The following is a 56230-nucleotide window of genomic DNA, read 5'->3' as shown; positions in this document are numbered from 1 at the left end:
CGGCGACCTCGGTGGCGGTCAGCGGGCCGTGCAGGGCGACCGCGTCGAGGACGCGCAGCCGCAGCGGGTGCGCGAGGGCGCGCAACGTGTCGACGTCGGTGATCTTCCGGGATCGCGGTTCGGCCACGGTCGAAGCGTACCTTTCGAAAGCTCCCTTTCGAAAGCCCCCTTTCCAAGAGTCCGGCATGTGGTCCGGGTCCGGACCCGGCGCGTACCGCGACCGGCCGGGGCTGGAAGAATCGCCTCCCGTGAAGACGTTCGAGGAGTTGTTCGCCGAGCTGCAGGCCAAGGCCGCCGCCGGCACCCCGGGCTCGGGCACGGTCGACGCGCTCGCCAAGGGGGTGCACTTCATCGGCAAGAAGGTCGTCGAGGAGGCGGCCGAGTCGTGGATGGCCGCCGAGCACGAGGGCCCGGAGCGCGCCGCGGAGGAGATCTCCCAGCTGCTCTACCAGGCCCAGGTGCTGATGCTCGCCACCGGTCTCGAGCTGAAGGACGTCTACCGACATCTCTGAGTGCCCCCGCCCGCTGATCATCCGATCATTCGAAGGAGCACTCTCCCCATGCTGCGTGTCGCCGTACCCAACAAGGGCGCCCTGGCCGAATCGGCCGCCGGAATGCTGCGCGAGGCGGGCTACCGCCAGCGCACCGACCCCAAGGACCTCGTCTGCCGGGACGAGGCCAACGACATCGAGTTCTTCTACCTGCGCCCCAAGGACATCGCCACCTACGTCGGCTCCGGCGACCTGGACGTCGGCATCACCGGCCGCGACCTGCTGGTCGACTCCGGCGCGCCGGCCGAGGAGATCGTCGACCTGAACTTCGGCCGGGCCACCTTCCGCTTTGCCGCCCGCCCCGACGACGTGGACTCGGTCCAGCAGCTCGGCGGGCACCGGATCGCCACCGCGTACCCGGGGCTGGTCGAGCGGCGCCTGGCCGAGCTGGGCGTCAAGGCCGAGGTGATCCGCCTGGACGGCGCGGTGGAGAACGCCATCCGGCTGGGCGTGGCCGACGTGGTCGCCGACGTGGTGGAGACCGGGGCCACCCTGCGTCAGGCCGGTCTGGTGGTCTTCGGCGAGCCGCTGCTGCGCTCCTCGGCGGTGCTGGTCCGGCGGGCCGGCGCCCCCGGCTGCGCCCAGCAGGAGCAGCTGCTGCGCCGCCTGCACGGCGTGCTGGTCGCCCGCCGGTACGTGATGCTCGCCTACGACGTGCCGGCCGGCCTGCTCGACCGGGCCAGCTCGCTGACCCCCGGCATCGAGTCGCCGACGGTCTCCCCGCTGCACCGGGAGGGGTGGGTCGCGGTGCAGGCGATGGTCCTGCGCGACGACGTGCACCGGATCATGGACGAGCTGTACGAGCTGGGCGCCCGGGCCATCCTCGTCACCAACATCCACGCCTGCCGGCTGTGAGGCCGCTGCCGGTCCCGGCCGCCCTGGCCGTGGTGGTGCTGGGCGGGGTGGGCTCGGCCGCGCAGGGCGTGGTCAACGCCGAGCTGGGGGAGCGGACCGGCGACCCGCTCCTCGGCGCGGTGGTCAACAACCTCGGCGGCAGCCTGCTGGTGCTGCTCGGGCTGGTCGCGGTCCCGTCGATGCGGGCCGGCCTGGCCGCGCTGCGCCGCGCCCGCCTGCCCTGGTGGGCCTACCTGGGCGGGCTGGGCGGCGCGGCGATCGTGGTGATCGGCCCGTTCGTCGTACCGGCGCTCGGGGTGGCGGTCTTCACCATCGCCCAGGTGGCCGGGGGCAGCCTCGGCGGGCTGGGCGTCGACCGGGCCGGGCTGGCCGCCACCGGCCGCCTGCCGCTCACCGCGCCCCGGGTCGCCGGCGCGCTGGTGGGAATCGCCGCGGTGGCCCTCGCCCAGCTCGGCCAGCCGGTCGGCGACCTGGCGATCGGGCTGGTGCTGCTCTCGGTCGGCGGTGGCCTGGCGGTGGCGTTCCAGTCCGCCCTCAACGGGCGGCTCGCCGCCCAGGTCGGCCCGGCCGCCGGGCTGGCGGTGAACTTCGCGGTGAGCACCGCGGCGATCGCGGCGGTGGCCGCGCTGGCCGGCGCGCTCGCCGACCACCCCGCCTGGCCGGCCCAGTGGTGGCTGTACGTGGGCGGCCTGTTCGGGGTGGGCATCGTCCTCGCCCTGCTGGTCGGCGTCCGGGCCGCCGGCGTGCTGCGCACCGGCCTGGCCCTGGTGGCCGGCCAGCTCGGCGGCGCCCTGCTGCTGGACGTGGCGCTGCCGGGCGGTGCCGGGGTGCGGCTGCCGGTGCTCGCCGGCGCGGCGCTCACCGGGGTGGCGGTGCTGGTGGCCGGAGGGCGGCGGGGCACGCCGGTCCGAGTGGCGGCCGAACCGGACCCCGCACCGGATGGCAGACTGGTCGGGTGAGCGATGCAGTGGTGACCGTGCGGCCGCGCCGGCTGCGGATGGTCTGCTGGGTGTCGGCCGGCGCCCTGGTGGTGGTGTTCGCCGGGCTGGCCACCTCGCTGACCGGGACCACCGGCGACGGCTACGGCACGTTCCAGCGTGGCGACCAGCTCGCCATGGTCGGGCTGGGCGTCTTCGCCGCCCTCGGTGTGCTGCTCTTCACCCGCCCCCGGGTGGTCGCCGACGCGAAGGGCGTCCGGGTGCGCAACGTCCTCGGCTCGTACGACCTGCCGTGGGAGGTTGTCCGCGGGGTCCGGTTCGACCGGGGCGCCCCCTGGGCCAGCCTCGAGCTGCACGACGACGACCTGCTGCCGATGGTCGCCCTCCAGGCCGCCGACAAGGAGCACGCGGTGGAGGCGGTGCGCGCCCTGCGCCGCCTGCACGGGGCGCACCCGGCGGTCCGGGCCGACGATCCCGCGCCGCGCTGAGCCCCGGGCCCGGTTTGGGGGCCGCTGCGGCGAGGGTGTAGTGTTGCGGAGTCGACCAGACTGCCTCCGTCCCTGACGTGCGGGCAGTCGTTGAAGCGGAGCGCCTGCTCCCACCCGAGTCGCCCCCGTAGGCGGCCGGGTCCGGTCACCGGTTCCGGGCACGTCCCGGTCCCGGATGCGCGATCATTGTGATCGTGCCGACCGGTCGAGTGGGCCCTGGCATGCGCCGGGGCCTTCTGCTTTCCGGGCCGGCTCCCGCCCGGGAGCCCACGGAGTCGGCACCGTAGGACACTCGACTCGAGGAGGCCCCATCAGCGTCGAACCACGCGTGAACGAACAGATCCGGGCACGTGAGGTCCGACTGGTCGGCCCTGAGGGTGAGCAGGTGGGCATCGTCCCGCTGGAGCGCGCCCTGCAGCTGGCCGCGGACGTCGACCTGGACCTGGTCGAGGTTGCGCCGATGGCGCGCCCGCCGGTGTGCAAGCTCATGGACTTCGGCAAGTTCAAGTACGAGAGCGCACTCAAGGCGCGCGAAGCGCGGCGTAACCAGCAACAGACCGTCATCAAGGAGATGAAGCTCCGGCCGAAGATCGACCCGCACGACTACGAGACCAAAAAGGGTCACGTGGTGCGGTTCCTCAAGGCGGGCGACAAGGTCAAGGTGACGATCATGTTCCGCGGTCGCGAGCAGAGCCGCCCGGAGCTGGGTTACCGGCTCCTGCGTCGGCTCGAGTCCGAGATCACGGACCTGGGATACGTCGAGGCCGCTCCCAAGCAGGACGGCCGAAACATGATCATGGTTCTCGCTCCGCACCGGGCCGTCAAGGCCTCCGCGGTCGCCGCCACGGCGTCCCGCGGTGGACCGCGCGACCGGGCGGCGGAGGAGTCGACCGCCCCGGCAGACGGCGAGACCCCGGCGGCCGGCGAGACCGCAGCAGCCGGCGAGACCGGCCCGACCGCTGACACCAGCGGCCAGTAACAGGGGAGAGACGTTCCACATGCCGAAGATGAAGAGCCACACGGGTATGGGCAAGCGGGTCAAGGTCACCGGCAAGGGCAAGATCGTTGCCCAGCAGGCCGGCCTTCGCCACCACATGGAGCTGAAGCCCTCCAGCCGGACCCGGCGGTTGACCGGCACCGTCGAGCTGGCCAAGGCCGACGTCAAGCGCATCAAGAAGCTGCTCGGCCGCTGACGCGCGCCACCTGAACCGAAGAAGGAGTTGAGATGGCACGCGTCAAGCGGGCTGTGAACGCCCAGAAGAAGCGTCGTACCCTGCTGGAGACCGCGAGCGGTTACCGCGGTCAGCGCTCCCGGCTCTACCGCAAGGCCAAGGAGCAGGTGCTGCACTCGATGCAGTACGCCTACCGGGACCGTCGCGACCGCAAGGGCGACTTCCGGCAGCTCTGGATCCAGCGGATCAACGCCGGCGCCCGGGCCAACGGCATGACCTACAACCGGCTGATCCAGGGCCTGCGCCTGGCCGGCATCGAGGTCGACCGCAAGATCCTGGCCGACCTGGCCGTCAACGACGCCGCGGCGTTCGCCGCGATCGTCGAGCTGGCCCGCGCCGCCGTGGCGGCCGAGGGCACCGGTGGCGCCGCGGCCCAGGCCGCCTGATCCACCTCTAGCGGCAGACCGCGGACCCACCCGGACCAGCAGATCGAGGCGTCTCCCATGCCGTCAGCACCGCACGGGAGGCGCCTCGACGCTGTTCCCGGCCCGTTCACCCCGCGTACCCCGCGGGTGGTCGCCGCCCGCCGGCTCCAGCGCCGCCGGGACCGCGAGGCCACCGGCCGGTTCCTGGCCGAGGGGCCGCAGGCGGTCCGGGAGGCGCTGGCCCGCGCCGGCACCGTGGTCGAGCTCTTCGGCACCCCGGCCGCGCTCGACCGGTACGCCGAGCTGGCCGCCGCGGCCGCCCGCGCCGACGTGCCGGTCTCCGAGGTCACCGACGAGGCCCTCGCCGCGCTCGCCGAGACCGTCGCCCCGCAGGGCCTGGTCGCCGTCTGCCGGCACCTTGACGTACCGCTGGACGACGCCCTGGCGCGGGGGCCGCGCCTGGTCGCGGTCCTCGCCGAGATCCGCGACCCGGGCAACGCCGGCACCGTGCTGCGCACCGCCGACGCGGCCGGCGCGGGCGCGGTGATCTTCGCGGGCGACGCGGTCGACCCCTACAACGGCAAGTGCGTGCGGGCCTCCGCCGGCAGCCTCTTCCACGTCGACGTGGTCCGGGCCACCGACCCGGTCGCCGTGGTCGCGGCGCTGCGCTCCGCCGGGCTCACCGTCCTGGCCACCACCGGGTACGGCGACAGCGACCTCGACGACCTCACCGACGCCGGCCGGCTGGCCGCCCCGACCGCCTGGCTCTTCGGGTCGGAGGCGCACGGGCTGCCCGCGGAGCTGACCGCCGCCGCCGACGCCCGGGTCCGGGTGCCGCTGCACGGGCGCGCCGAGAGCCTGAACCTGGCTGCGGCCGCGGCCGTCTGCCTGTACGCTTCAGCGAGAGCACTGCGCTGACGCGATCGCGTCGCGCGGCACACAGCAGGGGAGTCGTCCACGTGATGAACGCGCCACGGCGTTCGTTTAGCCAGCCCGCCGGTGTCGGCGGGCGGCGGGCCTGACCCTTCCCCTGCGCGACCTCCCACCGGCGGGCTGCGGCGAAGCCGCGCGTCCGTAGACTCGCCTAGCCGCCCCGAAAGGGCCGGCGCCGCCGTGAGGGAGTGCCCGTACGCCATGAGCTACCGCAACGATCCGTACGACCCGAAGCAGGTCGCCCTGCTCGACCCGGACGCCCTGGCCGGGGCCGTGGCCGACGCCGAGAAGGCGTTCGCCGCCGCCACCGACCCGGACGCGCTGACCGCGCTGCGCCCCGCGCACCTCGGGGACCGCGCCCCGGTCTCCCTCGCCCGCCGGGAGATCGGCGCGCTGCCACCGGCCGCGAAGGCCGACGCCGGCAAGCGGGTCAACGAGGCCCGCCGGGCCATCGAGTCCGCGTACGCCGCCCGGCAGGAGATCCTGGAGCGCGAGCAGGCCGAGCGGGTGCTGGTCGAGGAGCGGGTCGACGTCACCCTGCCCTACGACCGCCGGCCGCGCGGCGCCCGGCACCCGCTGAGCACCCTGATGGAGCAGATCAGCGACCTGTTCATCGGGATGGGCTACGAGGTGGCCGAGGGCCCCGAGGTCGAGCTGGAGTGGACCAACTTCGACGCGCTGAACATCCCCGCCGACCACCCGGCGCGCGGCCTGATGGACACCTTCCACATCGCACCCCCGGCCGGTGCGGAGAGTTCCGGCCTCGTTCTGCGGACCCACACCTCGCCGGTGCAGGCGCGCACCATGCTCACCCGCCAGCCGCCGATCTACGTGGTGGTGCCCGGCCGGGTCTACCGCACCGACGAGCTGGACGCCACCCACGCGCCGGTCTTCCACCAGGTCGAGGGCCTGGTGGTGGACAAGGGCATCACCATGGCGCACCTGCGCGGCACGCTGGACCACTTCGCCCGGGCCATGTTCGGTGAGGGCGCGAAGACCCGGTTCCGGCCGCACTACTTCCCGTTCACCGAGCCGTCCGCCGAGTTCGACGTCTGGTTCCCGGAGCACCGGGACGGTCCGCAGTGGGTCGAGTGGGGCGGCTGCGGCATGGTCAACCCGCGGGTGCTGCGCGCCTGCGGCATCGATCCGGAGGTCTACTCCGGATTCGCGTTCGGCATGGGCATCGACCGGACCGTGATGTTCCGGCACGGGGTCAGCGACATGCGGGACATGGCCGAGGGCGACGTGCGGTTCACCCGCGCGTTCGGGGTCTGACGGTACGGGCACGAGTTACGGAGACGGTGGTTTAACAATCATGCGAGTTTCTGTCAGTTGGCTGCGGGAGTACGTGGACCTCCCGGCCGACCTGCCCGCCGGCGACCTGGAGCGGGCGCTGGTCGACCTCGGCATCGAGGTCGAGTCCGTGGTGGACCTGCGGCAGTCCGTCACCGGCCCGCTGGTGGTCGGCGAGGTCCTGGAGATCGAGGAGCTGACCGGCTTCAAGAAGCCGATCCGGTTCTGCCGGGTGGACGTCGGGGCCGCCAACGGCACCGGCGAGCCGCAGGAGATCGTCTGCGGGGCGCGCAACTTCGCCCCGGGCGACCGGGTGGTGGTGATCCTTCCCGGCGGGGTGCTCCCCGGCGACTTCCACATCGGCGCGCGCAAGACCTACGGGCGCAACTCCAACGGCATGATCTGCTCGGCCAAGGAGCTGGGCCTGGGCGACGACCACTCGGGCATCCTGGTGCTGCCCGAGCACATCCCGGCCAAGCCGGGCGACGACGCGCGCCCGCTGGTCGGCCTCGACGACGTCGTGGTCGAGCTGGAGATCACCCCCGACCGGGGGTACGCCCTCAGCCTGCGCGGCCTGGCCCGGGAGCTGGCGCATGCGCTCGACGTCGGCTTCCAGGACCCCGGCCTGCGGTCCGCCCCGGGCGCGACCGCCGAGCCGGCGTACCCGGTCGAGGTGCGGGACACGGTCGGCTGCGACCGGTACGCGGCCCGGATGGTGCGCGGCGTCGACCCGGCCGCGGCCACGCCGGACTGGATGGCGCGGCGGCTCGCCGTCGCGGGCGTGCGCAGCATCTCCCTGCCGGTCGACATCACCAACTACGTGATGCTCTGCCTCGGCCAGCCGATGCACGCCTTCGACGCCGACCGGATCAGCGGCCCGCTGGTGGTGCGCCGCGCCGAGCCGGGGGAGAAGCTGACCACCCTGGACGGGGTGAACCGCACCCTGACCGCCGAGGACATGGTGATCTGCGACGACACCGGGCCGATCTCGCTGGCCGCGGTGATGGGCGGCGAGACCAGCGAGGTCGTGCCCACCACCACGAACGTGCTCTTCGAGGCGGCGCACTGGGACCCGGCGATGGTCGGCCGCACCGCCCGGCGGCACAAGCTGTTCAGCGAGGCCGCGAAGCGCTGGGAGCGGGGTGTCGACCCGGCGCTGCCGCTGGTCGCCCTCGAGTTCGCCGTGCAGCTGCTCACCACCCACGGCGGCGGGACGGCCGGTGCCGAGATCCTCGACATCGACCACGTCCGGCCGCGTACCCCGGTGATCCTGCCGGTGGACCTGCCGTCGCGCCGGGTCGGCGTGGCGTACCGGCCGGAGCGGGTGGTCGAGCTGCTGGAGCACGTCGGCTGCACCGTCACCCGGGGCAGCGACCGGCTCGGCGAGGACCCCGGCGAGGCCGGGGTCACGGCCGGCGGTGCCGAGGTGCTCAGCGTGACGCCGCCGACCTGGCGGCCCGACCTGACCGACCCGGCCGACCTGGTCGAGGAGGTGGTCCGCCTCGACGGGTACGACCGGGTGCCGTCGGTGCTGCCCACCGCGCCACCCGGCCGGGGCCTGACCTGGCAGCAGCAGCGCCGCCGGTCGGTGGCCCGGTCGCTGGCCGAGCGCGGGTACGTCGAGGTGCTGGCGCACCCGTTCGTCGCCACCGAGCTGGCCGACCAGCTCGGCCTGCCCGCCGACGACCCGCGTCGCCCGGCGGTGCGGGTGGCCAACCCGCTGTCCGAGGAGGAGCCGCTGCTGCGCACCACGCTGCTCGGCCCGCTGCTCGGCATCCTCAAGCGCAACGTCGGCCGGGGCCAGCGGGACGTGGCGATCTACGAGATCGGCGTGGTCTTCCACCCGCGTCCGGGCGCCGGCGCCCCGCCGACGATGGGCGTCGACCGGCGCCCCACGGACGAGGAGTTCGCCCGCGCCGACGCGGTGGTGCCCGACCAGCCGCGGCACGTCGCCGTGGCGCTGACCGGGGAGCTGGACCCGGCCGGCTGGTGGGGCGCGGGCCGCCCGGCCGGCTGGGCGGACGCCGTCGAGGCCGGCCGGGCGGTGCTGGCCGCCGCCGGCATCCCTGCCGGGCGGGTCACCGTCCGGGCCGCCGAGCGGGCCCCCTGGCACCCGGGCCGCTGCGCCGAGCTGCTGGTGGACGGCAGTACCGTCGGGTACGCCGGTGAGCTGCACCCGAACGTCCTGGCCACGCTGGAGCTGCCCCGGCGGACCAGCGCCATGGAGCTGAACCTGGACGCGCTGCCGGCCGCGCCGATGGTGACCGGACCGGGCATCTCCACGTTCCCGCCCGCCCTCATCGACGTGGCCCTGGTGGTGGACGAGTCGGTCCCGGCGGCCGAGGTGGAGCGGGCCCTCGTCGAGGGGGCCGGCGCGCTGCTGGAGGACGTCCGGCTCTTCGACGTGTACGCCTCCGCGCAGCTCGGCGCGGGCCGCCGGTCGCTGGCGTACAAGCTGACCTTCCGGGCCCCGGACCGCACGCTCACCGTCGAGGAGGCGGTGGCGGCCCGGGACGCGGCGGTGGCCCGGGCGGCGGAGCGGTTCGGCGCCACCCTGCGCGGCGCCTGACGGTCGTTCCTCGCTCCGGTGCCGGGCCGTCGCGCTCGCGGCGGCCCGGCACCGGCCGGCGAGGCGGCGGCCCGGCACCGGCCGCAGCGCGGTGCGGCGGCCTCTGCGGCGGCCTCGGCGGTGGTGCGGCGACCTGGGCGGGCAGCCGCTGCCGGGTCAGCGGTCCGGGTGCCGGCGGCGGAAGTCCTGGTAGGTCTCGTTGGCCAGTTCGATCTCGCGGACCTGGGCGGCCAGCTCGGCCCGTCGGATCTCGGTGGCCGCCCGCTCCCGGGCCAGTCGCAGCTCGTGCCGCCGGTCGCGGGCCCGCGCCCAGCCCCGCACGGCGGCCCAGGCGATCCAGCCGCCCGACGCGGCGAGCCCGGTCACCACGAAGGCGAGCAGGAAGTCCATCTCGACGCCTCCTTCCGCCCCTGTCAGCCGACGTCCCGGCGGGCGGCCAGCCAGCTACCCGCGCCGAACATGACCAGAACGTAGCCCAGCAGCACCACCACCGGCAGCACGGCGCTGGCTGACTCCAGCACCCCGGGGGTGCCGCCGTCGAACTGGGAGCGGGCCCCCAACGCGCCGGCGAGGGCGCCGGAACTCGGGGCCAGCAGCACCTTCTGCAGCACGGTCAATGGGCTCAGCGCGAGGGCGAGCGCGCTGACCGCGTTCTCCAGCACCAGCGTCCAGACCAGACCGACGGCGATCGCCGTGGTGGCGCCGCGGAACGCGATGGCGAGGAACCAGCCCACCGCGGCGTGCGCGGTGCAGATCAACCAGGCCGCCGCGACCGCCGCCAGGAGCCGGCCGACCGACGGCCAGTCGGCGGCACGCCCCTCGGCCGCGGCCAGCGAGCCGGTGGTGACCGCCAGCGCCGCGAAGGTGAGCACGGCGACCAGCAGGGTCAGCCCGCAGAGCACGACCGCCTGCCCGAGCATCACCTGCGCCCGCCGGGGGCGCTGGGTGAAGACCAGGTTCCAGGTCCCCCAGCGGTACTCGTTGCCCACCACCAGCGCGCCGAGGATCACCAGGATGGCGCCCCCGAAGAGCGGGAACAGCCCGATCCCGGTCGGCACCAGCTGCCCCGGGAGGACGGCGGCGAGCAGGGACTCGGCGGACTCCGCCTCCTTCGGGTCCCCGGCCAGCGCCAGATGCACCAGGTAGGGCACCCCGACGCCGAAGGCGAGGGCGAGCAGGAGCCAGGTCGTGGTGACCGTCCACACGGCCGGGCGTTTGCGGTCGGCGAACCAGGCCGCGCGGACGGCTGCGATCATCGGGTGCCTCCCGTGGTGGTGGCCGGCTCCGGTGGCTGCGGCCGGCTGGGCGCGGTCAGTTCCAGGAACGCCTCCTCCAGGGAGTGCCGCAGTGGGCGCAGCTCCCGGACGTCGATCCCGGCCTGGACCAGCCGCCGGTTGAGTTCGGCGGCCAGCGCCGGGTCGGTGACCACCCGCAGCCGTCCGTTCACCGGCTCCACGGCCCGTACGCCCGGGTGCCCGCGCAGGCACGTCGCGGCCTCGTCGAGCGGGTCGGCGTCGAACAGCAGCACCGCCTGCCCCAGCGTGCCACGCAGGTCGTCGGGGGTGCCGTCGGCGATCAGCCGGCCCTCGTCGATGACCACGATCCGGTCGCAGATCTGCTCCACCTCGCCCAGCACGTGGCTGGAGAGCAGCACGGTGCGGCCGGCGCGGCCCAGCGCGCGCAGCAGCTCGCGGATGTCGCTGACCCCGGCCGGGTCGAGTCCGTTGGTCGGCTCGTCCAGGATCAGCAGGCTGGGCTCCTTGAGTAGCGCGGCGGCCACGCCGAGGCGCTGTTTCATGCCCAGCGAGTAGGTACGGAACGGCGAGGAGGCCCGCTCGGTCAGGCCCACCTCGGCGAGCACCCGGTCGGCGGCGGTGTCCGGCACGGCCGCGTACCGGGCGGCCAGCCGCAGGTTGTCCCGGCCGGACAGGTGCGGGTAGAACGCCGGCGACTCGATCAGGGCGCCCACCCGGGCGAGCGCCCGCGGCGTGCCGGGCGGGTGGCCGAGCACCCGGATCCGGCCGCTCGTCGGCCGGACCAGCCCGACCAGCATCCGCATCGTGGTGGTCTTGCCGGCTCCGTTGGGACCGAGGAAGCCGAGCACCTCACCCTCGCTCACGCGCAGGTCAAGGCCGTCCACCGCGGTGACGCCGCCGGGATAGCGTTTGGTCACCTCATGAACTTCAATGGCAAATCGGTCATTCCTCAACGTGCCACCGCAATCGTCCGATGCCACGCCGAGAGCCCACCGATCGGATTTTCCTTCGCGTTCATCTCGGCGCCCTTCGCATTCCCGACCACATCACAGGGTTATTTTTCCTTGGCCCGCATTTAGCTCCGCTTTAGGACACGTTAAGTGGTGGCCCCGGCCCCGGCCCGGTGGTCGCGCCGGCATCGCCAGCCCTCGGCGACCTGCCACCGCCGAGCCGGGCACAGCCCCGCTGACCTGCGGTGGTGTGGTCGACGCCCACAGGGTATCGGAGGTCGATCGACTGCGGAAGATCCGAAGTCCGGGCTTCACCACGTTTTCTGTCTTAACCGCAGCTCAATGCACGTCAATTTGCATACGCGGCCGATCGACTCGAAACAATCTGTTGACGAATGACATGACCTTGGGCAGCATGAAGACGCTTTCGAGACGGTCGAAGTCGTTGTCATGGGGGGTCGGATGAGCCAGCCGCCGGACGGTGCGACAAACCTGGAAATGCGCCCCAAGCTGCGCCACGACGTGGTCTTTCTGGACGCGCCGGCCGGGGCGTACCTGCGCGGGCCGGACAACGCGTTCCTGATCAAGGGAAGATCCGCGTTCCGCTGGTTGACGTCGCTGAGTCCCTACCTGACCGGGGAGCACACCCTCGCGCAGCTCACCGCCGCCCTCGACCCCGGTCAGCGGCAGACCGTGCTCACCCTGGTCCAGGCCCTGCTGGCCCGCGGCTTCGCCAAGGACGCCGGCGAGCGCAGCCCGCTGCCCGAGCCGCTGGCCCGCCGCTTCGCCGCCCAGATCGAGTTCATCGACCACGTCGCGGACGACCCCACCGGGCGGTTCGCCCGCTTCCACGCCGCCCGGGTGGCGCTCTGCGGCGGGGGAGCGGCGCTGCTCGCCGCCGCGAGCGGGCTGCTGCGCAACGGCTGTGTCCGCCTCGACCTGTACCCCGACGACGACCCGGCCGGCTACGCCGAGGCCCTGCGCCCCGAGCTGGCGGAACTGGACGCCGACGGGCTGCCCGCGCAGGTCCGCTTCCCCGGCGGCACGCCGGAACTGTCCACCGTGGACGCGGTGCTCTGCTGCGCCGGCCCGGACGGCCTGGCCCGGCTGGCCGAGCTGGCCCGCGCCGCCCACCGGGACGGGCCGCTGCTCGTGCCGGTGACCTGGGACGGTGACCGGGCGGTGGTCGGGCCGACCGTCGCGGCCGGGCGTACCCCCTGCTGGCACTGCGCGCAGCTGCGGCTGGCGGCCGCCGCGGACCCGGCCGTGGCCGCGGAGTTCTGGCGCCACCTCGCCCTCGGCGGACCGCCGGCGGCGCTGCCCGAGGTGACTGCCCGGATGCTCGGCAACGCCGCCGCCTTCGAGCTGTTCCGGGCGCTCACCGGCGCCGTCGCGCCGGACACCGCCGGCGGGGTGCTGCTGCTGGACCCGGCCACCCTGGAGTCCACCCGGGAGCGGGTGCTGCCGCACCCGGCGTGCCCGGTCTGCCGGGAGGTGGCGGTGACCGAGCCGGCGCCGCCACCGGGCTCGGACGACGAGACCTACCAGCGGGCCGAGGCCCTGGTGACCCCGACCGCCGGGGTGTTCACCCGGTTCGTCGACGACCCGCTGGAGCAGGCGCCGCTGAAGACCGCCCGGCTCCGGCTGCCCGGCCGGCGCGGCCCCCGCGAGGTGACCGCCTTCGACGTGCACACCGTGATGGGTGCCCGGCTCGCCGCCTACCGCGCGGCGGTCCGCGACCACGCCGCCCGCCACGCCGACCCGGCGGCGGCGGTGACCGCCTCGGCGGCCGAGCTGCGCGAGCGGGGTGAGCACCCGGTGCCCTGGCGGGACCTGGTGCCGACCGCCGCCCCGCCCGACGCCGACACCCGGCGCGTCCGCTGGCTGCCGGCGACCGTGCTGGGCGAGGCGGATCGGGTCCTGGTGCCGGCGGCCGTGGCCCTGCCGACCTCCGCGTACAACGCCGACGGGTGGGCCGAGCCGACCGTGGCGGGCGCCGCCGCCGCGGGCTCCGCGGACGAGATGATCGACCGGGCACTGGCCGACGCGCTGGCCTACCACGCGCTGCTCGCCGCCCTGCGCGGCCGGGCCGAGGCGCGGCCGGTCGGCGAGGAGGACCTGGTCACCGACGAGGACACCGCCTTCGTGGTCAAGGCCGCCCACCGGTTCGGCCGCCGGCTGTCGGTGTACGCCCTGACCGGCGCCGAGCCCGCCCACGCGGTGCTCGCGGTGGCCGCCTCGCCCGGTGGCGACGACCCGGACTGGGCGCTGGCCGGCGGGTACGACCCGGTCGCCACCCGGCTCGCGGCGGTCCGCGACGTGGTCGGCCGGGCCCAGGTGCGGCACTTCGAGGGCACCGTCGCCGACCTCGGCGACCCGGTGCTGCGCGACCTCGACCCGGTGGCGCTCGCCGCGAGCGCCGGCCCCGCCGTCCCGGCCGGCGCGGCCACCGACCGTGCGGCCGTGCTGGCCGCGCTGGCGCGGCGGGGGATGAGCGCGCTGCTGGTCGAGACGACCACCCGGGACGTCCGGGCCACCGGGGCCTTCCGCAGCGGGGTCGTCCTGCTGCGCCGGCCCGCCCCGGCGGCCGACTGAGCCACCACGTCAGTGGTTTCGGCGAGGCACGCACCACGAGAGGAGGTGGAAACATGCCGATCACCCTGAACGACGAGCTCCGCGAGCTGGAGACCGAGACTTTCGAAATCGAGGAGGTCGAGGACGGCGGCGAGGCGCTCGCCGCCACCAGCTCCAGCTGCTCCTGCTCCAGCTGCTGCAGCTGCAGCACCTCGAGCTGCTGCAGCACCAGCACCAGCACCTCCAGCTGCGGCTGACCGGGTGGACGGGGTTGCCCCCGACGCTGACGATTTCCGGTCCCCGGTGGGACGCGCACGAACACCGCACCATCCGCCGCCGGCCGACACCGGCGAGTAGCCCCTGCGTGCCTCCGCAACCACCGTGGTGGTGCGCGCGGACCACCGACGACCGGCTCGAAACGCGGCTCAAGGAGAGGCCTGTGCCCACACAACCCCCGACATCCGGCGTGCTGTCCGACTCGGTCCGCAGCGAGCTGCGCGACCTGCAGACCGAGACGTTCGAGGTCGAGGACATCGCTGATCTGTCCGCCGACCTCATGGACATCTGCAGCAGCAGCACGAGCACCTCGAGCTGTTCCAGCTGCAGCACGTCCAGTTGTTGCAGCTGCACCTCGTCGAGTTGCAGCAGCACCAGCTGAGCCCGGCGCCGTCGGTCGCTCCGGACGGCCGGCCGGCGCCGCGGCCCCTGACCGACCAGAGGGGAGGTGGAAGGAAATGCCGGAACTGACTGAGGAACTGCGCGCGCTGGAGACGGAGACGTTCGAGATCGAGGACGTCGACGCGATCGACGCGATGGTCATGGACTGGTCCAGCTCCAGCTGCTCCTGCTCCAGCTGCTGCAGCTGCAGCACTTCGAGCTGCTGCAGCAGCAGCACCAGCACCGGATGCGGCGGCGGGTGAGCCAACCCACCGCCTTACCGTCCCCGCCGGCGAGCCACGCCGGCGGGGCACCGGTAGCCCAGCAATCCGCCCAGTCCGCGAGCGCAGACAGGTGAACCGCATGATCGTCGATGTCCGGACCACCTCCACGGGGTGGGACAGCAGCCTCAAACAGCTCGGCGAGGCGTTCCACGAGCGATTCCAGGACCGGACCCGGCAGCCGGCCGACCCGGACGGGCCGCTGCACGGGATCACGGTCCGGATCGCCGCCCTCGGCCTCACCGACGCGTACGCCGACGGCGGGGAGGGCCTGACCGGCACCGTGGTGCCGATCTGGTTGCACGGTGCGACCGCGCTGGTCGGGCCGCGGTGGACGGACACCGCCACCAGCTCCGAGGCCGCCAACGGCTCCGATGCCGACACCGCCGGCGCGCGGCCCGGGCCGTGCCCGCTCTGCACCCAGCGCCGCTGGCAGGCCATCCGGGTCCGCGAGGAGCGGCACGCCCTGGAACACCAGGCCCGGGTCGGCACGGTGGCCGCCCTGCCCCACCTGACGCCGTTCGCGATCGACGCGCTGTGGCAGCTCCTGCTGGACGCCAGCCGGCCCCAGCCGGCCCGGCCCGGCGTCGGCCGGCTACGGCAGCTGCGCATGGACACCCTGGAGACCATCGTCGTCGAGGTGCTGGCCGACTCCGAGTGCCCGGCCTGCGCGCGTCCCCGCCCGGACAGTGCGGCGGCGGCCGTCATCCCGCTCACCAGCCGGCCCAAGCCCGACCCCGACGCGTACCGGCTGCGCTCGGCCGGGGAACTGGACCTGCCGGTCGCCGCGCTGGCCAACCCGGTCGCCGGGGCGCTGGGCGGCGGCGCGCTGCGCGCCTACAACGCCACGGCGACCGCGCCGGTGACCGGCTACTTCCGCATCCGCAGCCGCTACGACCTGCACGAGATGTGGTGGAGCGGGCACGCCAACAGCTACGGCGGCAGCGAGACGTACGCGCTGCTGGAGGGGTTGGAGCGGTATGCCGGGCAGTTCCCCCGGGCGCGCCGGACCACCGTCTTCGACAGCTACGCCAACCTCGCCCCGGACGCGCTGGACCCGGCCGGCCTCGGCTACCACCCGGCCTTCTACCAGGGCCACGGGCTCTACTACCAGCCGTACGCGCCGGACGCGCCGATGCCCTGGGTCTGGGGCTGGTCGCTGCGCGACCGGGCTCCCCGGCTGGTGCCCGAGCAGCTCGTCTACTACCTGGACCGGCGCACCGACCACCGCAAGTTCGTCCAGGAGTGCTCCAACGGCTGCGCCAGCGGCAGCTGCCCGGAGGAGGCGTTGCTGCACGGCATGCTCGAACTGGTCGAGCGGGACGCCTTCCTGCTCGCCTGGTACGGCTCGGCCCGGCTCGCCGAGATCGACCCGGCCACCTGCCGCGACGAGCGGGTGCACTTCATGCTCGACCGGGTCGACCTGCTCGGGTACGACATCCGGCTCTTCGACACCCGGGCCGACCTGCCGGTGCCGGTGGTCACCGCGGTGGCGGTCAAGCGCGGCGACGGCCTCGGCCAGCTCTGTTTCGCCGCCGGCGCCAGCCTCGACCCCGACGACGCGGTCCGCGCGGCGGTCTGCGAGACCGCGTCCTACGTGCCCGGCTTCGACGAGCGGGTCGCCGCCAGCGAGCCGGAGCTGCGCGAGATGATCCGGGACTACACCAAGGTCACCGAGCTGAGCCACCACGCCCTGCTCTACGGCCTGCCGGAGATGACCCGCCACGCCGCGTTCCTCTTCGACGACCCGCCGCTGCGGTCGATGACCGACCTGTACGGCGACTGGCTGGCGAGCCGGCCGACCCACCACGACCTGCGCGCCGACATGGAATACCTGTGCGGGCTGATCGCCGGCCTGGGCGGGGACGTGGTCGCGGTCGACCAGACCTGCCCGGAGCAGGAGGTGGCCGGCGTGCACACCATGGCCGTGGTGGCGCCCGCCCTGGTCCCCATCGACTTCGGCTGGCAGCGCCAGCGGGTGCTGTGGAGCGACCGGCTGGCGCGGCACCTGGCCCGGGGCGCCCGTGGCCCCGACCGGCTCGGGGCCACCGGCCGCAACTCCCACCCGCACCCCTTCCCGTAGGAGCGACGCATGCAGCAGGAGGCCCGTACGGTCGTCCGGGAGTACGCGGAGGCGGTGTTCCGCCGGGCGCGGACCCCGATGGAACCGCTCAACTACGAGGTCGACTGGGCCGACCAGCCCTCCCGGCACCTCAGCTACCCGGACGCCCCGCGGCTGCCGTTGCCGGCGGACGGGCCGACGCTGCCCACGCTGCGCGACCTGTTCACCGGCGCGGACCGGCCGCCGGCCGGCGGCTGGACGCTGCCCGCCCTGGCGACGCTGCTGCGGCTCTCCTACGGGGTGCTCGACCGGCGGCTGATCGTGAACTGGAACCAGGACCTGGCGAAACGGACCCACTTCGAGCACGCCGTCTGGGGTCGCGGCACCGCCTCCGGCGGCGGCATGTACCCGGTCGAGATCTTCCTGGTCGCCGGCGCCTCCGCGCCGCTGCTGCCCGGCGTGTACCACTACCACACCGGCCAGCACGTGCTGGAGCGCCTGCTGCTGGGCGACGTCGCCGGGACCGTCCGGGCCGCGGTCGGCGACGCGGCGGGCGCGGCGGACAGCTTCCTGGTGGCGAGCATCCGGTTCTGGAAGAACTCGTTCAAGTACAACAGCTTCTGCTACCACGTGGTCACCCAGGACCTGGGCGCCCTGCTCGGCTCCTGGGACCTGCTCGCCCAGGGCCTCGGCGTGCCGCTGCCCCGGCTGCTCGGCTTCGACCCGGCGCCGGTGGACCGGCTGCTCGGTTTCGACGGCGAGCGGGAGAGCGCCTTTGCCGTCGTGCCGCTGAGCTGGGCCGGCGCCGAGCCGGCCGGGGCGACCGCGCCGGTGGGGGTGACCGCGCCGGTGGGGGCGACCGCGCCGGCCGGGGCGACCGCGCCGCCGGAGACCCGGGTCCGCTACCGGGCCTTCGAACGGTCCCGCCGGCTGCGCGAGTTCCCCGCGGTGGCCGCGGTGCACCGGGCGGCGGCGGCCCCCGCCGTGCCCGACCCGGACGCGCTGGCCGCCGCCGCGCCCGGCGACCTGCCCGGCGAGCCGGTGGCGCTGCCCGCGCCGCTGCTGGACCGGCTGGCGCGCCCCCTGTCGATGGTGCTGGCCACCCGGTCCAGCAGCTTCGGCCGGTTCCGCCGGCCACCCGAGCTGACCGCCGCCGAACTGGGCACCACGCTGGCCTTCGCCACCGCCGGCCGGCACCACCCGGCCGACGCCGGGCTGCCCGCCGACGCGCCGTCGCTGACCCGGCTCTGGGTCTTCGCCAACCACGTCGACGGCCTGGCCACCGGCACGTACGCCTACTGCCCGCGCCGGCACGCGCTGCTGCCCGCCGCCGGCGAGCCGGCTGGCGGCATGTCCGCCTTCCTGCAACAGCAGTACTTCCTCACCAACTACACGATGGGCCAGGTCGGCGCCGTGCTGGCCATCTCCGGCCGGCTGGACGCGGTGCTCGACGCGGTCGGCCCGCGCGGCTACCGCCTGCTCAACGCCGAGATCGGCGCCGTCGCCCAGCGGACGTACTGCGCGGCCACCGCCCAGCGGATCGGTTGCGGCGCGGTGCTCGGCTTCGACAACGTCGCCATGGACGACGCCCTCGGCCTGACCGGCGGGGACGAGCGGACCGTGCTGTTCCTCCTGCTCGGCCACCACCCCGAGGACGTCGCCGACGTCGTCTACCGGCTGTGACCCCCGGCAGGCATCGACGATCCCCCGGCACGCATCGACGACCCCCCTGCACGCATCGACGAAGGAGCAACCCGTGACGGTGTCCCTGCCCGCGCCAGCGGTCACCGAGGTGTCCTGGCGGATGCCGGAGGTGTTCATGCTGCGTACCGCCGGCCTGCCGCTGGAGGTCGCCGACCGGCTCGCCTTCGACCGCAGCGCCGGGTGGGCGCGCCGGACCCTCGACCTGGAGGACCGGCTGCGGGCGGCCGGGCCGCCGCTGGCCGACGCGTTGCAGGAGGCGGTGGCCCGCAACCTCGACGACGACCGGCTGCGGCGGCGGCTGATCCGGCTGCGCCGGGACGTGTGGAACCTGCGCCGGCCCGACCCCGCCGACCCGGCGGCCTGGCCCGCTGGACCGCTCGGCGCGGACACCCACCGGCTGCTGGTGGACTGGCTGGACACCTTCGCGGCGTACCGCCGGGAGCTGGCCGGCGGGGCGCCGGTGCTGGCCGCGGAGCTGGCCGAGCGCCGCGAGGTGCTGCGCGAGCTGGCCGACGACCCGGACCTGCGCGGCGGCATCCTGCTCGCCTCGCCGTCGCTGGACCAGTACCTGCCCACCTACCTGGCCACGCCCGGCCGGCTCGGCAAGCGGGCCCGGCGGGTGGAGCGGTCGCTGCTGGAGTACGCGCTGCGCACCGCCTGCAAGACCAGCCCGTTCAGCCGGCTCACCACGGTCAACGTGGGCACCTTCGCCCCGCACGCCGGCCCGCTGCTGCACGTGGAGCCGGCCACCGGTCGCACCGGCGACGCGAAGCGTGGGGCGGCCCGGCTCAACCTGGCCGCGCTGGGCCGGCTGTCGGCGGTGGTGCTCGCCGACGAGACGCTCCGCGCGGACCTGCCGGTCACCGTCACCACCGGCTGGCGGATCGAGCGCGGCCGGCTGCGCTACCTGCGCCGGCGCCGGACCAGCTCGGAGGACGGCGAGGCCGCGATCACCATGGAGTCGATCCACGAGTCGCTGTTCGTGCTGCCCACCGGCCGGGTCCTGCACGACATCCTGGCCGCGCTCGCCGGCGGCCGGGTGCGCCGGATGGCGGACCTGGTCGCCGAGCTGGCCACCGACGGCCGGCCGGCCGCCGAGATCGAGCAGTACCTGCACCACCTGCTGCGGGTGGGCCTGCTCGTGGTGCCCAACCTGCACCTGGACATCCACGCCGACGACCCGGTCGACGGTTACCGGCGGGCGCTGCGGGAGATCGGCCGCGACTGGGCCGACCGGCTCGCCGAGCGGGTGGACACCGCCAACCGGCTCGCCACCGGCTACCCGGAGCGCGACCTGCCCGGGCGGCGCGGTGCGCTCGCCGACATCCGCCGGGAACTGGTCGCGGCCCACACCGAGCTGGGCCGCCCCGACGTGCCGGCGCCGCGCACCCTGCTCTACGAGGACGCCACCCTGGTGACCCGCGCGCCGGTCACCGCCGACCGGGACCGCTGGGAGCGGGAGGTGCTGCCCGGCCTGCGGGCGCTGGCCCGGATCATGCCGGTGTTCGACATCAACCTGCCGCGCCGGCTGGCCACCAAGGGCTTCTTCGTGGCCCGCCACGGCGCCGGTGGCCGCTGCGACGACCTGCTCACCTTCGCCCACGAGTTCCAGCAGGACTTCTTCGAGCACTACAGCGGGCGGATGATGCGCCGCCGGGCGTTCGACGCCGACAACCGCTACGTGCGGCAGGAGAACTGGTTCCGGCAGGCGGAGATCACCGCGCTGGACGACGCCCGGATCGAGGTCGCCCGGCGGATGAACGAGGCGTACGACCGGCTGCCGGCCGGCGCCGAGGAGCTGCGCCTGGACGGCGACTTCATGACCGCGGTGGCCGCCATGGTGCCGGACACCCTGGGCACCCTCGACCCGCGGTCGTTCTTCCTCCAGATCGCCGACCAGGGCGACCGGCACCGGGTGGTGGTCAACCGGATCTACTCCGGGATGACCCTGCTCTTCTCCCGGTTCGCGCACCTCTTCGCCGATCAGGACCTGGCCGGGGCGCTCCGCGCCGAGCTGGCCCGGCTCGCGCCGCCGGGCGCGGTGCTCGCCGAGCTGAAGGGCGGGTACGACGCCACCAACCTGAACCTGCACCCGGCGGTCACCCCGTACGAGCTGGTCTGCCCGGGCGAGATCAGTTTCCGGCCGGCGGCCGAGCAGATCCACATGGACGACCTCAGCGTCGAGCACGACCCGGTGGCCGACCGGCTGCTGCTGCGCTCGCGCCGGCTCGACGCCGAGGTGATCCCGGTCTACCTGGGTTTCCTGCTGCCGATGGCGCTGCCCGAGGTGCAGCAGGTGCTGCTCACCTTCGCCTACCTCGGCATGGCGCAGCCGGACCTGTGGGCGGGGACCACGGTGCCGCTGCCCGGGCACGGGATCGCCGGCTATCCGCGCATCGTGCACGGCGACCTGGTGCTGCAGCGGCGGATGTGGAAGCTGCACCCGGACCACCTGCCGCCGCCGCGTACCCCGGACTGCGGTGACGCCGAGTGGTTTCTGGGCTGGCAGCGGTGGCGCCGCGACAACGGCCTGCCCCGGCGGGTCTTCGCCACCCCGGAGGGGAGCCGGCTCACCCCGGCGGCCGACGACGGCGCCGCGCAGCCGGCCGGCCGGCCGGAGCACAAGCCGCTCTACGTCGACTTCGACAGCCACTTCTGCCTGCAACTGCTGGAGGCCACCGGGCGCGGCGCGGGCAGCCGCCTGGTGCTCACCGAGATGCTGCCGGACCGCGACGAGCAGGTGCTGCGCGGGCCGGGCGGCACCCACGTCACCGAACTGACCGTCGAGCTCAACGGCGTGCGCGCCGGAAAGGTGGTCCGATGACCGACTTCCCCTCCCCGGTCGCGCACGACTGGCTCAGCGTCCACGTCTTCTACGCCAGCAACGCCAACCCGATGCTCGTCGAGGGGGTCCGGCCGCTGGTGGACGAGCTGCGGGCCGAGGGACTGATCAGCCGTTACTTCTTCATCAAGTACTGGATGGAGGGGCCGCACGTGCGGTTGCGGGTGCTGCCCGCGCCCGGGGTGGACCCGGCCGTGGTGCGGGTCCGGGTGGACGCGGCGATCGAGGCGTTCCTGCGCCGCCGTCCCGCGCTCTACGAGGTGGACAGCGACGGACTGGGCGAGCTGTACAAGCAGATGTTCCTCGCCGAGTACGGCCAGCAGCGGTGGGACGAGGAGTACGGCGCCGACGGGGTGATGCCGATGCGGGCCAACAACAGCTACCACCACATCCCGTACGAGCGGGAGTACGGCCGCTACGGCGGTCCGGCCGGGATCGAGCTGGCGGAGTGGCACTTCGAGCACTCCAGCGACGTGGTGCTGGACCTGCTGGCCACCACCAACGTGCACGTCCGGCCGGTGCTGCTCGGCCTCTCCGCGCAGCTGACCATGATGATGTGCGCGGTCTTCCTGACCGACGACGGGCGGATCGCCGATTTCCTCGACGAGTACCGCCGGTTCTGGGAGGTCTCCTACGCCGAGCCGAGCGACGACTACCACGCCAGCTTCGACGGCAGCTACCGGCGGATGGACGCGGCGCTGCGCGACCGGCTGGCGCAGATCCGGGGGACCGCCCGGGGCGCCGCGGCGGTGCGACCCACGGGCGTGGAGGGGCGCTGGGCGGCGCACTGCCGCGAACTGCGGGACCGGGTGGTCGCCTCGGTCGAGCGGGGTGAGCTGGTGTTCCAGCGCGGCGGGGCCGAACCCACCCCGGTCCGGGATCTGGACGCCGCGCTGCCCATCCTGCTCAGCTCGTACGTGCACATGACCAACAACCGGCTCGGGGTGAGCATCCTCGACGAGATCTACCTGTCGTACGTGATGCGGACCGCGCTGCGCGACGACCTGGCCCCGGCGGGCCCGCGATGACGACGGTGGACGCCACCTGGACCCGGCCGCGGCTGCGGGCCGGGATCGTGCTCGGCCCCGGCCAGTGGCGCGGCGAGAAGCTGGTGCACCACGTGAAGGACCCGGAGACCGGCTGGTTCTACCGGATCGGCCCGCGGGAGCACTTCCTGCTGTCCCGGATGGACGGCAGCCGGACCCTGGACGACCTGGCCGCCGAGTACGCCGCGGCGTTCCGCCGCCGGCTCGGCCCGGAGAACTGGCAGCAGCTGTTCGGGATGCTGCACCAGCGGCAACTGCTCGACGGCGCGACCGACCCGGCGGCCCTGGCCCGGCTCACCTCGGCCGCCGCCGAGGGGGCGGCGCGCAGCCGGCGCGGCCCGCTGTCGGCCCGGCTGCCGCTGGCCGACCCGGACCGGCTCTTCGACCGGTTGCTGCCCCGGCTGGCGCCGCTGTTCAGCTGGTGGTTCGTCGTGCCGGCGCTGCTGGCCGTGCTGGCCGTCGCCGGGTACGTGGCGACCCACCTGCCGGAGCTGGCCGGCGTGGTCGGCCGGGGTGACCGGCCGCTGGCCGCGATCCTCGCCTCGGTGGTGATCACCTGGCTGATCGTCCTGCTGCACGAGTGCGCGCATGGCCTGACCTGCCGGCACTTCGGGGGGCGCGGCACCGAGATCGGGGTGATGTGGCGCTTCCCGCTGCTCGCCCCGTACTGCAAGGTCGACGACATCGTGCTGTTCACCCCGCGCCGGCGCGTCGCCACCGCGTTCGCCGGGGTGTTCGTGAGCATGCTGGCGCTGGTGCCGTTCGCCGCCGTCCGGATCTGGGGTACGCCGGGCGGCGCCCTGTACGACCTGGCCGGCACGATGCTGCTCTTCGGCACCGCGACCGCCGCGTTGAACCTGGTGCCCTTCCTCCGGCTCGACGGCTACTACATGCTCAGCCACGCGTTGAACCTGGCCGACCTGCGGGCCGACACCTACCGGTTCTACGGCCGGCTGCTGCGCCGCGGCCCGGGCGCGGTGCGCGCTTACCGGCCCCGGGACCGGGTCGTGTACGCCCTCTACGGCCTGACCTCGCTGGTCTTCGCGGTCACCGTGCTGACCCTGCTGGTGCGCTACTGGTACGGCACGCTGGCCGACTGGCTCGGCCCCGGCTGGGCGGTCGCCGTCCTGGTCGCGGAGGCGCTGGTGCTGGCGGCCCTGGCCGGTCACCTGGCGCGCCGGCGCGCCGGCGCTGTCCGCACCGACGCGGGCCGTGCCGGTGGTGCCGATGCCGGTGGTGACCGCGCCGACGGTGACCGCGCCGGTGGTGACCGCGCCGAACGGCAGCCCCGGGATCGGTGACCGCCGAACGGCCGTCCCGGGATCGGTGACCGCACCCGGCCGGATCGGTCGACCCGGCCTCCGGCGCACCGCCCCGTGCGATGATCGGCTAAACGGGGACAAGGGTCGACATACATGGTCATGCCGGGTCGGGCGGCTGAGCTGCCGGGGAGCCGTCAGCCCCCGCAGCGGGCGGGTTTCGTCGAACTGCTCTTCGACGTGGTGCTGGTCTTCGCCCTCACCCGGCTCTCCGACCGCCTCTACACGGAGCTGAACTGGCGCGGCTTCTACTCGGCGCTCGTGCTGACCCTGGCCGTCTGGTGGGTCTGGTACCGGATGGCCTGGACGGCCAACCGGTACGATCCGACCCGCCCGATGATCCAGGTCATGGTCCTGGTGACCATGTTCGCCGCCCTGCTGCTGGCCGCCGCGCTGCCGGGGGCTTTCCAGGACCGGGCCGCCGTCTTCGCCACGGTGTACGTCGCCGTCGAGGTGCTCCGACATCTCTGGCTGGTGCTCTTCGCCGGGGACGGCTACGCCCGCCTGGTCAGTGTCCGGATCCTCTTCTGGGCCTGCGTCTCGGCGGTGCCCTGGATCGTCGGCATCTTCACCGACCAGGACACCCGGGTGGTGCTGTGGAGCGTGGCGATCCTGATCGACTACGCCGGCGGACTGCTCGACTTCCCGACGCCGGGGCTCGGCCGCGCCGGCCTGCGGGGCCAGCCGATCGCCGAGGAGCACCTGACCGACCGGTACCGGCAGGTACTGATCATCGCCTTCGGTGAGACGATCCTGACCTCGGGCATCCAGTTCAGCCCGTACGGGTTCGAGCGGGAGCGGACGGCGGCGCTGCTGGTGGCGTTCGTGACCACCGTGCTTCTCTGGCAGATCTACTACTACCGGGCCGGCGAGATGCTCCCCGCCGCCATCGCCTCGTCCCGGTCCCCGGCGTACGTGGGTGACCTCGGCGCGTACGCGCACCTGGTCATGGTGATCGGCGTGGCGGTCACCGGGGTGGGGGACAAGCTGATCATCGCGCATCCCTTCGACGGGAACCGGGTGGCCTGGACGGTGACCATCCTGGGCGGGCCGGCGCTGTTCCTGGTCGGGCGGGCGACGCTCGACTACGCCGCGTTCAGCCGGGTCTCCTGGTCCCGGCCGATCGGGATCGCGGTGCTCGCGATCCTGGCCCCGGCGACGGTCGCCCTGCCGCCGCTGCTGGTGGCGGTGGCCGCCGCCCTGGTGGTGGCCGGCATCGCCGTCTCGAACGTGATCAGCTGGCGGCTGTTCCCAAGGCGGATGACCCCGCCACCCGGCCTGCCGCCGGCCGGGTGAGCGTGGCCCACGGGGTGAACGCCAAGTTCATGCAGTCGACTGCATGAACTTGCAGGGGCCGATCACCGCTGCTAACCTACTCTGCATAGTCATGCGGAGGTGAGTATGGGTATCCGGGTCGCGGTCGCCGGCGCCAGTGGGTACGCCGGCGGTGAGTTGCTCCGGCTGCTCGCCGGGCACCCCGAGTTCGACCTCGTGGCCGCCACCGCGCACTCCTCGGCCGGTCAGCCCGTCGCCGCCGTACACCCGCAGCTCACCGGGCTGGACCTGGTGTTCGGGGCGACCGACCCGGCCACCCTGGCCGACGCGGACCTGGTCTTCCTGGCCCTGCCGCACGGCCAGTCGGCGGCCCTCGCCGCGGCCCTGCCCGGCACCGTCAAGGTGGTCGACCTCGGCGCCGACCACCGGCTCGCCGACGCCGCCGCCTGGGCCCGCTACTACGGCGGCGACCACGCCGGCACGTGGACCTACGGGCTGCCCGAGCTGCCGGGCCAGCGGGCCGCGGTCGCCGCCGCCACCCGGGTGGCCAACACCGGGTGCTACGCGGTCGCCACCACGCTGGCCCTCGCCCCGCTGATCGCCGCCGGCGCGGTCCACCCCGCCGACGTGGTGGTGGTCGCCGCCTCCGGCACCTCCGGCGCCGGCCGGGCCGCCAAGCCGCACCTGCTCGGCAGCGAGGTGATGGGCGACCTGTCCCCCTACAAGGTCGGCGCGCACCAGCACGTGCCGGAGATCAAGCAGGCCACCGGGGCGACCGGCCTCTCCTTCACCCCGGTCCTCGCGCCCATGCCGCGCGGCATCCTGGCCACCGTCACCGCCCGGCCCACCGGCGACGCCGACCCGCGCGCGGTGCTCGCGAACGCATACGCCGACGAGCCCTTCGTGCACGTGCTGCCCGTCGGCGTCTGGCCGCACACGGCCGCCACCGCCGGCGCCAACTCCTGCCACCTCCAGGCCACCGTGGACGCCGACTCCGGCCGGGTGATCGTGGTCAGCGCCATCGACAACCTGGGCAAGGGCGCGGCCGGCCAGGCCGTACAGAACGCCAACCTGATGTCCGGCCTGCCCGAGACCACCGGCCTCTCCGGCTGGGGGACCGCACCGTGACCGCGCGGCGTGGCCCCGCCGACGCGACCGAAAGGACCGCACCGTGACCGTCACCACCCCCCGCGGCTTCCGGGCCGCCGGCGTAGCCGCCGGGCTCAAGACCGGCGGCGCCGGCGACGTGGCCCTGGTCGTCAACGACGGCCCCGACGCCGGGGTAGCCGGCGTCTTCACCGCCAACCGGGTCAAGGCCGCGCCGGTGCTCTGGACCCAGCAGGTGGTCCGCGGCGGCGTGGTCCGCGCCGTGGTGCTCAACTCCGGCGGCGCCAACGCCTGCACCGGGCCGGCCGGCTTCCAGGACACCCACGCCACCGCCGAGCACACCGCCGCCGTGCTCACCGCCAGCAGCCCCCGGCTCATGGTCGGCGCGGGCGAGGTGGCGGTCTGCTCCACCGGCCTGATCGGCGAGCGCCTCCCGATGGACAAACTCCTGCCGGGCGTACGCGGCGCGGTGCGCGGCCTGTCCCGCGACGGCGGCCACCCGGCGGCCGAGGCGATCATGACCACCGACACCCGGCCGAAGACCACCGTGGCCCAGGGCAGCGGGTGGACCGTCGGCGGCATGGCCAAGGGCGCCGGCATGCTGGCCCCGGCCCTGGCCACCATGCTCTGCGTGCTCACCACCGACGCGGTGGCCGGGCCGGATCTCCTCGACGCCGCGCTGCGGGCCGCCACCCGGGTCACCTTCGACCGGATCGACTCCGACGGCTGCATGTCCACCAACGACACCGTGCTGCTGCTGGCCAGCGGGGCGTCCGGCATCGAGCCGACCGCGGCGGAGCTGACCGCCCTGGTCACCGCCGCCTGCCACGACCTGGCCCAGCAGCTGATCGCCGACGCCGAGGGCGCCACCAAGCAGATCGCCATCGACGTGGTCGGCGCGGCCGACGAGGACGACGCCGTCGAGGTGGGCCGCTCGGTGGCCCGCAACAACCTGGTCAAGACCGCGCTGTTCGGCAACGACCCGAACTGGGGGCGGATCCTCGCCGCGGTCGGCACCACCGCCGCCGCCTTCGAACCGGACGGCGTGGACGTCGCGGTCAACGGGATCTGGGTCTGCCGGGGCGGCGCCGCCGCCGAGGACCGCGCCAAGGTCGACCTCGCCGGCCGGGACGTGACCATCCGGATCGACCTGCACGCCGGCACCGCGGCGGCGACCGTCTGGACCAACGACCTGTCGCACGCGTACGTGCACGAGAACTCGGCGTACTCAACATGAGCGCGAGGAACGCAGCGCAGCGGAGTCCCGCAGTCGCGAACGAAAGGTCGGCCCGGTGAGCGCGAGGAACGCAGCGCAGCGGAGTCCCGCAGTCGCGAACGAAAGGCCAGCCCGGTGAGCGCGAGCCTGAGCGCCGACCTCAGCCGGGCCCAGGTCAAGGCCGAGACGCTGATCGAGGCGCTGCCCTGGCTGGCCCGCTTCTCCGGGGCCACCGTCGTGGTCAAGTACGGCGGCAACGCCATGGTCGACCCGGCGTTGCAGCGGGCCTTCGCCGCCGACATGGTCTTCCTCCGGTACGCCGGCCTCAAGCCGGTCGTCGTGCACGGCGGCGGACCGCAGATCTCCGCGATGCTCGGCCGGCTCGGCATCGCCAGCGAGTTCAAGGGCGGCCTGCGGGTCACCACTCCCGAGGCGATGGACGTGGTCCGGATGGTCCTGGTCGGCCAGGTCGGCCGGGAACTGGTCGGGCTGATCAACGCGTACGGACCGTTCGCGGTCGGCCTCTCCGGCGAGGACGCCGGCCTGTTCACCGCCGTGCGCCGCCCGGCGTACGTGGACGGGGAGCCGGTGGACGTCGGGCAGGTCGGCGACGTGGAGTCGGTGGACGTCTCGGCGGTGACCGACCTGATCGCGGCCGGCCGGATCCCGGTGATCTCCACCGTGGCGCCGGACGCGGACGGGGTACTGCACAACCTCAACGCGGACACCGCCGCCGCCGCGCTCGCCGTCGCCCTCGACGCCCGCAAGCTGGTGGTGCTCACCGACGTGGCCGGCCTCTACGCCGACTGGCCCGACACGGCCAGCCTGGTCAGCGAGATCACCACCGACGACCTGGCGAAGCTGCTGCCGTCCCTGGAAGCCGGGATGGTCCCCAAGATGGAGGCCTGCCTGCGGGCCGTGTGCGGGGGAGTGCCCGCCGCGCACGTCGTCGACGGCCGGGTCGCCCACTCCACACTGCTCGAGGTCTTCACCTCGGAAGGGTTCGGCACGATGGTCGTGAGCGGCGAGCCCGCGCGCGACCCGGCCGAGACGACGGAAGGCACGGTCGGGTCATGAGCACACTGGTCGAGCGCTGGGGCGCGGCCATGATGGACAACTACGGCACCCCGCCGCTGGCGCTGGTCGCCGGCTCCGGCGCCGTCGTGGTCGACGAGGCCGGCCGGGAGTACGTCGACCTGCTCGGCGGCATCGCGGTCAACGCCCTGGGCCACGCCCACCCGGCCGTGGTGGCCGCCGTCTCCCGGCAGGTGGCCACCCTCGGCCACGTGTCCAACCTGTTCGTCGCCGAGCCGCCGGTCGCCCTGGCCGAGCTGCTGCTGGCCCTCGCCGGCCGCCCCGGCCGGGTGTTCTTCGCCAACTCCGGCGCCGAGGCGAACGAGGCCGCCTTCAAGCTCTCCCGGCTGACCGGGCGCCGCCACGTGGTGGCCACCCAGGGCGGCTTCCACGGCCGCACCATGGGCGCGCTGGCGCTGACCGGCCAGCCCGCCAAGGCCGACCCGTTCCGCCCGCTGCCCGGCGACGTCAGCCACGTGCCGTACGGCGACGCGGCCGCCCTCGCCGAGGCGGTCACCGACGCCACCGCCATGGTGATCCTGGAGCCGGTCCAGGGGGAGAACGGCGTGGTCGTCCCGCCGCCCGGCTACCTCGCCGAGGCCCGGCGGATCACCGCCGCGCACGGCGCGCTGCTGGTGCTCGACGAGGTGCAGACCGGCGTCGGCCGCACCGGCCACTGGTTCGCCCACCAGGCCGAGGGTGTCGAGCCGGACCTGGTCACCCTGGCCAAGGGGCTCGGCGGTGGCCTGCCGATCGGGGCCTGCCTGGCCTTCGGCCGGGCCGCCGAGCTGCTCGCCCCCGGCTCGCACGGCACCACCTTCGGTGGCAACCCGGTCAGCTGCGCCGCCGCCCTCGCGGTGATCTCGACCATCGCCAGCGAAGGGCTGCTCGACCACGTCAAGCGGATCGGGGAGCGGCTGCGCCGCGGCGTCGAGGCGCTGGGCCACCCGCTCGTCACCGGGGTACGCGGCGCCGGCCTGCTGCTCGGCATCGTGCTCGACCAGCCGGTCTCCGCCGCGGCGGCGACCGCGCTGCGCGCGGCGGGCTTCCTGGTCAACCCGGTGCAGCCCGGGGTGCTGCGGCTCGCCCCGCCGCTGATCCTCACCGCCGAGCAGGCCGACGCCTTCCTGGCCGCTCTGCCCGCCGCGCTCGACGCGGCGGTGGCCGCTCCCGCGGCGACCCTGCCCGCCCCCGCGCCGGGCTCCGCCGGCCCGACCACCACGGAGGTCCCCGCATGATCCGGCACTTCCTGCGCGACGACGACCTGTCACCCGCCGAGCAGTCCACCGTGCTGGACCTGGCCGCCCGGATGAAGGCCGACCGGTTCGCGTACCAGCCGCTCACCGGGCCGCGGTCGGTGGCCGTGCTCTTCGACAAGCAGAGCCTGCGCACCCGGATCTCCTTCGACGCCGGCATCGCCGAACTCGGCGGTCACCCGCTGGTGGTGGACACCCAGGTCACCCACTTCGGGCGGGGCGAGACGCTGGCCGACGCCGGCCGGGTGCTCTCCCGGTACGTCGCGGCCATCGTGCTGCGCACCCACGGCGACGACCGGATCGCCGAGGTCGCCTCGCACGCCACCGTGCCGGTGATCAACGCGCTCACCGACACCTACCACCCGTGCCAGGTCCTGGCCGACCTGCTCACCGTCCGCGAGCGGTTCGGCGCCACCGCCGGGCGCACCCTGGCGTACGTGGGGGACGCGGCGAACAACATGGCCCACTCGTACCTGCTGGGCGGGGCGAGCGCCGGCATGCACGTGCGGGTGGCCGGGCCGGCCGGCTTCCAGCCCGACCCGCAGATCGTGGCCCGCGCCGAGAAGATCGCCACCGGCACCGGCGGTTCGGTCCGGGCGCTCACCGACCCGGCGGAGGCGGCCCGGGGCGCGCACGTGCTGGCCACCGACACCTGGACCTCGATGGGGCAGGAGTCCGACGGCCTCGACCGGATCACCCCGTTCCTGCCGTACCAGGTGAACGAGGCGCTGCTCGGCCACGCCGCGCCGGACGCCGTCGTGCTGCACTGCCTGCCCGCCCACCGGGGCGAGGAGATCACCGACGGGGTGCTCGACGGGCCGCGGAGCGCGGTCTTCGACCAGGCGGAGAATCGGCTGCACGCCCAGAAGGCGCTGCTGACGTTTCTCCTGGAGGCATCCACACCATGACCGCCCCGCTGACCCGTGCCGCCCGGCACGCCCGCATCGTCGAGCTGATCCGTGACCAGGCCATCCACTCGCAGACCGAGCTGGCCGACCTGCTCGCCGGTGACGGCATCCAGGTCACCCAGGCCACCCTCTCCCGGGACCTCAAGGAGTTGGGCGCGGTCACCGCGCGCGGCGGCGACGGGCGGGGCGTCTACCTGATCCCGGAGGACGGCCACCGGCCGCTGCGCGAGGCCGAGGCCGCCCCGGCCCGGCTGGTCCGGCTGCTGCACGAGCTGCTCAACGGGGTCGACTCCAGCGGCAACATCGCTGTGTTGCGCACCCCGCCGGGCGCGGCCCAGTACCTGGCCAGCGCGTTGGACCGGGCGGGCCTGTCCGAGATCGTCGGCACCATCGCCGGCGACGACACCATCCTCGTGGTGGCCCGCGAGGCCGACGGCGGGGCGGCGCTCGGCGACAAGCTCGCCGGGTGGGCCCGCCGGGGAGAAAACGTCGAAGGGAACACCACACCATGACCGAGCGGGTCGTGCTGGCCTATTCCGGGGGCCTGGATACCTCCGTCGCCATCCCGTACCTGGCCGAGCAGACCGGCGCCGAGGTCGTCGCGGTCGCCGTCGACCTCGGTCAGGGCGGCGAGGACATGAACGTCATCCGGCAGCGCGCGCTGGACTGCGGCGCCGTCGAGTCCGAGGTGGTGGACGCGCGCGACGAGTTCGCCGCCGAGTACTGCCTGCCGGCGGTCCGGGCCAACGCCCTCTACATGGACCGCTACCCGCTGGTCTCCGCGCTGTCCCGGCCGCTGATCGTGAAACACCTGGTGGCGGCGGCGACGAAGCACGGCGGCACGATCGTGTCGCACGGCTGCACCGGCAAGGGCAACGACCAGGTCCGCTTCGAGGTCGGCCTGGGCGCGCTCGCCCCCGACCTGAAGATCATCGCCCCGGCCCGGGACTTCGCCTGGACCCGGGACAAGGCCATCGCCTTCGCCGAGGAGCGAGGCCTGCCGATCGACGTGACGGCCCGGTCGCCGTACTCGATCGACCAGAACCTGTGGGGGCGGGCCGTGGAGACCGGCTTCCTCGAGGACATCTGGAACGGGCCGGTCGAGGAGCTCTACGCGTACACCGCCGACCCGGCGCAGGAGCGCGACGCCGACGAGGTGGTCATCACCTTCGACGCCGGCGTGCCGGTCGCCATCGACGGCGAGACGGTGACCCCGTACCAGGCGATCCTGGAGCTGAACCGGCGGGCCGGCGCGCAGGGCGTGGGCCGGCTCGACATGGTCGAGGACCGGCTGGTCGGGATCAAGAGCCGCGAGGTGTACGAGGCGCCCGGCGCGATCGCCCTGATCACCGCCCACCGGGAGCTGGAGGCGGTCACCGTCGAGCGGGACCTGGCCCGGTTCAAGCGCGGCGTCGAGCAGCGCTGGGGCGAGCTGGTCTACGACGGCCTCTGGTTCTCGCCGCTGAAGAGGTCCCTGGACGCCTTCATCGACGACGCCCAGCGGCACGTCTGCGGCGAGGTCCGGCTCACCCTGCACGGCGGCCGGGCCACCGTCACCGGGCGGCGTTCCGAGGCCAGCCTCTACGACTTCGGCATGGCCACCTACGACACCGGCGACACCTTCGACCAGTCCCTGGCCAAGGGTTTCGTGCAGCTGTGGGGGCTGCCCAGCAGGATGGCCGCCGCCCGGGACGCCCGGCTGGGCGGATGCTGACCGTGACGAATGAGCGAGCTCAACGAGTGAGCCCCGCAGTCGGGAGTGAAAGGTGAACGCTGCCACAATGGGTGGGGTGGACGACAAGAGTCTGACCGAGAACAGCGCCGCCACCAACCGGACGAGCCTCTGGGGTGGCCGGTTCGCCGGCGGTCCCGCCGAGGCGCTCGCCCGGCTGTCGGTGAGCGTCCAGTTCGACTGGCGCCTCGCCCCGTACGACATCGCCGGCTCCCGGGCGCACGCCCGGGTCCTGGCCGGCGCGGGCCTGCTCGACCCCGATGAGCTGGGGCGGATGCTGGCCGCGCTGGACGACCTGGAGGCCGCCTGCGCCTCCGGGGAGTTCCGACCCACGGTCGACGACGAGGACGTGCACACCGCCCTGGAGCGGGGCCTGCTGGAGCGGCTGGGCACCCTGGGCGGCAAGCTGCGCGCCGGCCGCTCCCGCAACGACCAGGTCGCCACCGACCTGCGGCTCTACCTGCGCGACCACGCCCGGGGCGTGGCGGCCCGGCTGGTCGAGCTGGCCGAGGCGCTGGTGGAGCAGGCGGAACGGCACGTGGACACCGCGGCGCCCGGCATGACCCACCTGCAGCACGCCCAGCCGGTCACCTTCGGGCACTGGCTGCTCGCCCACGTGCAGCCGCTGCTGCGGGACCTGGAGCGGCTGCGCGACTGGGACCACCGCACCGCGATCAGCCCGCTCGGCGCGGGCGCGCTGGCCGGCTCGGGGCTGCCGCTGGACCCGGTGGTGGTGGCCAAGGAGCTGGGCTTCCGCACCTCCTTCGCCAACTCGATGGACGCGGTCGCCGACCGCGACTTCGTGGCCGAGTTCCTCTTCGTCACCGCGATGATCGGGGTGCACCTGTCCCGGCTCGGCGAGGAGGTGGTGCTCTGGACCTCGCAGCAGTTCGGCTGGGTGGAGCTGGACGACTCCTTCGCCACCGGGTCGTCGATCATGCCGCAGAAGAAGAACGCGGACATCGCCGAGCTGGCCCGGGGCAAGTCGGGTCGGCTGGTGGGCGGGCTGATGAGCGTGCTCACCATGCTCAAGGGCCTGCCGATGGCGTACGACCGGGACATGCAGGAGGACAAGGAGCCGGCCTTCGACGCGGTCGACACCCTGGAGCTGCTGTTGCCGGCGCTGGCCGGGATGATCGCCACGATGACGGTCCGGGTCGACCGGCTGGTCGCCGACGCGCCGACCGGCTACTCGCTCGCCACCGAGGTGGCGGACTGGCTGGTGCTGCGCGGCGTGCCGTTCCGCGAGGCCCACGAGATCACCGGGAAGCTGGTGGCGCTCTGCGCGGCCCGGGACTGCGCCCTCGACGAGGTCACCGACGCGGACCTGGCGGCGGTGAGCCCGCGCCTCGACCCGTCGGTGCGTGACGTGCTCTCGGTGCGGTCGGCGCTGGCCGCCCGGATCACGCCCGGCTCCACCGGCCCCGGCCCGGTGGCCGACCAGCTCGCGGCCGCCGCGGACCGGCTGGCCGGCTGGCGGGAGTGGGCCGCCGAGCGGGTGGTGCCCCGCTGACTCCGGTACCGCACGGCGGCCCCCGGGACTCCTCGTCCCGGGGGCGCCGTCCGTGACGGCGGCGTCGCGGTAACGGCGGCTCCCCCGGGAATTCCGGGCCGGCGCCGGGCGCCCGACTGGCGGCGCCGGCGCCGGCGCCGACGGTGGCGCGTCGACGGTGCGGCGTCGACGGTGGCGCGTCCGCGGTGGCGCGCGTCGGCGGTGGCGCGTCGGCCGTGGCGCGCGTCGGGCGGGAGGATGATCCACTCCGGTTGCGGCAATCCGGCCCTTCCTCGACGCCGGATGCCCCCGTTTGCCGCATCCCGTCGCTGGGATCAGCGGCGGCGACGCGGGTGCGGGCTGGGTGGGGGTGTGGGCTAGGCGGTCGGCCGCTCGCGCTTGGGCAGCTTCGCCACCACCGCGTCGTACGACCCGTCGACCGCTTCGCGCAGTTCGTCGTCCGGGATGGCGCCGCCCAGGCGCAGCGTGTTCCAGCCGGAGCGGCCGATGTAGGGGGAGGAGCGGGCATCCTCCGGGAAGCGGTGCAGCCACTCGTCGGCCACCTCCCGGGACGGGCCGCACTTGACCCCCACCCGCGCCTCACCGTCGGGTCCGCCGAGGAAGGCGAAGATCCGGCTGCCCACCTTGACCACCTCGTCGCCCTCCCAGGGCTGGTCCAGCCAGGCGCCCGGCTTGGCCAGGCAGTAGGCCCGCATCTCGTCGCGCCGCATCGCGTCCTCCCTGTCGGTCCCCGGCCAGTGTGCCGTGCCGGCTGTGCCGGGCGGTGGCTCGCCGCTGTCGCCGGGTCGGATCAGTCGCCGGTGCCGGTGCGTACGGCCAGTCGCTCGTAGCGCTGCCGGGCGGCCTGGGCGCTGCCCAGCCCGAGCCCGAAGGCGATCGCCTGCCAGGTGAGGCCCCGGCCGCGGGCCACCTGCAACAGCCCGGCCTCCAGCGCGTCGACCTCGGCCCGTACGTGCGGGATCAGGGTCAGCGCGGCCATCAGGTCGGCCTGGTCGACCGGCTCCTCGCCCGGCTCCAGCTCGGCGCCGCCGGCCAGGGCCATCACCAGGGTGGCCGCCTCGTAGGCGTCGGGGACGTCGGGGTGCGCGTACCGCCGGCGACCGGCCTCGGTGCCGGCGTGCCGCTCGGCGATCCGCATCAGCGCGGCGTAGTTGCGGTGCGCCCGGGCCTGGGCAGCATCCGGAGCGGTGAACGGGTCGTTGTCCAGCGTGACCATGCCCACCATCAGAACCTGTTGAACAACCGCTTGTCAACACCCTATTGAAAGCAGATTGCGCGGGCACCCGGGGCGCCGGATAGGGTCGGTCCGTGACCGCAAGCGACCTCGCCAGCCTCGCCGATCTGCTCGCCGGGCCGGTCGAGCCCGCCGCCCGGGGTCTGCTCGGCTGCCGCCTCACCGGTCACGGGGTGACCGTGCGGATCACCGAGGTGGAGGCGTACGCCGGCACCGCGGGCGACCCGGCCTCGCACGCCCACCGCGGGCGCACCCCGCGCAACGCGGTGATGTTCGGCCCGGCCGGGCACGCCTACGTCTACTTCACCTATGGCATGCACTGGTGCGTGAACGTGGTCACCGGGCCGGACGGCGAGGCCTCGGCGGTGCTGCTGCGGGCCGGTGAGGTGGTCGACGGGCTCGACCTCGCCCGGTCCCGCCGGCCGGCCGTACGCCGGGATGTGGATCTCGCGCGCGGGCCCGCCCGGCTCTGCGCGGCGCTCGGCATCGACCGGTCCGTCTACGGCGCGGACCTGCTCGGCGACGGCCCGGTCCGGCTGCGGCCGCCGGTCGCGTCGGTGCCGCCGGCGGCCGTCGCCACCGGGCCTCGGGTCGGCGTCACCGGCGCGCACGACGTGCCGTGGCGTTTCTGGCTCGCCGGCGACCCGACGGTGAGCGCCTACCGCCGGCACGTGCCCCGCGCCCGGCGCTCACCCCGTGGCACGGTGTAGGGCGCCCCGGCGACTCCCCGGGCCCGGCGGCCCCCGCTCCGGGCGACCGGTCCGCGGATGGGTGTGCCGCACCACCCGGGGTAGGGTCCGTGGCGGAATAGTTGACTCGTCAAATATGTTGTGCGGTACGACTCCGGGTCGACCGACCCGGACGGCACGCGAGGAGCGGTCATGCAGTTCGGAGTCTTCACCGTCGGCGACGTCACGGTCGACCCGACCAACGGGCGGATGCCGTCCGAGCGTGAGCGCATCAAGGCCATGGTGGCCATCGCGCTCAAGGCCGAGGAGGTCGGGCTCGACGTCTTCGCCACCGGTGAGCACCACAACCCGCCGTTCGTGCCCTCGTCGCCGACCACCATGCTCGGCTACATCGCGGCCCGCACCGAGCGGCTGCTGCTCTCCACCGCGACCACGCTGATCACCACCAACGACCCGGTGAAGATCGCCGAGGACTACGCGATGCTCCAGCACCTGGCCGACGGCCGGGTTGACCTGATGATGGGGCGCGGCAACACCGGGCCGGTCTACCCGTGGTTCGGCCAGGACATCCGCAACGGCATCCCGCTGGCGATCGAGAACTACGACCTGCTGCGCCGGCTCTGGCGCGAGGACGTGGTCGACTGGAAGGGGCGGTTCCGCACCCCGCTGCAGGCGTTCACCTCGACGCCGCGCCCGCTCGACGGCGTGCCGCCGTTCGTCTGGCACGGCTCGATCCGCAGCCCCGAGATCGCCGAGCAGGCCGCGTACTACGGGGACGGCTTCTTCGCCAACCACATCTTCTGGCCCAAGGAGCACACCCAGCGGATGGTGGGCCTCTACCGGCAGCGCTTCGAGCACTACGGCCACGGCTCCGCCGACCAGGCGATCGTCGGCCTCGGCGGGCAGGTCTTCCTGCGGCGCAACTCGCAGGACGCGGTACGCGAGTTCCGGCCGTACTTCGACAACGCCCCGGTCTACGGGCACGGCCCGTCGCTGGAGGAGTTCACCCGGGAGACGCCGCTGACCGTGGGCAGCCCGCAGCAGGTCATCGACCGGACGCTGAGCTTCCGCGAGTACGTCGGCGACTACCAGCGCCAGCTCTTCCTGGTCGACCACGCCGGGCTGCCGCTGAAGACCGTGCTGGAGCAGCTCGACCTGCTCGGCGAGGAGGTCATCCCGGTGCTCCGCAAGGAGTTCGACACGCTGCGCCCGGCACACGTGCCGGAGGCGCCCACGCACGCCTCGCTGCTGGCCGCGGCCGGCGGCGGCACCGACGCCACCGTCCACGCCGTCGACGACGTGACCGGCAAGGCCCCCGAGGAGGCCCGATGACCCGGCGCACCCTCGTGGTGATCTCGGCCGGCCTCGGCCAGCCCTCGTCCACCCGGCTGCTCGCCGACCAGCTCGCCGCGGCCGCCCGCGACGAGCTGGTCCGGCGCGGCGCCGAGGTGGAGGTCCGCACGGTGGAGCTGCGCGAGCACGCCCACGACGTGGTGAACCACCTGCTCACCGGCTTCCCGTCGGCCGCGCTGCGCGAGGTGCTGGCGACCGTGGCCGGCGCGGACGGGCTGATCGCGGTCACCCCGATCTTCAACGCCTCGTACAACGGGCTGTTCAAGTCGTTCTTCGACGTGCTCGACCGGGAGGCCCTGGCGGACCGGCCGGTGCTGATCGGCGCCACCGGCGGCACCGCCCGGCACTCGCTCGCCCTGGAGCACGCGGTCCGGCCGATGTTCGGCTACCTGCGGGCCGCGGTCGTGCCCACGGCGGTCTTCGCCGCCCCGGAGGACTGGTCCGGTGAGGGCGACGAGAGCGCGCTGCGGGCCCGGATCCGCCGGGCCGGTGCCGAGCTGGCCGAGCAGGTGGACCGGCGGCCCGCCGCGACCGGACCGGCCGACCCGTTCGCGCTCACCACCAGCTTCGAGGAACTGCTCGCCGGCCGCGACCCGTCCTGAGCCGCGGCCGGCCGGCACCGGTCACGGCGCCGGCTCGTGCGGGTGGGCGACCAGCACCGGGCAGCGCGCGTGCTGCACCACGGCCTGGCTGACCGAGCCGAGCAGCAGCCCGGCGAAGCCGCCCCGCCCGCGCGACCCGACCACCACCAGGGCGGCCTCGCCGCTGGCGTTGATCAACGCCTGCTCGGGGGAGTCCGCCTCGAGCGCCCGCTCGACCACCCGCAGCGCCGGATGGTCCGACCGCACCCGGGCCGCCGCCTCGGCCAGCAGCTCACCGGCCTCGCCCGACCCGGCGTCCGCCCCGCCCGGCTCGGCCCGGCCGGCGCGGCCCCGGTCCGCCGGCCGGACGTGCACCAGCACCAGGTCGGTGTCCCGGCGGCCCGCCTCCTCGGCGGCGAGCTGGACGGCGAACGCGGCCGACGCCGAGCCGTCCACCCCGACCAGCACCGGTCCCCGCCAGGGAAGCGGTTGCTCGGCGGGGCGAACCACCAGCACCGGGCAGTGCCCGTGCTGGGTCACCTGCCCGCTGACCGCGCCGAGCAGCAGCCCGGTGAAGCCGCCGATGCCCCGGCTGCCCACCACGACCAGATCGGCCCGGCGGGACTCCTCGACCAGGGTGGCGCCCGGCCCGCCGGCCACCTGGCGGACCGCCACCCGCAGGCCGGGACGGGCCTCGGCCAGCTCGGCGGCCACCCGGTCGAGCATCTGCCGCGACTCCTCGGTGGGCGCCGGCACCCCGAGGTCGTACGGGTTCAGCGGCACGCCGTAGCCCAACGGGTGCAGGTAGCCGTGCACCACCAGCAGCGGGCGGGACCGGGCCACGGCGACGTCCGCCGCGTACTCGGCGGCGGTCAGGCTGGTCGGCGAACCGTCGACACCCACCACGACAGGCCGGTCCATCGGTACATCCCCTCCCGTCGGCTCAGGTCATTCTCGTCCTGCCGTCCGCGTCGCACCCGGGTTTACCCGGAACGCCGGGCCGGCGTGGCGCCCGTCCGGAACGCCGGGTCGGCGTAGAACCCGTCCGGTGCGCCGGGTCGGCGTGGCGCCCGTCCGGCGGGGGACCGGCGCGCGGCACGCCGGGTCCGCCGGCCGGCAGCAGCCGGCCGGCGGGGCGGTGGCGGGGGAATCAGTCGGCGTCGGATCCCGGCCGGTGCCGCACGATGGCCAGCGGGCTGCGTGCGTGGTGCAGCACCGCGTGGCTGATCGAGCCGAGCAGCAGCCCGCCCAGGCTGCCCCGGCCGTGCGCGCCGACCACGGTCAGCTGCGCCTCGGTGGACTCCTCCACCAGGGCCCGGGCCGCGTTGGCGGCCACCAGCTTCTGCCGGACCCGGACCTGCGGGTAGCGCTCGGCCCAGCCGGCCATCGCCTCGGCGAGCACCCGCTCCTCCTCGGCGCGCAACTCCTGCGGGTCGTACACCAGCGGCATGATGTCGCCGTACGCCTCCCGGAACGCCGGGGACGCCGGGTACAGCCAGGCGTGCACGGCGACCAGGTCGGTGCCGCGCTGCGCCGCCTCGGCGAAGGCGAAACCGATCGCCTCGCGCGACAGCGCCGAGCCGTCCACGCCGACCACGACCGGTCCGTCGGCACGCGGTTCGTCCCGCACCACCAGCACCGGGCAGTCGGCCCGCGCGGCGAGTTGCACCGCCGCCGAGCCGACCAGCAGCTCGGCGAAGCCGCCCAGGCCGCGGTGGCCCAGCACGAGCAGCGCCGCGTCCCGGCCCGCCCGCAGCAGCACCGGGATCGGGCCGCCGTCCACCACGGCACCGGAGACCACCAGCTCGGCGTCGACCTTGCGGGCCTCGTCGACGGCCTCCTGGACCAGCTTGCCGGCCTCCTCGCGCAGTTCGGGGTCGGGCAGCGCGGCCGCGACCGGGCCGAGCGGGGTGCCGAGCATCGGCCACAGGAACGCGTGCACCACCCGCAGCGGCCGGTGTCGGGCCGCCGCCTCCCGCGCGGCCACCCGTACCGCGTGCAGCGCCGAGGGGGAACCGTCCACGCCCACCACGACGGGGGCGCCGGATCTGTTGGTCATCACGTCCTCCTTCGTCCACCTTCAGCCTGCGCCCGCCGGCCGTGCGCCGGCAGGGCCGGTCCGCCCCGGGGACCGGGACCATCGGCCCTGCCCGCCCGGGTTCTTCCGAGGTGGGATGGAGGCAGGACGATCGACAAGGAGGTCGACAATGTCCACTGTCACCAAGTTCCGGGGCGGCGCGTTGGCGCCGTTCGACTGGACGAACCTGTCCTGGCTGCCGATGCTGGCGCCGACCATTCGGGTCGAGGACTACCTCGACGGCGACCGCTACGTCGTCCGCGCCGAACTCCCGGGCATCGATCCGGCGAAGGATGTGCGGATCACCCGTACCGGCGAGAACCTGCGGCTGGACGTGGTCCGTCGGGAGGGCCACACCGACAAGGTCCACTCCGAGTTCCACTACGGCTCGTTCTCCCGCCTGATCCCGCTGCCGTCCGAGGTGAAGGAGGAGACGATCACGGCCCGCTACGCGGACGGCATCCTCGAGATCACCGCGACGGTCGGCACGATCGAGCCGATCACCCGGGAGATCCCGATCACCGTGGAGCACGACACGAAGAAGTGAACCGACCCGAGGGGCCCGGCCGCGACGCCGGGTCCCTCTTCCCATCCTGGAGGCGTGATGACCCCGTTGGAGATGCTTCGGGCGCACCCGTTCCTCGCCGGGCTGCCGCAGGAGTGGCTGCCCCGGCTGACCGGCTACGCCCGGCCGGTGGCCTGGCACCCCGGGCAGCGGCTCTTCCGCACCGGCCAGCCCGCGGAACGGTTCTGGCTGGTCCGCGGCGGCGAGGTGGCGCTGGACTTCCCGGTGCCCGGCCGCGGTGACGTGGGGATCGAGACGATCGGCCCGGGCGGGGTGCTCGGCTGGTCCTGGCTCTTCCCGCCCTACCGCTGGCAGTTCGGCGCGGTCGCCGTGCAGCGCTGCACCGCGGTCGAGTTCACCGCGGCGGGGGTACGCCGGCTGATGGAGTCGGACGACGCGCTCGGCCGGCAGCTCACCACCCGCTTCATGAGCGTGGTGGTGGACCGGCTGCACGCCTCCCGGGTCCGGCTGCTGGACCTGTACGGCTACCCGACCTCCGCGGCGAGCTGAGCCGCGACCGGGTCACTCGTCGCCCGGGTCGGGGCCGCGCCGGACGACCAGTTCGGCCACCTCCAGCCGGCCGATGCGCAGCTCGCGGATCACCGCGCGGCGCACGGCCAGCCGGCCGATGGCGAGCGCACCCACCGCCACGGCGCCGAGCGCGGCGGCGCCCAGGGCGGCGGCCCCGAGGGCCAGCGCGCCGGTGGCCGCGGCCCCGACGGCTCCCGCGCCCGTCGCCTGCGCGCCGATGGCCTGCGCACCGGTGGCCTTCGCACCGATGGCCTGCGCCCCGGTCGCCTTCGCCCCGGTGGCCTTCGTGCCGGTCGCGCTCGCGACCAGGCTCCGGAACCGCGAGGTCGGGCGGCGGCGCGGCCGGGCGGCGGTGAACATGCCCCCGATCCTAGTACCGCACCGGGCCGGGCGAGCGGGTCGCTCAGGTGACGGTCAGGCCGCGGGCGGCGAACTGGCCCCGCACCCGGGCCAGCAGCTCCGGGGTCGGCGGCGCGGTGTCCGCCAGCGGGAAGGCGAGGCCCAGCTCGGCGTACTTGTGCGCGCCCAGCCGGTGGAACGGCAGCACCTCGACGCGTGCCACGGTGGCCAGCCCGGCCGCCACGTCGGCCACCCGGTCCACGTCGTCGGCGTCGTCGGTCAGCCCCGGCACCAGCACGTACCGGATCCACATCGGGGTGCCCCGGTCGGCCAGCCGGCGGGCGAAGCGCAGCGTCGGCGCCAGCCGGCCGGTGCCGGTCACCCGCCGGTACGTCACCGGGTTCCCGGCCTTGACGTCCAGCAGCACCAGGTCGGTGGCGTCCAGCAGGGCGTCGTCGGCGCGGACGCCGAGGAAGCCGGAGGTGTCCAGCGCGGTGTGCAGTCCCAGGGCGTGGCAGCGGCGCAGCACCTCCCCGGTGAACCGGGGTTGCAGCAGCGGCTCCCCGCCGCTGACCGTGACGCCGCCGCCGGCCACCTCGATGAACCGCCGGTAGCGGGCCACCTCGGCCAGCACCTCGTCCACCGTCCGGGTCCGCCCGCTGCGCCGGTACCAGGTGTCCGGGCTGTGGCAGTACCGGCAGCGCAGCGGGCAGCCGGCCAGGAAGACGACGAAGCGGGTGCCCGGCCCGTCCACCCCGATGGAGGTGTCCCAGGAGTGCACCGCCCCGACCGGCGCGCCGCCGCGCGGCCCCGCCGCCGGGGTGGCGGCGGGGTGCGCGGGCGGGGGCCGGCCGGTCACAGCGACCCGTGGAAGGTCCGCGAGATCACGTCCCGCTGCTGCTCCGGGCTGAGCCGGACGAAGTTCACCGCGTACCCGGAGACCCGGACGGTGAGCTGCGGGTAGCGCTCCGGGTGGGCCATCGCGTCGACCAGCGTGTCGCGGTCGAGCACGTTGACGTTCAGGTGGAAGCCGCCGGCGTCGGTGTAGCCGTCCAGCACCCCGGCCAGGTTGGTGATCCGCTCCTGCCGGGTGTGGCCCAGGCCGTCCGGGGTGACCGTGCCGGTCAGCGAGATGCCGTCCCGGGCCGCGTCGTACGGCAGCTTCGCCACCGACAGCGCCGCGGCGACCAGGCCGTGGGTGTCCCGGCCGTTCATCGGGTTCGCCCCCGGGGCGAACGGCTCACCGGCGCGCCGCCCGTCCGGCGTGTTGCCGGTGTGCCGGCCGTAGACCACGTTGGAGGTGATGGTGAGCACCGACATGGTCAGCTCGGCGTCCCGGTAGGTGCGCTGCCGGCGCAGCTTCGCCGCGAACGTCTCCACCAGCCGCACCGCCAGCTCGTCGGCCCGGTCGTCGTTGTTGCCGTAGGTCGGGAACTCGCCCTCGACCGCGTAGTCGACGGCCAACCCGGCCTCGTCGCGCAGCACCTTGACCCGCCCGTACCGGATCGCCGAGAGGCTGTCCACGGCGACCGAGAGGCCGGCGATGCCGGTGGCCATGAACCGGCGCACCGGGTGGTCGTGCAACGCCATCTCCAGCCGCTCGTAGGCGTACCGGTCGTGCTGGTGGTGGATCACGTTCAACGCGTCCACGTACGTCTCGGCCAGCCAGTCCAGCGTCCGGTCGTACGCGGCGACGACCTCGTCGTAGTCCAGGGTCTCCCCGCCGACCGGCGGGGCGGGCGGGGCGACCTGCTCGCCGGTCAGCTCGTCCCGGCCCCCGTTGATCGCGTACAGCAGCGCCTTGGCCAGGTTCGCCCGGGCGCCGAAGAACTGCATGTCCCGGCCCACCCGCATGGCCGACACGCAGCAGGCGATCGCGGTGTCGTCGTCGTACGCGGGGCGGATCAGCTCGTCGTTCTCGTACTGGATGGCACTGGTGTCCAGCGACACCTGGGCGCAGAACCGCTTGAACCCGTCGGGCAGCCGCGGCGACCAGAGCACGGTCAGGTTCGGCTCGGGCGCCGGCCCCAGGTTGTACAGGGTCTGCAGGTAGCGGAAGGCGGTCCGGGTGACCAGGGGCCGGCCGTCGGCGTCCATCCCGCCGAGCGTCTCGGTGACCCAGGTCGGGTCGCCGGAGAAGAGCTGGTCGTACTCGGGGGTGCGGAGGAAGCGGATGATCCGCAGCTTGATCACGAAGTCGTCCACCAGCTCCTGCGCGGCGGTCTCGTCCAGCCGCCCCTCGGCCAGGTCCCGGCGCAGGTAGACGTCGACGAAGCCGGCGGTGCGGCCCAGCGACATGGCCGCGCCGTTCTGCTCCTTCGTCGCCGCCAGGTAGGCGAAGTAGAGCCACTGGATCGCCTGCTGGCCGGTGCCGGCCGGGCGGGAGAGGTCGAACCCGTACGAGGCGGCCATCTCCTTCAGCTCGCCCAGCGCGCGGATCTGCTCGGCCAGCTCCTCCCGGTCCCGGATCACCTCGTCGGTGGAGGGCCGGTCGTCCAGGGCGGCCTTGTGCGCGCGGCGCTCGGCGATCAGCCGGTCCACCCCGTACAGCGCCACCCGGCGGTAGTCGCCGATGATCCGGCCCCGCCCGTACGCGTCGGGCAGCCCGGTGATCACGTGCGACCGGCGGGCCCGCAGCACGTCCTCGGGGTAGGCGTCGAACACCGCGTCGTTGTGGGTCCGGCGGTACCGGGTGAAGATCCGGTGCACGTCCGGGTCGGGCTCGCGGCCGTACGCCCGCAGCGCGGTCTCCACCATGCGCAGCCCGCCCTGCGGCATGACCGCCCGGCGCAGCGGCGCGTCGGTCTGCAGGCCGACGATCAGTTCCCGCTCCCGGTCGATGTAGCCGGGGCCGTGCGAGGTGATGGTCGACGGGGTGGCGGCGTCGACGTCGTACACCCCGCGACGCCGCTCCTCCGGGAACATCGCCTGCAACCGGCCCCAGACCTGCCGGGTGCGGTCGGTGGGGCCGGTGAGGAAGTCGGCGTCACCGAGGTACGGCTCGTGGTTGCGGCGCACGAAGTCCGCCACGTCGATGGTCTCGCGCCAGGGCCCGTCCCGGAATCCACGCCACGGGTGCAGCGCTTCGGTGGCTGTCATGGTCTTGTCCTTCCAGCGTCGGGCAGGTGGGTACGGGACCGGGCCGGGCCGTCCGGTGGTGGCGGCCCGGCCCGGTGGTCAGGGCTGCAGCACGAGCCGCGCGGCGACCCGACCGGCCAGGATGTCCTCGACCGCCTCGTTGATCTCGTCGAGCTTGCGGACCTCGTAGACCACCCGGGTCCGGCCCGCGGCGTGCAGGGCGAACACCTCGGCCAGGTCGGCCCGGGTGCCGACGATCGAGCCGACCACCGTGATGCCCTTGAGCACCGTCTCGAAGACCGGCAGGGTGATGGCGTTCTCCCGGGGCAGCGAGACCAGCACCAGCCGGCCGCCCCGGCGCAACGACCGGTGGGCCTGCTCGATCACCCGCGGGCTGGCGGCCAGCACGATCGCCACGTCGACCCCGCCGAGGGCGGTGATCGCGGCGACCGGGTCCTGCCCGGCGGCGTCGACGGTGTGCCGGGCGCCCAGTTCGGTGGCCAGCGCCAGCTTGTCGGCGGTGACGTCGACGGCGACGGTCTCGCCGCCGAAGAGCTGGGCGTACTGCAGGGCCAGGTGGCCGAGGCCGCCGATGCCGAAGATCGCCACCCGGTCGCCCGGCCGCACGCCGGCGACCTTGACCGCCTTGTACGTGGTGACGCCCGCGCAGGTCAGCGGGGCGGCCTCGAACGGGTTGATCCCGTCGGGCACCCGGACCGCGTAGCGGGCCGCGGCGACGGCGTACTCGGCGTGCGCGCCGTCGACGCTGTAGCCGGTGTTGAGCTGGGCCTCGCAGAGCGTCTCCCACCCGCCGACGCAGTACCGGCAGGTGCCGCAGGCCGAGCCGAGCCACGGCAGGGCGACCCGGTCGCCGACCACGTGTTCGGTGACGCCGGGGCCGCGCCGTTCGACCACGCCGACGCCCTCGTGTCCGGGCACGAACGGCGGGGCGGGCTTGACCGGCCAGTCGCCCCGGGCGGCGTGGATGTCGGTGTGGCAGAGCCCGCTGGCTTCGATCCGGACCAGGATCTGCCCGGGACCGGGCTCGGGCACGGCCCGGTCGAGGATCTGCATCGGACGGTCGAACGCGGTGACGACACTGGCACGCATCGGGGGCCTCCCGGAACTGGTTCTCTCGCCTACACCACCAGCCTGGTCCGGGCGGCCCCGGCCGGGCAGAGGCGCAGGACCGCCCCGGCCCGGGACGAAGGTCCCGCCCCGGTCGGTCCGGCCCGTCAACAGTGGACAGTCGCCCCACGAACCGGGGAGCGACTGCCCACGGCGCCGCCGGTCAACGGTCGACGACCAACCGGCGGGCCCGCAGCAGCCGGGCCCACCAGGGCCGCCGGTCCGGCCGCAGCGCCGGCACCCGGGCGCCGCGCAGGCTGACCCAGCCGCCCGGCCCCATGGTCACCGCGCCGATGGCCGGCGGCCGGCGGCGGGCCAGCACCGCCACGGCGGTGGTGAGGGCGGCGACCGCGAACGCCCCGGCGGCGGCCGCGACGAGCTGGTCCGGGTCGACCACCGGCCGGTACCGGACCCGCCCCCGGGACAGCACGAACGCGCCGACCGGCCGGCCGGCCTGGGTCACCGGCACCAGCGCGGTGCCGGACGGGCCGGGCAGCTCCAGCACCGGGCCGACCGGCCCGGCGGCCGGCGCCGCGGGCGCCGGGGCGGGCACCGGCGCGGGCCGGGGGAGCGGGGGCGCCTGGGCCAGCCCGGTGGGGTTGAAGATGGCGGTCATCGTGCTGCCTCCTATCGGGAGTCGGACGTGCCGGTGTCGGCGTCGACGGCCGCCCGGCCGGCGGCCAGCCGTGCGATCGGCACCCGGTACGGCGAGCAGGACACGTAGTCCAGCCCCGCCTGGGCGAAGAACGCCACCGAGTCGGGGTCGCCGCCGTGCTCCCCGCACACCCCGACGGTCAGGTCGGGTCGGGCCGCCCGGCCCTCGGCGACGGCCAGCCGGATCAGCCGCCCGACGCCGGCGGTGTCGATGCGCTCGAACGGCGACGCCGGGAAGATCCCCTGCTCCAGGTACGCCCCGAAGAACGAGCCCTCCACGTCGTCGCGGGAGAACGCCCAGGTGGTCTGGGTCAGGTCGTTGGTGCCGAAGGAGAAGAACCGCGCCTCGGCGGCGATCTCCCCGGCGGTCAGCGCGGCCCGGGGCACCTCGATCATGGTGCCGATCGGGATCTCCGGCACCCCGTCGATACCGGCCAGCACCGACTGCGCCTCGGCCCGGACCGCGGCGAGTTCCCGCACGTCCCCGACGAGCGGCACCATGATCTCCGGGCGGGGGTCGCCGCCGGCCCGGACCCGCTCGGCGGCCGCCTCGGCCACCGCCCGCACCTGCATGGCGAACAGCCCCGGCACGACCAGGCCGAGCCGGACCCCGCGCAGCCCCAGCATCGGGTTGGTCTCGTGCATCCGGCGCACCGCGGCCAGCAGCGTCGCGTCCCGGCCCGGGTCGGCGCCGCGCGCCTCGGCGCGGGCCACCCGGTCGGTCAGCTCGACCAGCGGGGGCAGGAACTCGTGCAGCGGTGGGTCGAGCAGCCGGATGGTCACCGGCAGCCCGTCCATGGCGGCGAGGAGGCCCACGAAGTCGGTCCGCTGCAACGGCAGCAGCGCCGCGAGGGCCGCCTCGCGTTCGGCCGGCCCGTCGGCCAGGATCAGCCGCTCCACCAGCTCGCGGCGCGCGCCGAGGAACATGTGCTCGGTGCGGCACAGGCCGATGCCGGCGGCGCCGAGGTCGCGGGCCCGGCGGGCGTCGGCCGGGGTGTCCGCGTTGGCCCGTACCCCCAGCTTGCGGACCGCGTCCGCGTGCCCGAGCAGCCGGTGCACGGCGGCGACCAGCGGGTCGGCCTGCGGGTTCAGCTCGCCGGCCAGGTAGCGGGCGACGGGGGAGGCCTGCACCGGCACCTCGCCGAGCCAGATCCGGCCGCTGGTGCCGTCGATGGAGATCACGTCGCCGGCGTGCACCACCCGGTCCCCGACGGCCAGCTCGCCGCGCTGCGGGTCGATCCGTAGCGCCTCGGCCCCGCACACGCAGGTCCGGCCCATGCCGCGGGCCACCACGGCGGCGTGCGAGGTCTTCCCGCCGCGCGAGGTGAGCACCCCGGCCGCGGCGATCATGCCGGGCAGGTCGTCCGGGTTGGTCTCCCGACGGACCAGGATCACCGGCTCGCCGGCGGCCACGGCGGCGGCCGAGTCGAACACCACCCGGCCGACCGCGGCGCCGGGCGAGGCGCCCACCCCGACGGCGAGCGGCTCGGGCGCGCCGGTGAGGTCGAACGCGGGGAACATCAGCTGGGCGAGCTGCGCCCCGGTGACCCGGGTCAGCGCCTCGTCCGCCGTGATCACACCCTCGTCGACCAACTGCGCGGCGATCACGAACGCGGCCGCGGCGGTCCGCTTGCCGACCCGGGTCTGCAACATCCACAGCCGGCCGCGCTCGATGGTGAACTCGATGTCGCACAGGTCCCGGTAGTGCCGCTCCAGCGTCGCCATGATCTCCCGCAGCCGGCGGAAGCTGACCGGGTCGATCCGGGCCAGCTCCGGCAGCGGGATGGTGTTCCGGATGCCGGCCACCACGTCCTCGCCCTGCGCGTCGGTCAGGTAGTCGCCGTACACCCCGGGGGCGCCGGTGGCCGGGTCGCGGGTGAACGCCACCCCGGTGCCCGAGTCCGGGCCGAGGTTGCCGAAGACCATCGCCATCACGTTGACCGCCGTGCCCAGGTCGTCCGGGATGTGCTCCTGACGCCGGTAGATCCGGGCGCGCTCGGCGTGCCACGACTCGAACACCGCGCGGATGGCCAGGAAGAGCTGCTCGTGCGGGGCCTGCGGGAAGTCGTGCCCGGTGTGCCGGGCGAAGATCTTCTTGTACGTGTCGACCAGGTCGCGCAGCTGCCCGGCGTCCGGACCGCCGGGTCGGGCCGTGGCCCGCACCGCCTCCAGCTCGTGCTCGAACTCCTCGGCCGGGATGCCGTGCACGGTGCGACCGAACATCTGGATCAACCGCCGGTACGAGTCCCAGGCGAACCGTTCGTCGCCGCTGTGGGCGGCGAGCCCGCCGACGGTGCTGTCGTTGAGCCCGATGTCGAGGATCGTCTCCATCATCCCCGGCATCGAGTACCGGCCGCCGGAGCGGACCGCCAGTAGCAGCGGCTCGTGCGGGTCGCCGAGCCGCCGGTCCAGCCGGGCCTCGACCTCGCGCAGGTGGGTGTGCACCTCGCGGAAGAGCCCGTCCGGCGGGGAGCCGGTGGTCAGGAACGCCCGGCAGGCGTCGGTGCTGATGGTGAAGCCGGGTGGGACGGGCAGCCCCAGCCGGGTCATCTCGGCCAGGTTCGCGCCCTTGCCGCCCAGCAGGTCGGCCCGGCTCCGGTCACCTTCGATGAAGTCGTAGACATACTTCGGCATGGTCCGGCCTCCAGTCGGCGCCTCGCGGGATTCGGTGTCCCATTCCTTCGTACCGATGCGCCGGGCCGCCGCGGCAGGGCCGGACGGGACGGCGGCCGGGCCAGAGGTCCCGAAAGCGTCGGTGGGCCGACGTACCCTCCGGCGATGAGCAACGAGGTGCGACTCCGCCCGGTCCACGACGACGACCTGTCCGCGTTCTTCGCCCACGAGCAGGACCCGCAGGCCAACTGGATGGCCGCGTTCGTCGCGAAGGACCCGGGCGACCGGGCCGCCTTCGACAACCACTGGGCCCGCATCCGCGCCGACGAGCGCATCGTCAACCGGACGGTGACGGTCGACGGCGAGGTGGTCGGGCGCGTCGCCGCCTTCCCGGTGGGTGAGCGCACCGAGGTCAGCTACTGGATCGACTCGGCTCGGTGGGGCCGCGGCCACGCCACCGCGGCGCTCGCCGCGCTGCTGCGCGAGCTGCCGCAGCGGCCGGTGTACGCCCGGGCCGCGAAGGACAACGCCGCCTCCCTCGCCGTGCTGCGCAAGTGCGGCTTCGTCGTGGTCGGCGAGGACTCCGGGTACGCCGAGGCCCGCCACGCCGAGATCGAGGAGTACCTGCTGGAGCTGCCCGCCGGGGCGGCTGACCAGCGCGGCGACTAGTCTCCCCCGGGTGAACTGGCTGGAACTCGTCGGCTGGGCCGGCTCCGCGCTGCTGGTCTGGTCGCTGCTGCAGACGCGCATCCTGCGGCTGCGCGCGCTGAACCTGCTCGGCTGCCTCATCCTGATCGGCTACAACGCGGCCGTGCACGTGTGGCCCATGGTCGGGCTGAACGTGGTGCTCACCGTGATCAACGTCTGGTACCTGCGGACGATGCTCGCCACCCGGCACGACGAGCAGACCTACCAGGTGGTCGAGGTGGGCACCGACGACGCGTTCCTGGCCCACACCCTGCGGGTGCACGCCGCCGACATCGCCCGGTTCAACCCCGACTTCCGCTGGGAGCCGGCCGCCGGCCGGTCGGCCTTCCTGGTGGTCCGCGCCGACGAGGTGGTCGGCGTGGTGGTGTCGCACGCCGAGGGCAGTGGGGTCGCCCAGATCGACCTGGACTACGTCACCCCGCCGTTCCGTGACCTCACCCCGGGCGAGTTCGTCTACCGGCGCAGCCGGCTGTTCACCGACCGCGGCTTCCGCCGGGTGGTCAGCCCGCCCGGGATGGTCGCCCCCTACTACCACCGGCTCGGCTTCCGCCCCGAGGGCGACGCCTACGTCCTCGACCTGCCCGCCCGGTAGGCACCCCCAGCGCGCCGCCCGGTAGGGAGACGCCCTCGCGCGCCGCCCGGTCCGGGGCGGCGACCCGCGCGCCGCACCGGCCCGGGCAGCGGCCGCTCCTCGACCGGCGCCGGGCAGGGTTCGGCCCGCCGCCGACGGGGCACAGAGGGGCCGACGCCGCCCGGTCCCCGGGTGGCGGCGGGGCGGCCACGACGGCCGGCCCGGGTCCGTCGAGGGAGAGAACCGGGCGTGCAGAGCTACTGGAGCCAACTGGCCCTGGTCGGATTTCTGGTGATCGTGAACGCGGCCTTCGCCGGTAGCGAGATGGCCCTGGTCTCGCTCCGCGACAGCCAGCTCCAGCGGCTGGAACGCAGCGGCCGGGCCGGCCGTACCCTGGCCCGGCTCGCCAAGGACCCGAACCGCTTCCTCGCCACCATCCAGATCGGCATCACCCTGGCCGGCTTCCTGGCCTCCGCCGCCGCAGCGGTCTCCCTGGCCAAGCCCCTGGTCCCGCTGCTCGGCAGGTTCGGCGACGCCGCCGAGACCGTCGCCGTCGTCGCGGTCACCCTCGTGCTGACCTTCGTCACCCTGGTCTTCGGCGAGCTGGCTCCGAAACGCATCGCCATGCAGTCCGCCGAGCGGTGGGCCCTGCTCGTGGCCCGCCCGCTCGACCTGCTGGCCAGCCTCACCCGGCCGGCCGTCTGGGCCCTCGGCGCCACCAGCGACCTGGTGGTCCGCCTGGTCGGGCTCAACCCGACGCACCAGCCGGACGAGATCGGCCCGGACGAACTGCGCGAGATCGTGGCCGGCAACCACGGTTTCACCAAGGAACAGCGCACCATCATCGCCGGCGCCGTGGAGATCGCCGACCGGCAGTTGCGCGCGGTGCTCGTACCCCGCCTGCAGGTCTTCACCCTCGACAGCGGGACGACCGCGGAGGCCGCCCGCCTGGTCCTCGGCGCCACCGGCCACTCCCGGGCGCCGGTGGTCCGGCACGGCGGCCTGGACGACGCGGTCGGCGTGATCCACCTGCGCGACCTGGTCGGCGTCCCGGACGACCGTCCGGTCGACGAGATCGCCCGCCCACCGATGGTGCTGCCCGACTCGCTGTCGGTGGTCGACGCGCTGCGCCAGTTCAAGGCGGAACGCCAGCACATCGCCCTGGTGGTGGACGAGCGCGGCGCGGTCGACGGCATCGTCACGCTGGAGGACATCCTCGAGGAGATCGTCGGGGAGATCTACGACGAGACCGACCGGGATCTCGGCTCGGTCCGCACCGCGGACGACGGCAGCCTCGTGCTGCCCGGCACCTTCCCCGTGCACGACCTCACCGAACTCGGCGTCGAGCTGCCCAACCGGCCGGCCGGCGACTACACCACCATCGCCGGGCTGGTGCTCAGCTGCCTCGGGCACATCCCGACAGTGGCGGGGGAGCGCGTCACCGTCGACGGCTGGGAACTGGCCGTCGGCGGGGTGGAACACCACGCGATCACCGAGGTGCGGGTGCGCCGCGGCGCCGACGAGCCATACCCCGACGAGGCCGGGGAGAGCGCGCCGCCGGTCCTCGACGAGGCCCGCGGCTGACCCACCCGGCCGGGTGTGCGTCCCGCCCGGCCGGGAACGGCTCAGCCGTCGGGCCCGGCCGGGATTGGGTCAGCCGTCGGGTCCGGCCGGGAACGGCTCAGCTGTCCCGCCCGGCCGGCGGGCCGAACGGGAAGCCGGGCACCGGCGGCCGGAGCTGCACCGTGTCCGCCGGCACCTGCCGGGTGCTGCGGCCCAGCACCCGGGCCACCGTGCGCAGCAGCCACGGCCCGGACGGGTGCAGCTCCGGCCCGATGAGCCGCCCGCTGATCCGGGTCCACCAGTGCCCGGCCACGATCACGTCGGTGATCCGCAGCCGCTGTGGCGGCCACCCGCCCCGGACCACCACGTCGACCACCCGACCGAGCCGCCGGCCCCGCAGGTCGTACGCGGTCCGGCCGAGCAGCTCACCCGCTCGCACGGGCCGACCCCGGGATCCGGTCGACGAGATGCTGCCGCAGCCACGACTCGACTGGCGAGGGTGGCAGGTCGGCGACCCGGCAGCGCAACCGGACCGAGCTGCCCACCCGGTCGATCAGCGCGAGCGGGATCCGCCGGGGCGGCGCCGGCGGCTGGTCGGTGAACCGGTCGGCCACCGCGACCAGGATCCGCCCGATCCGGCCGCCGACCCGCCGCCCGAGCGCCGCGTGGCCGCTGAGCAGGCAGTCCACGTACGGGACGCCCTCGGCGTCGACCGCGAAGCCGAGGTCGTCGACCCGGCCGACCAGCCGGCCGTCGACGTCCACGATCTGCCGGTCGAGCAGTTGCTTGGCCAGCTGAACCCTCACTGTCCCATCCTCGTGATGATCGCCAACGGGATCGCCGCCACCGACGCGGCGACGATGAGCAGCAGGAAGAGCGCCCCGAGCAGGTTGGTCCACCACCCGTTGACCCGGTCGCCCAGGTAGCCACGGTCGTTGGCCACCACCAGGATCGGCAGGTAGGTCAGCGGCAGCACCACCGCGCTGAGCACCAGCATGTACTCGGTGAGCCGGACCGGGTCGACCGTGGTCATCAGCAGGATCACCCCGAGCAGCACGCTGACCAGGAGCACGCTGTGGAAGCGGGCCGCCTCCCGCGGGCTGACCCGCTTGCCCCACTGCCAGCCGAAGTACTGCGCCGCCGCGTACGCCGCGGACAGCCCGGTCTCCAGCGCGGCGCCGAAGGTCACCGCGAAGAACGCCAGCACCGCCACCGCCAGCCCGGCGCCGCCGAACGCGGTCACCACCGGCCGGGCCACCTGGTCCAGGCTGTCCAGCGACGACCCCGACGGGTGGTACGCCACCGCGGCGACCGCGATCAGGGACAGCGCCAGGAACCCGCCGACCGGGAAGCCGATGAGCACGTTGGAGCGGGCGTGCGCCAGGTCCGCCGCGCTCCACCGCTCCTCCACCCCGCCCGAGGAGAAGAAGAACACCTCGTACGGGCTGACCGTGGAGGCGAAGAGCGCCACCGCCACGAACCAGTACACCGACCAGCCCTGCCCGGCGGAGCTGATCTGGACCGCCTGGTGCCCGAGCCGCGCCCAGTCGGTCGGCAGCGCGAACAGCGCGACCGCGAAGACCAGCAGCGCCAGCCCGGCCAGCCCGAACACCCGCTCCATCAGCTCGAAGCGCATCCGCCAGAGCACCAGCCAGACCGCCACCCCGGCCAGCGGCACCCAGAGCAGGTAGCTCCACCCGCTGGCCAGTTGCAGCGCGAGCGCCACCCCACCCAGTTCGGCCGCCAGAGTGATCACCGTGACCAGCCAGGACGCCACCAGGTTGAGCAGCGCCACCCGCGGCCCGAGCCGTTCCCGGACCAGGTCGAAGACCGCCCGGCCGCTCACCGCCGCGATCCGGCCGGCCATTTCCGCGTACGCGCAGATGCCCAGCACCCCGACCAGCAGCACCCAGGCGTGGGCCAGGCCGAAGCGCGCGCCGGCCTGGCTCGCCGCCACCAGGTCACCGATGTCCACGAAGCCGCCGATGGCGGAGAGGACACCGAGCGTGGCGGCGAAGAGCTTCCTCACGTCGGGCCGGCGGCGGGCGGTCTCATCGCCGCGACGATAACCGCGTCAGAGCGGTCTTTTGGGGCGAATCGAGCAGGCCGGCGTACCCGGTCAGGCGCCGGTGAGGTTCTGCAGCCGTACCTGTCCGCGTGACACGAGCCGGCCGCCCTCGTCGGTGATCTCCACGAGCCAGAGCTGCTGGCTGCGACCCCGGTGGATCGGCGTGCCCACCGCGGTCAGCTCCCCGTCGCGGACCGCGCGCAGGAAGTCGGTCTGGTTGGAGACCCCCACCACCTTGCCCTGGGCGCCCAGCCACAGGGCGCCACCGATGCTGGCCGCCGTCTCCACCACCGCGCAGTAGACCCCGCCGTGCTGGATCCCGTACGGCTGGTGCAGCTCCGGCCGTACCTGCCAGCGGATCACCACCCGGTCCCCGCTGACCTCGTCGAACTTCAGCCCGAGCAGGGCCACGAAGCCCCCGGTCACGTCCGGCATCTCCACCACGGCTGCTCCTCCACTCCGGTGGACCGCCAGCCTAGTCCCGCCCCGGTCGGGCAAACCCGCTACGGTCCGGCGCCGGGCATGGGGGAGAATCGGTGACCGTGACCGAGAGCAACCTCCCGCACGGGCGGGACTCCCTGACCGAAGACCTGCGGTGGCGGGGCCTGATCCAGGACTCGACCGGCCTCGACGAGCTGCGTGAGCTGCTCGACGGCGGGAGCGCCACCTTCTATGTGGGCTTCGATCCGACCGCCCCGAGCCTGCACGTCGGCCACCTCATGCAGGTCACCACGGCCCGCCGGCTGCAGCTCGCCGGGCACCGCCCGCTGCTGCTGGTGGGCGGGGCGACCGGCCAGATCGGAGACCCGAAGGAGAGCGCCGAGCGCACCCTCAACCCGCCCGAGGTGGTCGCCGGCTGGGTGCAGCGGATCCGGGAGCAGCTCTCCCCGTTCGTCTCCTACACCGGCGCGAACGCCGCCCAGCTGGTCAACAACCTGGACTGGACCGGCGCGATGTCGGTGGTGGAGTTCCTCCGGGACGTCGGCAAGCACTTCCCGGTGAACAAGATGCTGGCCCGCGAGGTGGTCAAGGCCCGGCTGGACACCGGCATCAGCTTCACCGAGTTCAGCTACCAGCTGTTGCAGGCCAACGACTTCTTCGAGCTGCACCGCCGGCACGGCTGCCAGCTCCAGTACGGTGGCTCCGACCAATGGGGCAACATCACCGCCGGCGTGGACTACGTGCGCCGCCGGGGGGCCGGGCCGGTGCAGGCGTTCGTGACGCCGCTGGTGACCAAGGCCGACGGCACCAAGTTCGGCAAGACCGAGGGCGGCGCCGTCTGGCTCGACCCGGAGATGACCAGCCCGTACGCCTTCTACCAGTTCTGGGTCAACGCCGACGACCGGGACGTCACCCGCTACCTGCGCTACTTCAGCTTCCGCTCGCGCGAGGAGCTGGAGGAGTTGGAGAAGGCGACGGCGGAGCGCCCGCAGGCCCGGCTGGCCCAGCGGGCCCTCGCCGAGGAGCTGACCGCCCTGGTGCACGGCGAGCGGGAGATGGCCCAGGCGGTGGCCGCGAGCCAGGCGCTGTTCGGCCGGGGCTCGCTCGACGAGCTGACCCCGGAGACGCTGCGCGCGGCGCTGACCGAGGCCGGCCTGGTGCACGTCACCGAGCTGCCGGACGTGGCCGGCCTGCTCAAGGAGTCCGGGCTGGTGCCGAGCATGAAGGAGGCCCGTCGGGTGATCGCCGAGGGTGGTGCGTACGTCAACAACACGCGTATCGCGGCGGTGGACGCCACCGTGTCGGAAGCGGACCTGCTGCACGGGCGTTACCTGGTGCTGCGCCGCGGCAAGCGCAGTTTCGCGGGCGTCGAGCTGCGCGGATAGTCATCGGTCGACGGTGTGACGCGGGACGCGCCCAGCGGATTTGACGATCAATCCGCTGGGCGCGTAACTTTCTCTCTGCCAGCGCGGAACGGACGAAACAGGCGAAAGCCGAAAAGGCCGGAGCGCGGGAAATGCCATCGGCTTCCACCGGGTCGTCTACCGGCGTGAGCCTGGACCGGGCGGTGTGACCACGGGTCACGTAGCCGACCGGGTGGCAGCGAATGACCGCCGGGTGCGGATGGCTGACCGCCATCGGGGCCCGGCCGGGCGGGGCCCCGGATTCGCCGCAGGGCGGATTTGGCGAGGCGGAACCGACCGGGTAAGGTGGTCGACCGGCAGGGACACGGACGAGTGAGCGGGAAAACCGCGGCGGCCGTCCTGCTGAAATCTCCGGAACACCCGACGGAAGTCGGATGAATCGGGGTGCCCGGAAAAGGGGCGGAAGCACGGCAAACCGCGAAACACCGGTTTGACACGGCGGAAACCACCGGGTAACGTAGTAAAAGTGCCCGGCGCGAGAGCGGATGGGTGCGGTTGAATGGCTTGCCCCGGATGGGGGCTCCACGGTGTGGGGTTTCCCGATGGTGTGTGGTTGTTCTTTGAGAACTCAACAGGGTGCTTGTAAAGCCAGTGCCAATTGTTTTATACCCCGGACT

Annotated in this window: 55 protein-coding genes (1 of these 55 cut by a window edge); 37 read left to right on the top strand and 18 right to left on the bottom strand. The window is 74.3% G+C overall.

What is annotated here, in order from left to right; all coding sequences use genetic code 11:
- Positions 1-127, bottom strand: partial view of a helix-turn-helix domain-containing protein gene (locus AB0I11_RS24870; protein ID WP_357325078.1) — the 5' portion only. It extends 524 nt beyond the left edge of the window; 127 of the gene's 651 nt are visible here — the first part of the coding sequence; its start codon is at positions 125-127; the stop codon falls past the left edge of the window.
- 121 nt (positions 128-248) lie between these two features.
- Here AB0I11_RS24870 and AB0I11_RS24865 point away from each other — a divergent pair, with 121 nt between their 5' ends.
- The 10 genes from AB0I11_RS24865 to pheT all read left to right on the top strand — a co-directional run bounded on the left by AB0I11_RS24865 (position 249) and on the right by pheT (position 9224).
- Positions 249-512 (top strand): phosphoribosyl-ATP diphosphatase, encoded by a 264-nt coding sequence (locus tag AB0I11_RS24865; RefSeq protein ID WP_043324932.1) that lies wholly within the window; start codon positions 249-251, stop codon positions 510-512.
- 48 nt (positions 513-560) lie between these two features.
- Positions 561-1406 (top strand): ATP phosphoribosyltransferase, encoded by an 846-nt coding sequence (gene hisG / locus AB0I11_RS24860; protein WP_357325075.1) that lies wholly within the window; start codon positions 561-563, stop codon positions 1404-1406.
- Positions 1403-2365 carry a DMT family transporter gene (locus AB0I11_RS24855; protein WP_357325069.1) on the top strand — a complete coding sequence of 321 codons (963 nt, stop codon included), beginning with the start codon at positions 1403-1405 and terminating at the stop codon, positions 2363-2365. Before hisG ends, AB0I11_RS24855 begins: the two co-directional genes overlap by 4 nt.
- A 38-nt stretch (positions 2366-2403) precedes the next feature.
- Complete coding sequence (locus tag AB0I11_RS24850) at positions 2404-2832, top strand: PH domain-containing protein (protein ID WP_357325148.1); 429 nt, start codon at positions 2404-2406, stop codon at positions 2830-2832.
- A 328-nt stretch (positions 2833-3160) separates the two neighbouring features.
- A complete protein-coding gene (gene infC / locus AB0I11_RS24845; protein ID WP_357325060.1) occupies positions 3161-3811 on the top strand; it encodes a translation initiation factor IF-3 in 651 nt (216 codons plus the stop codon).
- Positions 3812-3830: 19 nt separating this feature from the next.
- Positions 3831-4025 (top strand): 50S ribosomal protein L35, encoded by a 195-nt coding sequence (rpmI, locus tag AB0I11_RS24840; protein ID WP_357325056.1) that lies wholly within the window; start codon positions 3831-3833, stop codon positions 4023-4025.
- A gap of 32 nt (positions 4026-4057) precedes the next feature.
- Positions 4058-4450 carry a 50S ribosomal protein L20 gene (gene rplT / locus AB0I11_RS24835; RefSeq protein ID WP_030335718.1) on the top strand — a complete coding sequence of 131 codons (393 nt, stop codon included), beginning with the start codon at positions 4058-4060 and terminating at the stop codon, positions 4448-4450.
- Positions 4451-4507: 57 nt separating this feature from the next.
- Complete coding sequence (locus AB0I11_RS24830; RefSeq protein WP_357325053.1) at positions 4508-5347, top strand: RNA methyltransferase; 840 nt, start codon at positions 4508-4510, stop codon at positions 5345-5347.
- A gap of 216 nt (positions 5348-5563) precedes the next feature.
- Positions 5564-6637, top strand: a complete 1074-nt coding sequence (pheS, locus tag AB0I11_RS24825) for a phenylalanine--tRNA ligase subunit alpha (RefSeq protein ID WP_357325050.1) — start codon at positions 5564-5566, stop codon at positions 6635-6637.
- A 40-nt stretch (positions 6638-6677) separates the two neighbouring features.
- The gene (gene pheT / locus AB0I11_RS24820; protein WP_357325047.1) at positions 6678-9224 is read left to right on the top strand and encodes a phenylalanine--tRNA ligase subunit beta; all 2547 of its coding nucleotides are present in this window, start codon (positions 6678-6680) and stop codon (positions 9222-9224) included.
- Between the two features lie 156 nt (positions 9225-9380).
- Here the strand turns inward: pheT and AB0I11_RS24815 are convergent, their stop codons facing one another.
- From AB0I11_RS24815 to AB0I11_RS24805, 3 genes are read right to left on the bottom strand one after another with little or no spacing between them, the layout of a single operon-like run.
- Positions 9381-9614 carry a hypothetical protein gene (locus AB0I11_RS24815; RefSeq protein WP_357325044.1) on the bottom strand — a complete coding sequence of 78 codons (234 nt, stop codon included), beginning with the start codon at positions 9612-9614 and terminating at the stop codon, positions 9381-9383.
- 23 nt (positions 9615-9637) lie between these two features.
- Positions 9638-10480: an ABC transporter permease subunit gene (locus AB0I11_RS24810; protein WP_357325040.1), complete on the bottom strand. Its 843-nt coding sequence runs from the start codon at positions 10478-10480 to the stop codon at positions 9638-9640.
- Complete coding sequence (locus tag AB0I11_RS24805; protein ID WP_357325037.1) at positions 10477-11397, bottom strand: ABC transporter ATP-binding protein; 921 nt, start codon at positions 11395-11397, stop codon at positions 10477-10479. The genes AB0I11_RS24810 and AB0I11_RS24805 overlap by 4 nt, the downstream gene beginning before the upstream one ends.
- A 495-nt stretch (positions 11398-11892) precedes the next feature.
- Between AB0I11_RS24805 and AB0I11_RS24800 the strand changes: the two genes are divergently transcribed.
- From AB0I11_RS24800 to argH, 18 genes are all read left to right on the top strand, one after another.
- A complete protein-coding gene (locus AB0I11_RS24800; RefSeq protein WP_357325035.1) occupies positions 11893-14025 on the top strand; it encodes a TOMM precursor leader peptide-binding protein in 2133 nt (710 codons plus the stop codon).
- Between the two features lie 53 nt (positions 14026-14078).
- Positions 14079-14261: a hypothetical protein gene (locus tag AB0I11_RS24795; protein ID WP_046564715.1), complete on the top strand. Its 183-nt coding sequence runs from the start codon at positions 14079-14081 to the stop codon at positions 14259-14261.
- A 182-nt stretch (positions 14262-14443) separates the two neighbouring features.
- On the top strand, positions 14444-14662 hold the full coding sequence (locus AB0I11_RS24790; RefSeq protein ID WP_231605700.1) for a thiazolylpeptide-type bacteriocin: 219 nt from the start codon (positions 14444-14446) through the stop codon (positions 14660-14662).
- Positions 14663-14738: 76 nt separating this feature from the next.
- Positions 14739-14924, top strand: a complete 186-nt coding sequence (locus tag AB0I11_RS24785) for a thiazolylpeptide-type bacteriocin (RefSeq protein ID WP_046564718.1) — start codon at positions 14739-14741, stop codon at positions 14922-14924.
- 100 nt (positions 14925-15024) lie between these two features.
- A complete protein-coding gene (locus tag AB0I11_RS24780; RefSeq protein WP_357325028.1) occupies positions 15025-17025 on the top strand; it encodes a TOMM precursor leader peptide-binding protein in 2001 nt (666 codons plus the stop codon).
- Between the two features lie 9 nt (positions 17026-17034).
- On the top strand, positions 17035-18687 hold the full coding sequence (locus tag AB0I11_RS24775; protein ID WP_357325025.1) for a SagB family peptide dehydrogenase: 1653 nt from the start codon (positions 17035-17037) through the stop codon (positions 18685-18687).
- 73 nt (positions 18688-18760) lie between these two features.
- A complete protein-coding gene (locus AB0I11_RS24770; RefSeq protein ID WP_357325021.1) occupies positions 18761-21532 on the top strand; it encodes a lantibiotic dehydratase in 2772 nt (923 codons plus the stop codon).
- Positions 21529-22578, top strand: coding sequence for a lantibiotic dehydratase C-terminal domain-containing protein (locus AB0I11_RS24765; protein WP_357325017.1), 1050 nt, complete (start codon positions 21529-21531; stop codon positions 22576-22578). Before AB0I11_RS24770 ends, AB0I11_RS24765 begins: the two co-directional genes overlap by 4 nt.
- Positions 22575-23897 carry a M50 family metallopeptidase gene (locus AB0I11_RS24760; protein WP_357325014.1) on the top strand — a complete coding sequence of 441 codons (1323 nt, stop codon included), beginning with the start codon at positions 22575-22577 and terminating at the stop codon, positions 23895-23897. The genes AB0I11_RS24765 and AB0I11_RS24760 overlap by 4 nt, the downstream gene beginning before the upstream one ends.
- A gap of 114 nt (positions 23898-24011) precedes the next feature.
- Positions 24012-25211, top strand: a complete 1200-nt coding sequence (locus AB0I11_RS24755) for a low temperature requirement protein A (protein ID WP_357325010.1) — start codon at positions 24012-24014, stop codon at positions 25209-25211.
- A gap of 105 nt (positions 25212-25316) precedes the next feature.
- A complete protein-coding gene (gene argC, locus AB0I11_RS24750) occupies positions 25317-26318 on the top strand; it encodes an N-acetyl-gamma-glutamyl-phosphate reductase (protein ID WP_357325007.1) in 1002 nt (333 codons plus the stop codon).
- Between the two features lie 43 nt (positions 26319-26361).
- Positions 26362-27534, top strand: coding sequence for a bifunctional glutamate N-acetyltransferase/amino-acid acetyltransferase ArgJ (gene argJ / locus AB0I11_RS24745; RefSeq protein WP_357325004.1), 1173 nt, complete (start codon positions 26362-26364; stop codon positions 27532-27534).
- A 114-nt stretch (positions 27535-27648) separates the two neighbouring features.
- On the top strand, positions 27649-28590 hold the full coding sequence (argB, locus tag AB0I11_RS24740; protein WP_357325000.1) for an acetylglutamate kinase: 942 nt from the start codon (positions 27649-27651) through the stop codon (positions 28588-28590).
- The gene (locus AB0I11_RS24735) at positions 28587-29825 is read left to right on the top strand and encodes an acetylornithine transaminase (protein WP_357324997.1); all 1239 of its coding nucleotides are present in this window, start codon (positions 28587-28589) and stop codon (positions 29823-29825) included. The genes argB and AB0I11_RS24735 overlap by 4 nt, the downstream gene beginning before the upstream one ends.
- On the top strand, positions 29822-30751 hold the full coding sequence (gene argF, locus AB0I11_RS24730) for an ornithine carbamoyltransferase (protein WP_357324993.1): 930 nt from the start codon (positions 29822-29824) through the stop codon (positions 30749-30751). Before AB0I11_RS24735 ends, argF begins: the two co-directional genes overlap by 4 nt.
- On the top strand, positions 30748-31263 hold the full coding sequence (locus AB0I11_RS24725) for an arginine repressor (RefSeq protein ID WP_357324988.1): 516 nt from the start codon (positions 30748-30750) through the stop codon (positions 31261-31263). Before argF ends, AB0I11_RS24725 begins: the two co-directional genes overlap by 4 nt.
- Complete coding sequence (locus tag AB0I11_RS24720) at positions 31260-32465, top strand: argininosuccinate synthase (RefSeq protein ID WP_357324985.1); 1206 nt, start codon at positions 31260-31262, stop codon at positions 32463-32465. Before AB0I11_RS24725 ends, AB0I11_RS24720 begins: the two co-directional genes overlap by 4 nt.
- Positions 32466-32532: 67 nt before the next feature.
- Entirely contained in the window at positions 32533-33996 is a 1464-nt protein-coding gene (gene argH / locus AB0I11_RS24715) for an argininosuccinate lyase (protein ID WP_357325145.1), read from the top strand.
- Positions 33997-34352: 356 nt separating this feature from the next.
- On the opposite strand, the gene AB0I11_RS24710 is transcribed toward argH, so the two are convergent.
- Positions 34353-34706, bottom strand: a complete 354-nt coding sequence (locus tag AB0I11_RS24710; protein ID WP_357324982.1) for an MmcQ/YjbR family DNA-binding protein — start codon at positions 34704-34706, stop codon at positions 34353-34355.
- An 80-nt stretch (positions 34707-34786) separates the two neighbouring features.
- Positions 34787-35212: a DNA-binding protein gene (locus tag AB0I11_RS24705; RefSeq protein WP_357324979.1), complete on the bottom strand. Its 426-nt coding sequence runs from the start codon at positions 35210-35212 to the stop codon at positions 34787-34789.
- Between the two features lie 92 nt (positions 35213-35304).
- Between AB0I11_RS24705 and AB0I11_RS24700 the strand changes: the two genes are divergently transcribed.
- The 3 genes from AB0I11_RS24700 (at position 35305) to AB0I11_RS24690 (ending at position 37874) form a co-directional block, all read left to right on the top strand.
- Positions 35305-35940 carry a DNA-3-methyladenine glycosylase gene (locus AB0I11_RS24700; protein ID WP_357324975.1) on the top strand — a complete coding sequence of 212 codons (636 nt, stop codon included), beginning with the start codon at positions 35305-35307 and terminating at the stop codon, positions 35938-35940.
- Between the two features lie 171 nt (positions 35941-36111).
- Positions 36112-37251, top strand: coding sequence for an LLM class flavin-dependent oxidoreductase (locus AB0I11_RS24695; RefSeq protein WP_046564845.1), 1140 nt, complete (start codon positions 36112-36114; stop codon positions 37249-37251).
- A complete protein-coding gene (locus AB0I11_RS24690; protein ID WP_357324971.1) occupies positions 37248-37874 on the top strand; it encodes an FMN reductase in 627 nt (208 codons plus the stop codon). The genes AB0I11_RS24695 and AB0I11_RS24690 overlap by 4 nt, the downstream gene beginning before the upstream one ends.
- Before the next feature lie 21 nt (positions 37875-37895).
- Here AB0I11_RS24690 and AB0I11_RS24685 read toward each other — a convergent pair whose 3' ends face one another.
- Entirely contained in the window at positions 37896-38774 is an 879-nt protein-coding gene (locus AB0I11_RS24685) for a universal stress protein (protein WP_357324967.1), read from the bottom strand.
- Between the two features lie 229 nt (positions 38775-39003).
- Positions 39004-39912, bottom strand: coding sequence for a universal stress protein (locus AB0I11_RS24680; protein WP_357324964.1), 909 nt, complete (start codon positions 39910-39912; stop codon positions 39004-39006).
- A gap of 148 nt (positions 39913-40060) precedes the next feature.
- Here AB0I11_RS24680 and AB0I11_RS24675 point away from each other — a divergent pair, with 148 nt between their 5' ends.
- Both AB0I11_RS24675 and AB0I11_RS24670 read left to right on the top strand, forming a co-directional pair.
- Complete coding sequence (locus AB0I11_RS24675) at positions 40061-40477, top strand: Hsp20/alpha crystallin family protein (RefSeq protein ID WP_357324961.1); 417 nt, start codon at positions 40061-40063, stop codon at positions 40475-40477.
- Between the two features lie 57 nt (positions 40478-40534).
- On the top strand, positions 40535-41005 hold the full coding sequence (locus AB0I11_RS24670) for a Crp/Fnr family transcriptional regulator (protein ID WP_046564846.1): 471 nt from the start codon (positions 40535-40537) through the stop codon (positions 41003-41005).
- A 12-nt stretch (positions 41006-41017) separates the two neighbouring features.
- Here AB0I11_RS24670 and AB0I11_RS24665 read toward each other — a convergent pair whose 3' ends face one another.
- The 6 genes from AB0I11_RS24665 to ppdK all read right to left on the bottom strand — a co-directional run bounded on the left by AB0I11_RS24665 (position 41018) and on the right by ppdK (position 48859).
- The gene (locus AB0I11_RS24665) at positions 41018-41386 is read right to left on the bottom strand and encodes a hypothetical protein (protein WP_357324958.1); all 369 of its coding nucleotides are present in this window, start codon (positions 41384-41386) and stop codon (positions 41018-41020) included.
- Between the two features lie 43 nt (positions 41387-41429).
- A complete protein-coding gene (gene pflA, locus AB0I11_RS24660; protein ID WP_357324955.1) occupies positions 41430-42224 on the bottom strand; it encodes a pyruvate formate-lyase-activating protein in 795 nt (264 codons plus the stop codon).
- A complete protein-coding gene (pflB, locus tag AB0I11_RS24655) occupies positions 42221-44464 on the bottom strand; it encodes a formate C-acetyltransferase (protein ID WP_357324952.1) in 2244 nt (747 codons plus the stop codon). The genes pflA and pflB overlap by 4 nt, the downstream gene beginning before the upstream one ends.
- A 78-nt stretch (positions 44465-44542) precedes the next feature.
- Entirely contained in the window at positions 44543-45553 is a 1011-nt protein-coding gene (locus tag AB0I11_RS24650; protein ID WP_357324948.1) for a zinc-dependent alcohol dehydrogenase, read from the bottom strand.
- A 181-nt stretch (positions 45554-45734) separates the two neighbouring features.
- Positions 45735-46187, bottom strand: coding sequence for a hypothetical protein (locus AB0I11_RS24645; RefSeq protein WP_357324945.1), 453 nt, complete (start codon positions 46185-46187; stop codon positions 45735-45737).
- An 11-nt stretch (positions 46188-46198) separates the two neighbouring features.
- Positions 46199-48859, bottom strand: a complete 2661-nt coding sequence (ppdK, locus tag AB0I11_RS24640; RefSeq protein ID WP_357324941.1) for a pyruvate, phosphate dikinase — start codon at positions 48857-48859, stop codon at positions 46199-46201.
- Positions 48860-49003: 144 nt separating this feature from the next.
- Between ppdK and AB0I11_RS24635 the strand changes: the two genes are divergently transcribed.
- The 3 genes from AB0I11_RS24635 (at position 49004) to AB0I11_RS24625 (ending at position 51701) form a co-directional block, all read left to right on the top strand.
- Entirely contained in the window at positions 49004-49507 is a 504-nt protein-coding gene (locus AB0I11_RS24635) for a GNAT family N-acetyltransferase (RefSeq protein WP_357324937.1), read from the top strand.
- Positions 49508-49517: 10 nt separating this feature from the next.
- Positions 49518-50138, top strand: a complete 621-nt coding sequence (locus AB0I11_RS24630; protein ID WP_357324934.1) for a hypothetical protein — start codon at positions 49518-49520, stop codon at positions 50136-50138.
- Between the two features lie 228 nt (positions 50139-50366).
- Positions 50367-51701 carry a hemolysin family protein gene (locus tag AB0I11_RS24625; protein WP_357324931.1) on the top strand — a complete coding sequence of 445 codons (1335 nt, stop codon included), beginning with the start codon at positions 50367-50369 and terminating at the stop codon, positions 51699-51701.
- Between the two features lie 97 nt (positions 51702-51798).
- Here AB0I11_RS24625 and AB0I11_RS24620 read toward each other — a convergent pair whose 3' ends face one another.
- The 4 genes from AB0I11_RS24620 to AB0I11_RS24605 form a co-directional block, all read right to left on the bottom strand.
- Positions 51799-52119, bottom strand: coding sequence for a PRC-barrel domain containing protein (locus tag AB0I11_RS24620; protein WP_357324928.1), 321 nt, complete (start codon positions 52117-52119; stop codon positions 51799-51801).
- The gene (locus tag AB0I11_RS24615; RefSeq protein WP_357324925.1) at positions 52106-52486 is read right to left on the bottom strand and encodes a hypothetical protein; all 381 of its coding nucleotides are present in this window, start codon (positions 52484-52486) and stop codon (positions 52106-52108) included. Before AB0I11_RS24615 ends, AB0I11_RS24620 begins: the two co-directional genes overlap by 14 nt.
- Positions 52483-53709, bottom strand: coding sequence for a divalent metal cation transporter (locus AB0I11_RS24610; RefSeq protein ID WP_357324922.1), 1227 nt, complete (start codon positions 53707-53709; stop codon positions 52483-52485). The genes AB0I11_RS24615 and AB0I11_RS24610 overlap by 4 nt, the downstream gene beginning before the upstream one ends.
- A 90-nt stretch (positions 53710-53799) precedes the next feature.
- Positions 53800-54189 carry a PaaI family thioesterase gene (locus tag AB0I11_RS24605; RefSeq protein ID WP_357325140.1) on the bottom strand — a complete coding sequence of 130 codons (390 nt, stop codon included), beginning with the start codon at positions 54187-54189 and terminating at the stop codon, positions 53800-53802.
- A 95-nt stretch (positions 54190-54284) separates the two neighbouring features.
- On the opposite strand from AB0I11_RS24605, the gene tyrS reads away from it, so the two are divergent.
- Entirely contained in the window at positions 54285-55574 is a 1290-nt protein-coding gene (gene tyrS, locus AB0I11_RS24600) for a tyrosine--tRNA ligase (RefSeq protein ID WP_357324919.1), read from the top strand.
- Positions 55575-56230 lie beyond the last annotated feature (656 nt).

The sequence above is a fragment of the Micromonospora sp. NPDC050495 genome, assembly GCF_040655175.1.
Taxonomy (GTDB): domain Bacteria; phylum Actinomycetota; class Actinomycetes; order Mycobacteriales; family Micromonosporaceae; genus Micromonospora.
Note: the sequence above shows the minus strand (reverse complement) of the source record. Positions and strands in the feature narration are given on the sequence as shown.

Bases quoted from the DNA above. Each gene is read 5' to 3' on its own strand.
- hisG (WP_357325075.1), top strand. From the start codon at position 561: ATGCTGCGTGTCGCCGTACCCAACAAGGGCGCCCTGGCCGAATCGGCC.
- AB0I11_RS24850 (WP_357325148.1), top strand. From the start codon at position 2,404: ATGGTCTGCTGGGTGTCGGCCGGCGCCCTGGTGGTGGTGTTCGCCGGG.
- rpmI (WP_357325056.1), top strand. From the start codon at position 3,831: ATGCCGAAGATGAAGAGCCACACGGGTATGGGCAAGCGGGTCAAGGTC.
- rplT (WP_030335718.1), top strand. From the start codon at position 4,058: ATGGCACGCGTCAAGCGGGCTGTGAACGCCCAGAAGAAGCGTCGTACC.
- AB0I11_RS24830 (WP_357325053.1), top strand. From the start codon at position 4,508: ATGCCGTCAGCACCGCACGGGAGGCGCCTCGACGCTGTTCCCGGCCCG.
- pheS (WP_357325050.1), top strand. From the start codon at position 5,564: ATGAGCTACCGCAACGATCCGTACGACCCGAAGCAGGTCGCCCTGCTC.
- pheT (WP_357325047.1), top strand. From the start codon at position 6,678: ATGCGAGTTTCTGTCAGTTGGCTGCGGGAGTACGTGGACCTCCCGGCC.
- AB0I11_RS24815 (WP_357325044.1), bottom strand. From the start codon at position 9,614: ATGGACTTCCTGCTCGCCTTCGTGGTGACCGGGCTCGCCGCGTCGGGC.
- AB0I11_RS24810 (WP_357325040.1), bottom strand. From the start codon at position 10,480: ATGATCGCAGCCGTCCGCGCGGCCTGGTTCGCCGACCGCAAACGCCCG.
- AB0I11_RS24800 (WP_357325035.1), top strand. From the start codon at position 11,893: ATGAGCCAGCCGCCGGACGGTGCGACAAACCTGGAAATGCGCCCCAAG.
- AB0I11_RS24795 (WP_046564715.1), top strand. From the start codon at position 14,079: ATGCCGATCACCCTGAACGACGAGCTCCGCGAGCTGGAGACCGAGACT.
- AB0I11_RS24785 (WP_046564718.1), top strand. From the start codon at position 14,739: ATGCCGGAACTGACTGAGGAACTGCGCGCGCTGGAGACGGAGACGTTC.
- AB0I11_RS24780 (WP_357325028.1), top strand. From the start codon at position 15,025: ATGATCGTCGATGTCCGGACCACCTCCACGGGGTGGGACAGCAGCCTC.
- AB0I11_RS24775 (WP_357325025.1), top strand. From the start codon at position 17,035: ATGCAGCAGGAGGCCCGTACGGTCGTCCGGGAGTACGCGGAGGCGGTG.
- AB0I11_RS24765 (WP_357325017.1), top strand. From the start codon at position 21,529: ATGACCGACTTCCCCTCCCCGGTCGCGCACGACTGGCTCAGCGTCCAC.
- AB0I11_RS24760 (WP_357325014.1), top strand. From the start codon at position 22,575: ATGACGACGGTGGACGCCACCTGGACCCGGCCGCGGCTGCGGGCCGGG.
- AB0I11_RS24755 (WP_357325010.1), top strand. From the start codon at position 24,012: ATGGTCATGCCGGGTCGGGCGGCTGAGCTGCCGGGGAGCCGTCAGCCC.
- argC (WP_357325007.1), top strand. From the start codon at position 25,317: ATGGGTATCCGGGTCGCGGTCGCCGGCGCCAGTGGGTACGCCGGCGGT.
- AB0I11_RS24735 (WP_357324997.1), top strand. From the start codon at position 28,587: ATGAGCACACTGGTCGAGCGCTGGGGCGCGGCCATGATGGACAACTAC.
- argF (WP_357324993.1), top strand. From the start codon at position 29,822: ATGATCCGGCACTTCCTGCGCGACGACGACCTGTCACCCGCCGAGCAG.
- AB0I11_RS24725 (WP_357324988.1), top strand. From the start codon at position 30,748: ATGACCGCCCCGCTGACCCGTGCCGCCCGGCACGCCCGCATCGTCGAG.
- AB0I11_RS24720 (WP_357324985.1), top strand. From the start codon at position 31,260: ATGACCGAGCGGGTCGTGCTGGCCTATTCCGGGGGCCTGGATACCTCC.
- argH (WP_357325145.1), top strand. From the start codon at position 32,533: ATGGGTGGGGTGGACGACAAGAGTCTGACCGAGAACAGCGCCGCCACC.
- AB0I11_RS24710 (WP_357324982.1), bottom strand. From the start codon at position 34,706: ATGCGGCGCGACGAGATGCGGGCCTACTGCCTGGCCAAGCCGGGCGCC.
- AB0I11_RS24705 (WP_357324979.1), bottom strand. From the start codon at position 35,212: ATGGTCACGCTGGACAACGACCCGTTCACCGCTCCGGATGCTGCCCAG.
- AB0I11_RS24695 (WP_046564845.1), top strand. From the start codon at position 36,112: ATGCAGTTCGGAGTCTTCACCGTCGGCGACGTCACGGTCGACCCGACC.
- AB0I11_RS24690 (WP_357324971.1), top strand. From the start codon at position 37,248: ATGACCCGGCGCACCCTCGTGGTGATCTCGGCCGGCCTCGGCCAGCCC.
- AB0I11_RS24685 (WP_357324967.1), bottom strand. From the start codon at position 38,774: ATGGACCGGCCTGTCGTGGTGGGTGTCGACGGTTCGCCGACCAGCCTG.
- AB0I11_RS24680 (WP_357324964.1), bottom strand. From the start codon at position 39,912: ATGACCAACAGATCCGGCGCCCCCGTCGTGGTGGGCGTGGACGGTTCC.
- AB0I11_RS24675 (WP_357324961.1), top strand. From the start codon at position 40,061: ATGTCCACTGTCACCAAGTTCCGGGGCGGCGCGTTGGCGCCGTTCGAC.
- AB0I11_RS24670 (WP_046564846.1), top strand. From the start codon at position 40,535: ATGACCCCGTTGGAGATGCTTCGGGCGCACCCGTTCCTCGCCGGGCTG.
- AB0I11_RS24665 (WP_357324958.1), bottom strand. From the start codon at position 41,386: ATGTTCACCGCCGCCCGGCCGCGCCGCCGCCCGACCTCGCGGTTCCGG.
- pflB (WP_357324952.1), bottom strand. From the start codon at position 44,464: ATGACAGCCACCGAAGCGCTGCACCCGTGGCGTGGATTCCGGGACGGG.
- AB0I11_RS24650 (WP_357324948.1), bottom strand. From the start codon at position 45,553: ATGCGTGCCAGTGTCGTCACCGCGTTCGACCGTCCGATGCAGATCCTC.
- AB0I11_RS24645 (WP_357324945.1), bottom strand. From the start codon at position 46,187: ATGACCGCCATCTTCAACCCCACCGGGCTGGCCCAGGCGCCCCCGCTC.
- ppdK (WP_357324941.1), bottom strand. From the start codon at position 48,859: ATGCCGAAGTATGTCTACGACTTCATCGAAGGTGACCGGAGCCGGGCC.
- AB0I11_RS24635 (WP_357324937.1), top strand. From the start codon at position 49,004: ATGAGCAACGAGGTGCGACTCCGCCCGGTCCACGACGACGACCTGTCC.